Origin of the sequence: Streptomyces sp. XY006, from assembly GCF_002237655.1 — a bacterium.
GTDB lineage: Bacteria > Actinomycetota > Actinomycetes > Streptomycetales > Streptomycetaceae > Streptomyces > Streptomyces levis.
Genome location: NZ_NOKT01000022.1, coordinates 113,536 through 154,962 on the forward strand (window position 1 = coordinate 113,536; position 41,427 = coordinate 154,962).

General features: G+C 70.2%; 38 protein-coding genes (1 of these 38 only partly in view). 23 read left to right on the forward strand and 15 right to left on the reverse strand.

Annotated elements, in window-relative coordinates; translation table 11 throughout:
* Both CHR28_RS25060 and CHR28_RS25070 read left to right on the forward strand, forming a co-directional pair.
* Positions 1 to 352, forward strand: the 3' portion of a protein-coding gene (locus tag CHR28_RS25060) for an ATP-binding protein (RefSeq protein WP_094055940.1). The gene continues 74 nt to the left of window position 1, outside the view; only the last 352 of its 426 coding nucleotides appear in the window; the start codon falls outside the window, past its left edge; its stop codon occupies positions 350 to 352.
* Between the two features lie 340 nt (positions 353 to 692).
* Entirely contained in the window at positions 693 to 1,070 is a 378-nt protein-coding gene (locus CHR28_RS25070; RefSeq protein ID WP_094055942.1) for a hypothetical protein, read from the forward strand.
* Between the two features lie 1,373 nt (positions 1,071 to 2,443).
* Here CHR28_RS25070 and CHR28_RS37530 read toward each other — a convergent pair.
* A complete protein-coding gene (locus CHR28_RS37530) occupies positions 2,444 to 3,148 on the reverse strand; it encodes a hypothetical protein (protein ID WP_143655886.1) in 705 nt (234 codons plus the stop codon).
* A gap of 49 nt (positions 3,149 to 3,197) precedes the next feature.
* On the reverse strand, positions 3,198 to 5,288 hold the full coding sequence (locus tag CHR28_RS25075; protein WP_094055943.1) for a sensor histidine kinase: 2,091 nt from the start codon (positions 5,286 to 5,288) through the stop codon (positions 3,198 to 3,200).
* A gap of 118 nt (positions 5,289 to 5,406) precedes the next feature.
* On the opposite strand from CHR28_RS25075, the gene CHR28_RS25080 reads away from it, so the two are divergent.
* Both CHR28_RS25080 and CHR28_RS37535 read left to right on the forward strand, forming a co-directional pair.
* Positions 5,407 to 6,720, forward strand: a complete 1,314-nt coding sequence (locus CHR28_RS25080) for an N-6 DNA methylase (RefSeq protein WP_179272553.1) — start codon at positions 5,407 to 5,409, stop codon at positions 6,718 to 6,720.
* Between the two features lie 212 nt (positions 6,721 to 6,932).
* Positions 6,933 to 7,220, forward strand: a complete 288-nt coding sequence (locus tag CHR28_RS37535; protein WP_143655890.1) for a hypothetical protein — start codon at positions 6,933 to 6,935, stop codon at positions 7,218 to 7,220.
* A 716-nt stretch (positions 7,221 to 7,936) separates the two neighbouring features.
* On the opposite strand, the gene CHR28_RS25090 is transcribed toward CHR28_RS37535, so the two are convergent.
* Positions 7,937 to 8,617 (reverse strand): esterase/lipase family protein, encoded by a 681-nt coding sequence (locus CHR28_RS25090; protein WP_441351040.1) that lies wholly within the window; start codon positions 8,615 to 8,617, stop codon positions 7,937 to 7,939.
* Positions 8,618 to 9,089: 472 nt separating this feature from the next.
* On the opposite strand from CHR28_RS25090, the gene CHR28_RS25095 reads away from it, so the two are divergent.
* Positions 9,090 to 9,569: an Asp23/Gls24 family envelope stress response protein gene (locus tag CHR28_RS25095; protein WP_094055977.1), complete on the forward strand. Its 480-nt coding sequence runs from the start codon at positions 9,090 to 9,092 to the stop codon at positions 9,567 to 9,569.
* A gap of 127 nt (positions 9,570 to 9,696) precedes the next feature.
* On the opposite strand, the gene CHR28_RS25100 is transcribed toward CHR28_RS25095, so the two are convergent.
* Both CHR28_RS25100 and ku read right to left on the reverse strand, forming a co-directional pair.
* Complete coding sequence (locus CHR28_RS25100; protein WP_094055947.1) at positions 9,697 to 10,656, reverse strand: MBL fold metallo-hydrolase; 960 nt, start codon at positions 10,654 to 10,656, stop codon at positions 9,697 to 9,699.
* A gap of 91 nt (positions 10,657 to 10,747) precedes the next feature.
* Positions 10,748 to 11,767 carry a non-homologous end joining protein Ku gene (ku, locus tag CHR28_RS25105; RefSeq protein ID WP_441351041.1) on the reverse strand — a complete coding sequence of 340 codons (1,020 nt, stop codon included), beginning with the start codon at positions 11,765 to 11,767 and terminating at the stop codon, positions 10,748 to 10,750.
* A 63-nt stretch (positions 11,768 to 11,830) separates the two neighbouring features.
* On the opposite strand from ku, the gene ligD reads away from it, so the two are divergent.
* Positions 11,831 to 12,712: a non-homologous end-joining DNA ligase gene (ligD, locus tag CHR28_RS25110; protein WP_094055949.1), complete on the forward strand. Its 882-nt coding sequence runs from the start codon at positions 11,831 to 11,833 to the stop codon at positions 12,710 to 12,712.
* 162 nt (positions 12,713 to 12,874) lie between these two features.
* Here ligD and CHR28_RS25115 read toward each other — a convergent pair whose 3' ends face one another.
* The gene (locus CHR28_RS25115) at positions 12,875 to 13,678 is read right to left on the reverse strand and encodes a nuclease-related domain-containing protein (protein WP_094055950.1); all 804 of its coding nucleotides are present in this window, start codon (positions 13,676 to 13,678) and stop codon (positions 12,875 to 12,877) included.
* Positions 13,679 to 13,839: 161 nt separating this feature from the next.
* Here CHR28_RS25115 and CHR28_RS25120 point away from each other — a divergent pair, with 161 nt between their 5' ends.
* The 6 genes from CHR28_RS25120 (at position 13,840) to CHR28_RS25145 (ending at position 20,144) form a co-directional block, all read left to right on the forward strand.
* Positions 13,840 to 14,343, forward strand: coding sequence for a protein-tyrosine phosphatase family protein (locus CHR28_RS25120; protein ID WP_256984389.1), 504 nt, complete (start codon positions 13,840 to 13,842; stop codon positions 14,341 to 14,343).
* Positions 14,344 to 14,450: 107 nt separating this feature from the next.
* Entirely contained in the window at positions 14,451 to 15,302 is an 852-nt protein-coding gene (locus tag CHR28_RS25125; RefSeq protein ID WP_094055952.1) for a hypothetical protein, read from the forward strand.
* Positions 15,299 to 16,717: a sensor histidine kinase gene (locus CHR28_RS38520; protein WP_094055953.1), complete on the forward strand. Its 1,419-nt coding sequence runs from the start codon at positions 15,299 to 15,301 to the stop codon at positions 16,715 to 16,717. The genes CHR28_RS25125 and CHR28_RS38520 overlap by 4 nt, the downstream gene beginning before the upstream one ends.
* Before the next feature lie 112 nt (positions 16,718 to 16,829).
* Positions 16,830 to 17,252 carry an SH3 domain-containing protein gene (locus tag CHR28_RS25135; protein WP_094055954.1) on the forward strand — a complete coding sequence of 141 codons (423 nt, stop codon included), beginning with the start codon at positions 16,830 to 16,832 and terminating at the stop codon, positions 17,250 to 17,252.
* Between the two features lie 52 nt (positions 17,253 to 17,304).
* On the forward strand, positions 17,305 to 18,669 hold the full coding sequence (locus tag CHR28_RS25140) for an FtsW/RodA/SpoVE family cell cycle protein (RefSeq protein WP_094055955.1): 1,365 nt from the start codon (positions 17,305 to 17,307) through the stop codon (positions 18,667 to 18,669).
* Complete coding sequence (locus CHR28_RS25145) at positions 18,666 to 20,144, forward strand: penicillin-binding transpeptidase domain-containing protein (protein WP_094055956.1); 1,479 nt, start codon at positions 18,666 to 18,668, stop codon at positions 20,142 to 20,144. The genes CHR28_RS25140 and CHR28_RS25145 overlap by 4 nt, the downstream gene beginning before the upstream one ends.
* Positions 20,145 to 20,265: 121 nt before the next feature.
* Here CHR28_RS25145 and CHR28_RS25150 read toward each other — a convergent pair whose 3' ends face one another.
* Positions 20,266 to 21,378, reverse strand: a complete 1,113-nt coding sequence (locus CHR28_RS25150) for a ferritin-like domain-containing protein (RefSeq protein WP_094055978.1) — start codon at positions 21,376 to 21,378, stop codon at positions 20,266 to 20,268.
* A gap of 122 nt (positions 21,379 to 21,500) precedes the next feature.
* On the opposite strand from CHR28_RS25150, the gene CHR28_RS25155 reads away from it, so the two are divergent.
* From CHR28_RS25155 to CHR28_RS25175, 5 genes are all read left to right on the forward strand, one after another.
* Complete coding sequence (locus tag CHR28_RS25155) at positions 21,501 to 22,439, forward strand: AurF N-oxygenase family protein (protein ID WP_094055957.1); 939 nt, start codon at positions 21,501 to 21,503, stop codon at positions 22,437 to 22,439.
* A 147-nt stretch (positions 22,440 to 22,586) separates the two neighbouring features.
* Positions 22,587 to 23,597 carry a hypothetical protein gene (locus CHR28_RS25160; RefSeq protein WP_094055958.1) on the forward strand — a complete coding sequence of 337 codons (1,011 nt, stop codon included), beginning with the start codon at positions 22,587 to 22,589 and terminating at the stop codon, positions 23,595 to 23,597.
* 279 nt (positions 23,598 to 23,876) lie between these two features.
* Positions 23,877 to 24,533, forward strand: a complete 657-nt coding sequence (locus tag CHR28_RS25165) for a TetR/AcrR family transcriptional regulator (RefSeq protein WP_094055959.1) — start codon at positions 23,877 to 23,879, stop codon at positions 24,531 to 24,533.
* Positions 24,534 to 24,543: 10 nt separating this feature from the next.
* A complete protein-coding gene (locus CHR28_RS25170; protein ID WP_094055960.1) occupies positions 24,544 to 24,843 on the forward strand; it encodes a hypothetical protein in 300 nt (99 codons plus the stop codon).
* A gap of 106 nt (positions 24,844 to 24,949) precedes the next feature.
* Entirely contained in the window at positions 24,950 to 26,104 is a 1,155-nt protein-coding gene (locus CHR28_RS25175) for a C40 family peptidase (protein ID WP_094055961.1), read from the forward strand.
* Here CHR28_RS25175 and CHR28_RS25180 read toward each other — a convergent pair.
* Genes CHR28_RS25180 through CHR28_RS25200 form a run of 5 tightly spaced genes read right to left on the reverse strand, consistent with a single transcriptional unit; the run spans position 26,101 to position 31,787 of the window.
* The gene (locus CHR28_RS25180; RefSeq protein ID WP_094055962.1) at positions 26,101 to 27,363 is read right to left on the reverse strand and encodes a styrene monooxygenase/indole monooxygenase family protein; all 1,263 of its coding nucleotides are present in this window, start codon (positions 27,361 to 27,363) and stop codon (positions 26,101 to 26,103) included. The genes CHR28_RS25175 and CHR28_RS25180 overlap by 4 nt on opposite strands.
* A gap of 12 nt (positions 27,364 to 27,375) precedes the next feature.
* Complete coding sequence (locus CHR28_RS25185; RefSeq protein WP_094055963.1) at positions 27,376 to 28,023, reverse strand: GTP-binding protein; 648 nt, start codon at positions 28,021 to 28,023, stop codon at positions 27,376 to 27,378.
* On the reverse strand, positions 28,004 to 28,426 hold the full coding sequence (locus tag CHR28_RS25190; protein ID WP_094055964.1) for a DUF742 domain-containing protein: 423 nt from the start codon (positions 28,424 to 28,426) through the stop codon (positions 28,004 to 28,006). Before CHR28_RS25190 ends, CHR28_RS25185 begins: the two co-directional genes overlap by 20 nt.
* Positions 28,423 to 28,947: a roadblock/LC7 domain-containing protein gene (locus CHR28_RS25195; protein WP_094055965.1), complete on the reverse strand. Its 525-nt coding sequence runs from the start codon at positions 28,945 to 28,947 to the stop codon at positions 28,423 to 28,425. Before CHR28_RS25195 ends, CHR28_RS25190 begins: the two co-directional genes overlap by 4 nt.
* Entirely contained in the window at positions 28,944 to 31,787 is a 2,844-nt protein-coding gene (locus CHR28_RS25200; protein ID WP_373453385.1) for a sensor histidine kinase, read from the reverse strand. Before CHR28_RS25200 ends, CHR28_RS25195 begins: the two co-directional genes overlap by 4 nt.
* 356 nt (positions 31,788 to 32,143) lie before the next feature.
* On the opposite strand from CHR28_RS25200, the gene CHR28_RS25205 reads away from it, so the two are divergent.
* Positions 32,144 to 32,929, forward strand: a complete 786-nt coding sequence (locus tag CHR28_RS25205) for a protein phosphatase 2C domain-containing protein (RefSeq protein WP_094055966.1) — start codon at positions 32,144 to 32,146, stop codon at positions 32,927 to 32,929.
* 30 nt (positions 32,930 to 32,959) lie between these two features.
* Here the strand turns inward: CHR28_RS25205 and CHR28_RS25210 are convergent, their stop codons facing one another.
* Together CHR28_RS25210 and lon are read right to left on the reverse strand one after the other, a co-directional pair.
* Positions 32,960 to 33,502 (reverse strand): MarR family winged helix-turn-helix transcriptional regulator, encoded by a 543-nt coding sequence (locus CHR28_RS25210; protein ID WP_373453386.1) that lies wholly within the window; start codon positions 33,500 to 33,502, stop codon positions 32,960 to 32,962.
* Positions 33,503 to 33,681: 179 nt separating this feature from the next.
* Positions 33,682 to 36,117 carry an endopeptidase La gene (gene lon / locus CHR28_RS25215; protein ID WP_094055967.1) on the reverse strand — a complete coding sequence of 812 codons (2,436 nt, stop codon included), beginning with the start codon at positions 36,115 to 36,117 and terminating at the stop codon, positions 33,682 to 33,684.
* A 174-nt stretch (positions 36,118 to 36,291) separates the two neighbouring features.
* Between lon and CHR28_RS25220 the strand changes: the two genes are divergently transcribed.
* Positions 36,292 to 36,951, forward strand: coding sequence for a GNAT family N-acetyltransferase (locus CHR28_RS25220; RefSeq protein WP_094055968.1), 660 nt, complete (start codon positions 36,292 to 36,294; stop codon positions 36,949 to 36,951).
* A gap of 28 nt (positions 36,952 to 36,979) precedes the next feature.
* On the opposite strand, the gene CHR28_RS25225 is transcribed toward CHR28_RS25220, so the two are convergent.
* Entirely contained in the window at positions 36,980 to 37,804 is an 825-nt protein-coding gene (locus tag CHR28_RS25225; RefSeq protein WP_373453388.1) for a rhomboid-like protein, read from the reverse strand.
* A gap of 271 nt (positions 37,805 to 38,075) precedes the next feature.
* Between CHR28_RS25225 and CHR28_RS25230 the strand changes: the two genes are divergently transcribed.
* The 4 genes from CHR28_RS25230 to CHR28_RS25245 form a co-directional block, all read left to right on the forward strand.
* The gene (locus CHR28_RS25230) at positions 38,076 to 38,753 is read left to right on the forward strand and encodes a spermidine synthase (protein ID WP_094055970.1); all 678 of its coding nucleotides are present in this window, start codon (positions 38,076 to 38,078) and stop codon (positions 38,751 to 38,753) included.
* A 135-nt stretch (positions 38,754 to 38,888) separates the two neighbouring features.
* Positions 38,889 to 39,629 carry a response regulator transcription factor gene (locus CHR28_RS25235; RefSeq protein WP_094055971.1) on the forward strand — a complete coding sequence of 247 codons (741 nt, stop codon included), beginning with the start codon at positions 38,889 to 38,891 and terminating at the stop codon, positions 39,627 to 39,629.
* A complete protein-coding gene (locus CHR28_RS25240) occupies positions 39,626 to 40,738 on the forward strand; it encodes a HAMP domain-containing sensor histidine kinase (protein WP_094055972.1) in 1,113 nt (370 codons plus the stop codon). The genes CHR28_RS25235 and CHR28_RS25240 overlap by 4 nt, the downstream gene beginning before the upstream one ends.
* A 281-nt stretch (positions 40,739 to 41,019) precedes the next feature.
* Positions 41,020 to 41,427, forward strand: a 408-nt coding sequence (locus CHR28_RS25245; protein WP_441351042.1) for a 2-oxoglutarate dehydrogenase E1 subunit family protein, incomplete at its 3' end; no start/stop codon positions are given.

The following is a 41,427-nucleotide window of genomic DNA, read 5'->3' on the forward strand; positions in this document are numbered from 1 at the left end:
CCGCCGCTGGACGCGGGACATCCTGCGCGGATCTCCCCTGGCCGACGACGCCGAACTGATCGTGAGCGAGCTAAGCGCGAACGCAATCCTCCACACGGCCAGCGGCGCGGCATTCGGCAGCTTCCACCTGGCCCTGGCCGTCTCCCCGCAGGTGGTCGCCCTGTCGGTCACGGACGCCGGAGGCACCGGCATCTCCCCCAAGGTCGAGCACCAGGACCAGGACGCCGAACACGGCCGCGGGCTGGGCATGGTCACCGCACTTGCGCACCGGGTCGTGGTCCACAACAGCCAGGCCGGCCACACGATCACCGCGGAACTCTTCGCGGAAGCGCGACAGGGAGGGGGCGCGTAGTGACCGCGGCCCCTGACGAACGCTTAGCCGCAGCAGCAGACAGCACTTTGTACTGCTGCTGGGCAGCGGCATACCCCGCGTACGAGACCCGCTCCATCCCTCTGGGAGCGCACAACACAGCGAGCCCCCGCCTCGCACTGCGTTGGCTGCGCGAGCAGACAAGGAATGTCACCGACCAGCTCGACGCGGCGTACGCCCAGCCAGGACGCCACTGGTTGACCGACGAGCCCGAACACGAACGCGCACTCGCCTACCTGACCGAGGGCACTGCTTACCAACTCACCCTGCACGACGAGAACACCCGCTATGTACTCGTGGCCTACCCACCGGGAGTGACCTCGTGACTGAACTCCCGCGCGGCTACTGGTGCGAGTGCTGGACCGAAGACCTCGCCCAGGCGGAGCAACGAGTCCTGCACGCTTCGTTTGATGCCTACTCGGCACCGCAGGCAGACAGATGGGTAGCAGTCGCCCTGCGCACCATCTCACCAGCACTCGACCCCGACGCCTGCAACGAGGCGTGGACCTGGCTCTACGACAGCCGCATCGATACCCGACGAGCCCTCTTGCGCATGGAACCCTGCGCAGTCTCCTTGACCCACGCCGACACCCGTATCACCTGGACGATCAGGCCAGTCATCTTCCTGCCGCTAGCCCACCGCCAAGGGGTCGATCTCCCAGCCTGCGCACACGACTTCAAGCCCCACACCACCGACTGAGTTACAACTTTCTCTACTGGTTCAAGGCGGCTCGCTCCGCTCCCCGCGCGCGGCCCGGCCCCCGGCCGGGCCTGCGCTCCTGTCTCCGCCCCGCTCCAGCCCGGCCGGCGCCCGTGCCGCGCTCAAAACAATCAGCCGCCTGATGCCAGAGAAGGGGTACGTCGTGGCTGGGGCGGTCGGTTCCACGGCTTTAGGCAGCCACTTTGGCGCGAGCCTCGAAGATCATGGCCCCAACGTCGTGCTGCAACGGGCAGGTCCACAGACTGCCCGACGCGCCGGAAGCTTACGGGGCCATGATCACTCGCGCCAAAGCAGCTCCAGCCCAAAGCCGCTCCACCGCCCTCACACCACAAGGTTGAGGCATCGGGGTGCGTCCAGGTGCTGAACCACAAATTGAGCGTGTTGACTCTGCGTTGGGTCATACACGATTTCCCCATTGCTTCTAGCACGTACAACGATCGTGCCAGCGCATGACTCTCCCTTAGCCTTACCGGCCGACGGCCAAGTGAGTGAGAGGTGAGACGCAGTTCCACTGACTGCGTCACGAGAGTGACAGTGCTTACTCACTTGCGTACACGCAATATGCGCCGAAGGGACGGCATCTCGAACGCCGGCAAGTACCTCAGGCAGCGGGTTCTTATACTTGTGCCGCCCGAGAGAAAAGACAACCAATTGAGGCTGGACTTGCTCACACACACGCCTCGCAAATGCCCTGTCATCCCCGCCCTTGGCTGATCCTCCATGGTGGGGGAAAACCAGGACTGGTGCCCGCAGATCGACACCTCGACCAATAATGGCTTCGAAACCCTTATCGTCGATGTCTGCGGCAAGCAGTACAGCTGGGGCACCCGCGAGACTTACACGTAACACGGCAGACATCCGGTTACTTGACACTTCTCCCAGCTTATGGCTTCTGGCGGCCTGGCCGATCCCCGCGAGGCGCATATCAGGGTGCAGCACCTCGATACCTACGCGCTCAAAGTTGAGATCCTCGCGAGCTCCCACATTCAAGTTGCTCCGGTAGCGAGTCTTACGCTGGTCCTCGCGTAACGCGGCCTGCTCGACTAAGTCGAGATAAGTCGCCGTGTCTTGGATGGCGCTCGGGTTGCACCAGAAATTGGCGATAGCTACGTCAGGATCCGCCAACAAACGCGCGGCGCCGCCGATGTGATCCTCATCAGGGTGGGACAAAAGAAGGTGCTCAATGTGATGACACTTATTGTCCACGAGCGCATTGATGACGGGCTTACCGCGAGGTATGTCCACGATCGCACTCTTGAGCCCGTCCCGAATAACGGCACAATTTCCGTGACCAACGTCAACGATAATCACTTCAAGCGGCCTTGCAGTCCCGCCTGCAGTCGTGCCCGTGCTTACCATCCTGCGGGTACCCCCGGCCCCATCCTGAAATCGCGAAAATACAACTCGCCCGCCGTAGGAGCATAGATATTGACGTCAGCGCTGAGACGTTTACCAATGAGCTCTTTAATCGGCGTATTCAACGACTCTACGATCATCGACGCTGGAACATCGACAGTAGTACGCGGCTGCCAGGCCGTTACAACACACTCCGCGACCACCCCCTCTGGTCCATAGCGGCAGTCTTGCACCCGGACGATCACGCGGTACGGCTTCCGGGCTTCGGTGTACACGCCTCGGCACTCATCCTCAGCGAGACTCAGTGCTCGCGCGAGACGATCGGGGTCGCTGTCTGACCCTCTACTGAGGAGCATTGGAATCTCCGACCGCCAGCGGCGAATGGTCGAATTTTCGTCACTATTGGCATAGCTAGTAAGCAGTACCGCCGGAATCTTCCGCCGATTGCTTTTCGCCACCACTTCAGCACCGAAGTACGATACTGCACTTCCTCGCCCAAGACGGTGATCGCAAATTACTGCGGCCGCCTTACCCTCGATCTCGGCGAACAATTCATCCAACGATGCCGGGATGCGGGAAATAGGTACCGGCGTGAAGTCGGCCTCCTCCACTATCCATCCTGTCGTTCGCCTATTGACCTCTTCATCCTCAATGATCGCGATCGGATCGCCAGGACCGAGTGGACGATCCAGCACGTTCACTATCGTGTTCTCCTAGCATTCTGCTTTACAGATGGCATTGACTGCACGTTCACGAGAGAGTCGTGGCGCGCGGTAGTTCAATATTGAACTCCGCACCGCCAATTTCTCCGACCGGTTTAGCGAAAACCTCGCCTTTCAGGTCCCTTGTAGCGTCCCTGACGATCGTGAGCCCGAGGCCCGTTCCATCTTCGCGAGTCGTCGCACCCGGCAACCAGATGTCATCCAAGGCCAACTTTGATGTATCGATGCCCGGACCATTGTCCATGACCGTCACGAAGACTGAGTCGGCATTGAGGTCGGTCTTTATGACGATCATCCGCTGCGACGTGCCGTCGGTCTGCGGCTGAGTGAATGCATAAGTCGCGTTAGCGAGGAGATTAGCCAACATGGCTTCAATCGCAGAGACAGTCGCTTTTACAGGTGCCCCATTATCTGCCAGCTGCATCTCTACTTCGATGTTCGCGCCCTCCAGGTGCGGGCCGAAGAGCGCAACAATATCTGCAGCGACTTCGTTGACATCGACAACCCTCGCCCGACGCTTCCTCCGGTGCAACAGTCGCAACGGAATGTCCGCGTAGGTCCGAAGTGAGTCAGCAGCCCTACGCACAGTTTCGACCGGCTCCGACAACTGGTCGGTGTATTGGTCCTTGAGGAGGCGTGCCGCTCGTCGTGCGATTAGGCCAGAAGCTTGGTCAATCAAATCGACGGGCTGCTTGGTTTCGTGTGCGAAAACTGCCGTTGTAGTTCCAACAGTACTGAGGGTCCGGTACAAAAGAAGGTCATCTTCGACAGCTCTGACCTTCTCGTCGAACGCAGACCTCAGGTAGTTCGTGGCCTCCAGGACCTCCCGACGTTGCTGCGGCGGCAGCCTGTTAACCGTGTCCTGAAGCTTGCTCAGCGCGTTCTCGACCTTATCGCCCGCCTGCTGCTGCTTCTTTCCCTTTTCCCGCTCGCGGCGACGCAACAGCTCCTTGGCTGCCCAGTCCAGAACATTACGGCCGAAACGCGCCAGCTCTACAAACTCGGGTGTTTCGAGGAAACCGGTCCGGTCAGTCTTGGGAGTGAGCCGCTGCTCCTCGTCTATTACGCTGACTCGCCCTACCGCGGTGTTTGTTCCCGGACGCAACTCAGGACTGCGAACTCTGCGCAAGTTCATGTCAAGCCAGTCGTGCCCCTCGTCCCCGTAAGGGTGCACACGCAGATTCCGGTGATATAGGTGAACGCCGCCGACTGACCTCAGCCAGTTTCTAACTTCGGAGACCTTGTGCTTCGACCCTCGGATGGTGAACGCATTGGCGCTCAGGTTGTATGACCAGAGCTCGAAGTGTGCTGCTGGCGTGAAGTACGCAATTGGGGAGTCGCCTCGCTCTGACCCTGCGGAGCTCACTTCGCTGTGACCTCCGCTTGCGATTTCTTCACCTCGCCAGTCATATAGCTTGGCTGAGGCTCGCCCAGTGTCGTTCAACTCGGCGACAATGCGATATTCGGCTTCCTCAAAGAAGGACTGGTGAACGATGCTCGCAAGTTTTTGAAACTCAGGAGCATTCAAATCGACTCGAAAGTCAGCTGGCCCGGGAAAGGGTCCCGTCAGTAGGACCAGCGCACGCGCGAGACGCTCAACATCCCTTGGTTTAAATGCCGTCGACAGTTCGTCGATTTCGATCTTTGTCCCCGGCCCCGCTTCGGTCGGCGCGGTTGTGATGCTGAGCTGAACGTCTTCGACTGCTGAAACTGCGTCGAAGCTGCGCCAGTCGATATGCAGGACGTGCTGTACCCCGGGAGTCTCACGTGGGCGAGTGGTGAGCGTGACGTAACGGCCGAGTCGCAGTGCTGCTAGTCTTCCGAGGCCCTTTTCGCCAACCTTCCGGCGACCCTTCCTGGTGAGCGTGGACTCAGCTTTCGATGATTTCCCAAGAAGCAGCCAGCCCCGGATGATGTCTTCTTCCGTCATACCATCGCCGGTGTCGGTTACGACGATTCGACCACCACGGGTCTCAACGGATTCCATCTCAACGGAGCAAGTCGGAGCATCTGCATCGTACGCATTTCGCACGAGTTCAATGACTCCCAGATCTGGGTGAGGGACAAGCTCCTCCCCTAATCGACGCAAAATCTCCGGGGAGAACCTGAGGTTGGCCATCGCTGTCACGCAACATCCTCACCACGCGCCGACATGTCCCATCCCGGAAGATGGTAGCGGAGATAGTACCCTTGCCACCTTCCGTTCAACAGGGGTTGTCGAGTATAGGAGTTGGAACGTGGACAGCGTGCCAGGCAGTGTGCCGTACCTAGAGCACACAGCCCACATCGACGGGGTGCTCGACAGCCTGCAGAGCCAGGGGGAAGCCGCCCGCCCGCAGGTCGACCGGCTACTTGACGGGCACTCGGCGGCCGAGCTCAGGCGGCTCGTACCCCTCAGCTATAGGCGGCAAGTAGGGGCCTTCTTCACTCCAAGTAACCTCAGGGCCAAGGTTGCTGAGGTCCTGGCAGCCACCCCGGCTGAGTCATACCTCGACCCAACGTGCGGTGCCGGCGACCTCTTGCTGGCGGCGACGGAAGTGATGCCCATCAGTGCCACGGTTCCGGAGACCCTGGCGAACTGGGGCGAAAACCTCCATGGTTGGGATCTTCATGAGGAATTCATCCAAACCGCTCGGCGCAGGATTGCACTGTCCGCCTTGAAGCGCCATTACGAGATGTCCGGTCAGTTCGACCAATCCACCAACCTGCTAGAACACCTTAAAGGCATTCAGCAGGCTGACGCTCGCACCCAAGAAGCAAAGCCTGTGGATGCAGTGGTATTAAACCCGCCATTCACTCGGGCACCGGCGTCTAGGGGCTGCAAGTGGGCCCAGGGAAAAACTTCAAATGCGGCGATCTTCTTCCTGGACGCCCTGCAGCATGTCAGAAGAGGTGGCTATATAACTGCCATTTTGCCGGACTCTTTGCGCAGCGGATCAAATTTCAACAAGTGGCGCGCCACCGTTGAGTGCCATACGGACGTTACTCATGTCGAGCGGCTCGGGGTTTTTGACGATCATACCGACATTGACGTCTTCCTTCTTGTGGCTAAGGTTCGAACAACTGGACCTAGCCGGCAGTCCGTGCCGTGGTGGAGTAAGCCTCCGGAGGGCAGGACGGTTGGGGATCTCTTCGAGGTGCGCGTGGGAACGGTGGTCGACAATCGTGACCCTCACGAAGGTGAGAGTCGGCCATTCCTAGTGGCCCGCGACCTGCCGGCCTCAGGCCGCGCGGAGATTCCTTCCCGACGGCGACTCTTCAGTGGGCGTCTATTCGAACCTCCTTTTGTCGCAATTCGAAGGACTTCGCGTCCTACTGAAGGATCTGCTTCCCGGGCGGCAGGCGTACTCGTAACAGGAGATCAGGAGGTGGCCGTTGACAACCACCTACTAGTCGCGAAACCTCTCAAGGGTGGCGTCAAGGAGTGCAACGCACTAGTTAAAATGCTCGCTGATTCGTCCACGAATGAGTTGCTAGACGACCGGATTAGTTGCCGTCATCTAACCGTATCCGCCATCAAGCAACTTCCTTGGAGTGAGCGCGCCAGCTAGCCCCCTGGCTTAGGGTTGCCTCTTAGATGCGTTGTGACACGCATGTCCCTCACTCTTCGCTACGTCGGGCTGCCGCGGCGACTATGACAGGGCATCTCACCGCCCCAGTCATCCGATGGCCGGGATTCAGCGACCTGTGCAGTGAGGTAGGAGGCAGGAGCTGACCTGCTGCGTTCCGTCCAGAATAGCGCGGGAAGAAGCCCGGGAGGATAATGAGCATTTCAACGATCCGTTGCCTTGCACATTGGGAGGCGATCAAGGCCATGAACTCCCAGAGAGACATAGTAGTTGTCGAGTTCGGCGAGACTGAGACGCTGGACGATAGGCATCTGCTCCTCGCTCATGGTCGTCCAGAGCACGGCGACGTCGGCTGGTGGCTCTTCTGGCGTCAGGGAGGCGATGAGAAGCGTAGCCACTGTTTTCCCGGGATTCCTCCTGACGATCGCTCCCAGGCCATGCTGCACGCACGCAACTACGCACTAGAGAACCAACTGCTGTAGCGCTTCCGCCAGGTCCGCAAGCGACTGAGGCCACCTCCTGCTTCGGAGGCGCATGACGCATTCGACGAGCCTGGTTGGTACGCCTCGTGGACTATCCGTGGACGGCGACCCGTCAGCCTTAGGCGCCTAGGCTCCGGACCAGGGGTTTCTTGGGGGACGCAATGGGCCTCCGGAGCCGTGTGCGCAGGTTCGAATCCTGCCGGGGGCACCTTGCATGAGGTGCCCAAAGACCCCGTCATCAGCGCTTTCGCTGAGACGGGGTCTTCGCGTATGTGCCGCCCGGGTCACCGTCCCCGTGCCTACTGGGCTGGGCTGGTTCTGGATCCGAGCCGCTCGACAGTGGCTGATGACGGCCAACGACGATTCCCGACGCACGAGTCCATCGCCCCTGACCAGCAAAAGCCCAACTCACCGAGGTTGCCAGCAAGACCCAGGACAGGCCTTCAGCTGGCGCGTGCTTTGTCTCTCCCTCGGCGTCCATCGGGGTGCGTCACCAAGCTGAAAGACGGTCTGTCCGACGGTGGTTGCTCCGAAAGCCGCGGCCGCCCGAGCCACGCCGGGCGACCGCCGGGGAAGTTTGCCGCCTGGGCAGCAACGTCGGCCGTCGGCGTTCGCCGGTCACCGGATGTGCTGCCGAGGGGCAGTGCCGGTCCGTGTCGAGTACGCGCTCGTGACCGGGCAGTGCCTGTCCCACTGCCCGGTCGTGAGGCGGTGCCTCAGCTGTTGACGAAGTCGCGCACCTGGCCGTAGACCGTCGGATCCGAGCCGATGGCGTTGTGACCTAGACAGGCGGTCCGGGTGTTCACAGCACCGCTCAGGGGGACGCTGCTGCCCGGGTTGATGACGGTGTCGCAGGGCGACCACCAGGTGCCGTAACGCGGGGTGCCCGGGGTCTCGTCGCCGGAGTTCAGCGAGGTGAGGAAGGCGGACCCGATGCGCATCTCGAAGCAGGAGGTGTAGCCGCATCCGTTGGCCCAGTCGGTGCCGTGGTTGGGGCCGGCCAGCGAGACCCAGGCGTCGATCTTTCCGCTGCCTCCCAGGTTCTTGGCGTAGTACCGGCTGGACAGGCCGCCCATGGAATGGCTGACGATGTCGACCTTGGATGCGCCGGTGGCCGCGAGCAGGCGATCCACCTCGACGGCCAGCTGCTGGGCGGTGGCGGCGTTGGACTGCCGCCAGTCGTAGCTCCATTGGTCCAGGTGGGACGACGGCCAGCCGTCGGTTCGGAAGGCGTCGGCCATGGTGTTCCAGTAGGAGCCGGACGAGCTGTATCCGTGGACGAACAGGACAGGGTGGCTGGACGGGCCGAAAGTCGATGGATCGGCGGCGTGGACCGGAGCGGCGGACGTGAACGCAAGCAGAGTGCTTACGACAGCGGAAAGCACGTACTTCTTCAACGCGTACCTCTGGTGATCGGCGGCTCTGTGGGGGGAGGCCGGGAGGAGGTTACTGCCCAGTAGGCCAGCGGAGTCAATAACCGCGCAGATACCGACACAGGGCCGATCACCTGCAGTTTCGCTCCACGTCGTAGCGTTTATGAGCCGCGCGACTGTCGCTGCCCGGCCCTCGCGCCTCCGGCCGTGCATGACGCAGCCTGCCGGGCCGTGGATCCACCGCCCGGCCTTCCTGGGCGCAGGTTCGGTCCTGCCGGGCGGCCCGCTGAGGACCGGCCCTCCTGAGTCGCGCGGGCAGTGCGGCGCGGAAGAGGTACGGGTGGGAGCGGCAGAAAATCGTCGGGACCTCGGGGCACTGCGATGCCCGGCCGAGTGGCCGCGGTTTGTCACTTTCGCCCCTTGTGCACCGTTGTTCTACCGTGGAGGGGAACGGAAACACGCTGTTCGCCCCCTCACCCCCATCGAGGTGACGGTCATGACCGAGACCACTCAGCGCAGGCAGCAGGACGGGGTCACTGCATCGCAGGGCAAGGGAGCTCCGGAGACCCGTGGCAGTACCGCGATCGCCGACACGGTCGTCGCGAAGATCGCCGGGATGGCCGCCCGGGAGGTTCCGGAGGTGCATCACCTGGGTGGCGGGATGACCCGGGCCATCGGCGCCGTGCGCCAGCGTGTGCCGGGCACCGGTTCCGGCAGCGGCGTCACGCAGGGCGTGAAGGTTGAGGTCGGCGAGCGTCAGGCCGCCGTCGATCTGAATGTGGTCGTCGAGTACGGCGCCGCCATCGCCGACACTGCGGCCGACATCCGGAGCAACGTCATCAACGCCGTCGAGCGGATGACCGGCCTGGAGGTCGTGGAGGTCAACATCGCCGTCGACGACGTCCATCTGCCCGACGAGCCGGAGGACGAGGGCGAGGAGTCCGGATCCGGGCAGGGCGGCAGGCGCGTGGCCTGAGGGCTCAGGGCTGAAGGCTCGGGGCTGCAGGCTCGGGGCTGAAGATTCGCGGCCTGAGGGCTTGTGGCCGCAGGGCCTTTGGCCGCAGGGCTTTTGGCCTGAGGGCCGTGGCCTTAAGAGTGTCGGCTCAGGGCACCGTTGGTGTCGCGCCGGGTGTGGCGGTGATGCGGGTGCGGTGGCCGTGTGGGCAGTGGACCACGCGGTCGCCTAGGCCCAGCCGATCCGCCTCGGCCAGGAAGGCGGACAGCGGGGAGCGCATGACCGTGTAGTCGGCATAGTGGACCGGCAGGATCAGGCGGGGGCGCAGGCGGCGGGCCAGTTCCGCGCCCTGGGCGCCGTCCATGGTGACGACGAAGCCGCCGGGGAGCGTGGTACCGCCCAGGTGGAGGACGGCCAGGTCGGCGGAGGGGAAGTGGCGGGTGATCTCGTCCAGGCCGTCGTGGAGCACGGTGTCGCCCGAGAGGTAGAGGCGCAGGCGAGGGGGGCCGCCGGCGGGACCGAACTCCAGCATGCTTCCCATGACCGGCGGCAGCAGCGCGCGCAGCGCCGGGTGGCCGGCGTGCCGGCCCGGCAGGGCGGTGACGGTGACCTGGGCTCCGCCGCGTTCGAGGGTGAGGGACGTCCAGGTGTGCAGGCCGGCCGTGCGCTGGAAGCCGTGCAGGACCTTGAGGCGGCGGGCCGCGTGCCGGGTGGTCAGGATCGGCACCGTGTGGTCCAGGTGCCGGCGGGCCCGGCGGTCCCAGTGGTCGCCGTGCAGGTGGGAGAGCACGATCCCGTCGAGGCGGGGCAGTTCGGGCACGTCGAGGGCCGGTTCGGTGAGGCGGCGGCTCAGCAGGCCGTACCCGAGGTGGGCGTACTGGCCCCGGTGGAGGAAGTTGGGGTCGGTGAGCAGGGTGAGCGGGCCGTAGGTCAGCAGCACCGTCGCGTTGCCGATGAAGTGGATGTCGAGGGTGTCGTCGTCGCCGATGATTTCGGCGACCGTGGTGCGGGCGACGGTGGTGTCGGCGGCGGGCGTGTCTTCGCCGGTGGGCGGTCCCTCCGCGGCGGGGTGGGGTGGGGCCGTGGGCTTGTCCTCGGGGCTTGGCATCGCGCTCTCCCGTCTCCCCCCGTGGCGGAGTACCCGTGCCGAAGCCGGCCAGTCCGCGGAGCGTGCGGGGCACGTGCGCGGACCGGCGGCCTCAGGCCGAGCGTTTGCGGGGCGTCGACTTCTTCGCCGGTGTCTTCTTCGCCGTGCTCTTCGCCGCCGTCTTCTTCGCACCCTGGGCCGACTTGGCCGTCGACTTCTTCGACGAGGCCGCCGTCTTCTTGGCGGCCGTCTTCTTCGCCGTGGACGTCGACTTCTTGCCGCCGGTCTCCTTCGGTGCCGCGCGGGACGTCTTGCGCGGCAGCGGCTTGACCTCGGCGTGGTCCCCGGCCTCCTCGCCGCGGGACTCGCGGGCCGCGCGGACGCTGTTCTCCAGGGCCGCCATCAGGTCAAGGACCTTGCCGCCGGCCGCGGGCTCGGGCGCCTGCGGCGGGGCCTCGCCGGCGGCCTTCGCGGCGATGACCTCCTCGACGGCCTCGCGGTACTCGTCGTGCAGGTCCTCCAGGTCGACCTCGCCCAGGGTGTCCATCAGCGCGTCGGCGAGGTCCAGCTCCTTGTCGCGGACCGTGACGTTCGTGTCGGGGGCGAGGCCCTCCGGGGCGCGGACCTCGTCCGGCCAGAGCAGCCCGTGCATCGCGATCGCGTCTCCGACGACCCGGAGCATGCCCAGCCGCTCGCGGCCGCGCAGGGCGAACTTGGCGATCGCCACCTTGTTGCTGCGCTTGAGCGCTTCGCGCAGCAGGGTGTACGGCTTCGCCGCCGGGGCCCCGCTCGCCTGGAGGTAGTACGCGGCGTCCATCTGGAGGGGGTCGATCCGGTCGGCCGGGACGAACGCGACGATCTCGATCGTCTTGGCCGTCGGGATCGGCAGGCTGGACAGGTCCTCCTCGGTGATCGGGATGATCGAGCCGTCCGCGTCCTCGTACCCCTTGCCGATCTCCCCCTGGGTGACCTCGCGGTCCTCCAGTTCGCAGAATTTGCGGTAGCGGATGCGGCCGCCGTCCTCGGTGTGGATCTGGCGGAAGGAGATCGAGTGGCTCTCGGTGGCGTTCACCAGCTTGATCGGAATGCTGACCAGGCCGAATGAGATGGCGCCGTTCCATATGGATCTCACGTGCAGCACCCTTCCGGTCACGCTCGGGAGTGTTTGCCACGGTTTGCGTGGGATTCTTATCGTATGGCGCCTATCACAGAGGTGGAGGGGCGACGGCTCGCGCTGAGCAATCTGGAGAAGGTGCTGTATCCCGCCGACGGCTTCACCAAGGGCGAGGTGCTGCACTACTACGCGACCGTCGCCGAGGTCCTGCTGCCGCATCTGCGGGACCGGGCCGTGTCCTTCCTGCGGTACCCGGACGGGCCGGACGGGCAGGTGTTCTTCACGAAGAACGTGCCGCCTGGTACGCCCGAGTGGGTCACGACCGCCGAGGTGCCGCGGGTGGAGGGGCCCTCGCGGATGGTGCTGGTGCAGGATCTGCCGAGCCTGATGTGGGCGGCCAACCTCGTCGCCGAGTTCCACACCCACCAGTGGCTCGTCGGCACGCCGGAGGAGGCCGACCGGATCGTCTTCGACCTCGATCCGGGGGCTCCGGCGAGCATCGTGCAGTGCTGCGAGGTCGCGCTGTGGCTGCGGGAGCGGCTGGCCCGGGACGGCATCGAGGCCTACGGCAAGACCTCCGGCGCGAAGGGGCTGCATCTGCTCGCCGCCGTGCGCGGGGCGTCCTCCGAACGGGTCTCCGAGTACGCCAAGGAGCTGGCCGTGGAGGCCGAGAAGGCCATGCCGCGGCTGGCGCTGCACCGGATGACCAGGAGTCTGCGCCCCGGGAAGGTCTTCGTCGACTGGAGCCAGAACGCCGCCCGCAAGACGACGGCGACGCCGTACACCATGCGGGCCCGGGCGGAGCCGACCGTCTCGGCACCGGTGACCTGGGAGGAGATCGAGGAGTGCCGGGCGCCTGGTCGGCTGGACTTCCACGCGCGGGACATCGCGCCGCGGGTGCAGGATTTCGGGGATCTGCTGGCGCCGCTGCTCGACGGGGAGCGGGCCGGGGAGCTGCCGTAGCCGGGTGCCGTAGCCGGGCCGGTCCGGTCCGGGGGTGCGGTGTGCGGTGTGCGGTGGCTCAGGGCTTCAGTGACCCGTGTGGAGTCCGGTGCTCAGGCTCAGTGACCCTTCCCGGGGGGGCCGGTACCCCCTCTGGGCCTCCTGTCCCGGAGGCGACCTGCCTCAGAGTCCGCCCCACGTGTTCCTGTCGCGGGCCGTCGCGTGGAGGGCCTCCACGTCCGCCGGTTTCAGGACGCCGCCCTGGTGGGACAGGGCGTCCAGCTGCGTGTCGGTCAGGACGCGGACCTCGCGAGGGGGCGCGGGGACCGTCACCGCCGCCGGGTCCACCAGGGCGAGGACCGGGCGGACCTCGGCCGTCAGGGCGTAGGAGGCCCGGTCGGCCGCGGCGCGGACGAGGCGCAGCAAGGGGCGGGGATCTCGGCGGCCCACGGTGACCATGGGGTCGGCGATGGTCACGCGGTGCCTGCGGGCGTGGAGCGAGTGCAGGGCGAACAGGCCGCCGGGGCCGATCAGCAGATGGTGGATGCGGTCGCCGCCGGGCAGCGGCACCGAGTGCAGGGCGTGCCAGCCCGCGCCGTCCAGCCGGTCCAGCGCCTCCCCCACCGTCTGCTCGGCCTCCAGGGCCCGGCGGCGCGGGTCGGGCCGCAGCCTGCGCGCCGGGCCGGGGTCGCGGTCGAGCGCGACGAGCAGGGCCTCGCCGGGGCGGTTGGGAGCCAGGTCGTCGTCGGGGTGGAGGGTGAGGCGGGCCAGTTCGGCCGGGGTGGGCACGGGGGGCGGGCCGACCGTCACCGGGCCGGTGATGAAGGGCCCGAGGGCTCTCATGACGTCGTCCTCGCGGTCCGCGCCGAGCAGGTTGACCCGGGACGCCTCACGGTCGTACCAGGCGATGTTCCTGCCGTCCGGGAGGCAGACGTACAGCCGCTCACGGCCGTGCCGCCAGGTCGGTACGACGCGCAGTCCGTCCATGCAGCATCACCCCCGACCATGGGAACAGGCGGGGTGCTGCCGGTGCAAGAACCCGGATACCGTGGGGAGCAGTTGGGCCTGCCGGCGGATCGGCCGCCGGGAGGACACCGTGCCTGGTCGACGCCGCGCGGGCCCTCCGGCGGTGAGGTGGGGAGGCACCGTTGCGTACCCGCAGTGAACCCGATGTGCCGACGCCCCGCAGTCCCTGGAACGAGGTCGTCCCCGGGCTGTGGATGGGTGGTCACGAGTACACCGGGTCGCAGGGCCATCGGGAGTTCGCCGTCGTACGGGACGAGTTCGACCTGGTCCAGACGCTGCTGCGGCTGCCGGGGCACGGGCCGGATCCGGGTGTGGCGCACCATGTGTGGCCGATCCCCGACGGACCGCTGGACGGCACGCAGCTCGCGGGCGTGATGCGGCTCGCCGAGGCCGCGTGCGAGGCGCTGGACGCGGGCCGTACGGTCCTGGTCCGCTGCTTCCACGGTTACAACCGCTCCGGTCTGGTCGTCGCGCACGCGCTGATGCGCCGGGGCAGCTCCGCGGAGGCCGCGATCCGGCTGATCAGGGACCGCCGCTCCCCCTGGGCGCTGCACAACGACCTGTTCGTCGAGTACCTGCGGGCCGGGCTGGCCACGGCCCGGCTGCTGGAGGAGCTGACCGACTAGCACGCATACGGGCGCCCTCGCGCGCAAATGGGACTTCCCCGCGAATAAGGTGTACGCGGCCGACGGTCGTGTCCGCCACGTGAGGAACCGTGAACCGTAGGAGTGCAGTGCCCCGCAGCCGTCCCGGAAACCGCTCCGGTCCGCGTGAGCGCCGGCTCGGCCGGGCCGTCCGGCGGGCCGTCGCCGGGATGCTCGTGCTGGCGGCCGCCGTGGGCTGCGGGAACGCCGGGGAGCTGGAGGGCGCGGGGCCGACCCCGACGGCGGTCGGTCCGGCGCGGCTCTGGCCGGAGCTGACCCCCGCCTCCAGTCCGGCCTTCGAGATCGGCGAGGTGAACAGGGAGCCGGTCAAGGGCGTCGAGGTCCCGGCCGACGGCGACATCCGCCGGGTCGACCCGGTCGGGATCGTCCGGGCCGAGATCGACGGGAACCCCCGCGACTACGCCGGTGCCAAGGCGCCCTACCGTGACACGAACCGGCGGATGGCCGACTGCGCCGAGGGCCCGGGCCGTGGGAAGTGCCCGGTGCTGCGGCCGTACTACCGGGATCTGACCGGCGACGGGCGGGACGATCTGACGCTGGGCTTCCGGCTGCTGCCCGGCAAGACCACGGCCGTGCGCGTCTACACCGTCGACAGGCGCCGGCTGTTGCAGGTGATGGCGTGGGAGGACGCGCTCAGCGGTGTCGAGCTGGCGGGGCGTTCCCTGGTCATCCGGTCGCCGTCGGAGGTCGCGGGCTACGAGTACCGCCTGGAGTGGACCTGGGACCGGGACCAGCGGGCCATGCTCCTCACCCACGACGAGATGCTGCGCACCGGACCGCGGGGCCACTCCCGGCACCCTTCCGCCTCGCCCTCAGGGTCCCGGTCCGCCTCACCGTCCGGGTCTGCCTCGCCGTCCCGGTCCGCCTCGCGGTCCGTCTCGCCGTCCCCGTCCGGCTCGTCCTCCGCGAGCGGCGGATGAGGGCCGTGCTGCCCCGGTGGTCCGGGACGCTCGCCGTGAAGGCCGCCGTCTTCATCACGGTGATGTGCTGTGCGCTCGCCGCCCTGCTCGGCGTCCTGGTGCACGTGCAGGTGACGAACCAGACGGTCGACCAGGCCCGTGAGCGGGCGCTGCAGCGGCTGGCGCAGGCGACGGAGCGGTACGAGGCCGGGGACACGCTGCGGCGGGGCGCCGGGGTGGACCCGCCGGGCCTGCCGGGGTCCCTGCGGGAGCTGGCGGTGGCCGGGGACCGGGGCACGATGGTCGCCGAACTGGAGGGACGTCCCGTGATGTGGGCGGCGGGGCCCGTGGACGGGGGCCGGGCTCTGGCGGTGGCGGTCGACTACGGCCAGCAGGCGCGCACCATCAACGGCCTGGACCGGGCGATCCTGTGGTCGTCGGGGCTGGCGATCGGGGCGACGCTGCTGGTCGGCTCGTTCGCGGTGACGCGGGTGACGCGGCGGCTGCACACCACGGCGCTGGTGGCCCGGCGGATCAGCGCGGGCGATCTGGACGCGCGCGTCAACGACCCCCGCACCCGGCCCCGCCCGGCACCGAGGCTTCGGGCGCACCTGGAGAACCAGGCGCACACGAAGGACCCGACCCGCCCGAAGAACCCCGCCCCCCAAGATCCCGACCGCCCGAAAGTCCCCGCTCGCCCCCAAGACCCCGCCCGCCCGAAAGTCCCCGCCCGCTCCAAAGACCTCGCCCGCCCGAAGGGCTCCGCTCGGCCGCAGGACGAGGTCGCCGCGGTCGCCGCCGCGCTGGACTCCATGGCGGCGTCGCTGCAGGGCAAGCTGCTCGCCGAGCAGCGGTTCACGGCGGATGTCGCGCACGAGCTGCGCACCCCGCTCACCGGACTGCACGCCGCGGCCGAGCTCCTGCCCCCGGGCCGGCCGACGGAGCTGGTGCGCGACCGGGTCGCGGCGCTGCGCACGCTCACCGAGGACCTGCTGGAGATCTCGCGGCTGGACACCGGGCGGGAGCGGCTGGAGCTGGACACCGAGCAGCTGGGTCCGCTGGTGGAGCGGGTGGTGCGCGCGTCCGGGAGCGGTACGCGGGTCGTCGTTGTGCGGGACGTGGCCGTGGAGACGGACCGGCGGCGGCTGGAGCGGGTGCTGGGGAACCTGGTGGCGAACGCGCACAAGCACGGGCGGGGGCCGGTGGTGCTGACCGTGGACGGCCCGGTGGTCACCGTCCGGGACCACGGGGACGGTTTTCCGGAGTACCTGGTGGCGCACGGGCCGCAGCGGTTCCGTACGGAAGGGGGCGCCCGGGGGCACGGGCTCGGGCTGACGATCGCGCTGGGGCAGGCGGAGGTGCTGGGGGCGCGGCTGGAGTTCGCGAACGCCCCGGACGGCGGGGCGGTGGCGACGCTCGAACTGCCGGTGGACTGAGGCCTGGCCGCGTCCTCCTTCGGCCCACTGTGAGGGGCGCCCCCGACAGGCCGCTCCTAATGTGGCGAATAGTCAGCTTCGCCACCTTCGCCCCCACATGGAGGTAATCCCCATGGCCTTGCGCTCCCGCCTCTGCATAGTCACCGCCGCAGCCTTCCTCGCCGCCGCGGCCGCCGTCACGCCCGCCGCCGCCGCGCACGACGACTGGGACCCGAGCGGCGGCCTCGGCGGAAACGGCGGCAACCACCACCACGACCCGACCGGCGGCAACGGCGGCGACCACCACGGGCATCACGGCCGGCACCTCTACAAGGGCGTCGTCACGGCGGACACGCTGGCGCTGCGCAGCGCTCCGAACCGCGGCTCGCAGATCATCCGGTTCGCCCACCGGGGCGACATCGTCAAGATCTTCTGCAAGACCGGCGGCGAGACCGTGCAGGGCAACCCGCTGTGGTACCTCCTCACGGACGGCACCTGGGCCTGGGGCGCGGCCCGGTACATCGACAACATCGGTCCCGCGCCACGCTGGTGCTGACACTCCGTCACCCAAAGACACACAAGACGCACTGTTTGGGTAGGTTCCGGACATGAGCAAGGCCGGAATCACCGTGGCGACGGCGGACCCGCCCGCGTCCGCCGTCCGCCGCCTCCCCCGGCGCCGGGGCGTCGAACTCGCCCTCATCGTCCTGGCCGTACTGCTGTCCGTGTACGGCTACTGCGCCGTGGGCCTGGCCCGGCACGGGACGCTGCCGCCCGGTGCCGCCGGCTACGGCGCCGGGCTCGGCGTGCTCGCGCTGCTGGCCCATCTGGCCGTGCGCCTGCGGGCCCCCTACGCCGATCCGCTGCTGCTGCCCATCGGTGTGCTGCTCAACGGTCTCGGCCTGGTCCTCATCTACCGGCTCGACCTGGAGACCCCGGGCGACCGGGCGGCACCGGCACAGCTGGTGTGGTCGACGCTGGGGGTGGCCCTGTTCATCCTGGTCGTGCTGCTGCTGCGCGACCACCGGGTCCTGCAGCGCTACACCTACGTGTGTGTCGTGGCCGCGCTGGTGCTGCTGACCCTGCCGATCCTGTTCCCGGCGGTGAACGGGGCCCGCATCTGGATCCGGGTCGCCGGGTTCTCCATCCAGCCGGGCGAGTTCGCGAAGGTGCTGCTGGCGGTGTTCTTCGCCGCGTACCTGGCCGCGAACCGCAGCGCCCTGGCCTTCACCGGCCGCCGCGTCTGGCGGCTCCAGCTGCCCACCGGCCGGGTCCTCGGCCCGATCGTGGCCGTCTGGCTGGTGAGCGTGGGCGTGCTGATCCTGGAACACGACCTCGGCACCTCGCTGCTCTTCTTCGGCCTGTTCGTGGTCCTCCTCTACGTCGCCACCGGGCGCACCGGCTGGATCGCCGTCGGGCTGCTGCTGGCGGCGCTGGGCGCGGTCGCGGTGGGACGGCTGGAGCCGCACGTGCACGGCAGGATCGAGACGTGGCTGCACCCCTTCGCCTCCATCGAGGCGGGCGAGGGCGCGAACCAGCTCGCGCAGTCGCTGTTCGCCTTCGCGGAGGGCGGCCTGCTCGGCACCGGCCTCGGCCTGGGCCACTCCGTGCTCATCGGCTTCGCCGTGAAGTCGGACTTCATCCTGGCCACGGCGGGCGAGGAACTGGGCCTGGCCGGACTGTCCGCGGTCTTCCTGCTCTACGGCCTGCTGGTGGAACGCGGCTTCCGGGCGGGCCTGGACCTGCGCGAGCCGTTCGGCCGGCTGCTCGCCGTCGGACTGGCCTCGCTCGTCGCGCTCCAGGTGTTCGTGATCGCGGGCGGGGTGACCGGGCTGATCCCGCTGACCGGCATGGCGATGCCGTTCCTGGCCCAGGGCGGCTCGTCGGTGGTCACCAACTGGGCGATCGTGGCGCTGCTGCTCCGGGTGAGCGACTCGGCCCGGCGGCAGTACGACGGGCAGGACCCCCGGTGACCCGGCACATCCGGCACGCCGGTTTCTTCTGCGCCCTGCTGCTGGTGGCCCTGCTGGTGAACGCCGCCCGCGTCCAGGTCGTCCAGGCCCCGGAGTACGACCGCAACCCGGCCAACCGGCGTCCCGACATCACCCGTTACGAGCGGCCGCGCGGTGACATCCTGGTCGGCGGCCGGCCGGTCACCGGCTCGAAGGACACCCGCGAGCACCTGCGCTTCGAACGCACCTACGCCGACGGCCCGTTGTACGCCCCGGTCACCGGCTTCGCCTCCCAGCTGTACGGCACGACGCTGCTGGAGAACGCCGAGGACGGGGTGCTGTCCGGCTCGGACCCGATGCTCGCGCCGTTCCCGCTGTGGAACGACTTCACGCGGGCGCGCAGCTCCGGCGGCCATGTCGTGACGACCCTCGACCCGGCCGCGCAACGGGCGGCGTTCAAGGGGCTCGCGGGCCTCAAGGGCGCGGTCGCGGCGGTGGAACCGGCGACCGGCCGGATCCTGGCCCTGGTCTCCGCGCCCTCCTACGACCCCCAGCCGCTGTCCGGCAACGGGACGGCGGCGGCCCGGGCCTGGGCGCGGCTCACCGCGGACGAGGACCGCCCGATGCTCAACCGGGCGGCGCGGCAGACGTATCCGCCGGGCTCCACCTTCAAGGTCGTCACCGCGGCCGCCGCCCTGGACGCCGGGGTGGTCACGGACCTCGACGCGCCGACCGACTCCCCCGACCCGTACCCCCTGCCCGGGACGCGGACCCGGCTGAAGAACGCCGCCCGGGGCTGCGCGGACGCCTCCCTGCGCAAGGCGTTCACCCTCTCCTGCAACACGGTGTTCGCCAAGCTCGGTGTGGAGGTGGGGCTGCGGGACATGACGGCCACGGCGCACGCCTTCGGCTTCAACAACGCCGACCTGGCGATTCCCTTCCCGGTGGCCCGCTCCACCTTCGACACCACGCTCGACCGGGCGCAGCTGGCCCTGTCGTCGATCGGGCAGTACAACACCCGTGCCACGCCGCTGCAGATGGCGATGGTGGCGGCGGCCGTGGCCAACGGCGGCCAGGTGCGCGAGCCCTATCTGGTGGAGCGCACGACCCGGCCGGGCGGGAGCGTTCTCGCGACCGCCGGCTCGCGCGGGGTGCGCCAGGCGATGTATCCCTCGACGGCGGTGCGGCTGCGTGCTCTGATGCGGGAGGTCGTGGAGGAGGGCACCGGCCGCCGGGCGGCGATCCGCGGGGCGAAGGTCGGGGGCAAGACCGGCACCGCCCAGCACGGCCTCGGCAACTCGGGGATGCCGTACGCCTGGTTCGTCTCCTGGGCGCAGGGGGCGCGGGACCTGACGCCGAGCGTGGCGGTCGCGGTCGTGGTGGAGGACGCGGAGGAGGAGCGCCGGGACATCAGCGGCGGCGGCGACGCGGCACCGATCGCGCGGGCGGTGATGGAGGCGGTACTGAAGTCACGCGACCGCGCACCCGGTTCCTGACTTCGCGCCCCGGCTCCTGCCCTGTGCATTCGACTCCTGACCCGCGTGGCCCGGAACGCCGCTCGGGTGCCGCACCCGGTCCGTGACCCGCGCCTGCAGCTCGTGAACGGCGGCGGCCTGCTCAGCCGTCGGTGCCCCGCCCCGCTTCGATGGCGTCCCGCACCTCGGCCACCCGCTCCCGCTCCTCCGCCGCGAACCGCGCGGCGTCCAGCTTCTCGGCGATCTCCTCGTCCTGGGACATGAGCAGGTCCAGGTCGCTGTCGCCCATCTCCAGCACGCCCATGTCGACATAGGCCCGCTGCAGGCGCGGGCCCCACAGGCCGATGTCCTTCACGCAGGGCACGATGCGGCTGAACAGCAGCTTGCGGAAGAGGGCGAGGAACTCGGACTGCTCGCTGCAGGCCTCCGCCTCGGCCTTCGGGATGCCGAAGTTCTCCAGCACCTCCACGCCCCGCAGCCGGTCGCGCATGAGGTAGCAGCCCTCGACGACGAACTCCTCGCGCTCGCGCAACTCGGCGTCCGTGAGCTGCCGGTAGTAGTCCCGCAGGGCCATCCGCCCGAAGGCCACGTGCCGGGCCTCGTCCTGCATGACGTAGGCGAGGATCTGCTTCGGCAGCGGCTTGTCCGTCGTGTCCCTGATCATGCCGAACGCGGCCAGCGCCAGGCCCTCGATGAGCACCTGCATGCCCAGGTACGGCATGTCCCAGCGGGAGTCCCGCAAGGTGTCGCCCAGCAGCGACTGGAGGCTGTCGTTGATCGGGTACAGCAGCCCGATCTTCTCGTGCAGGAAACGGCCGTAGATCTCGGCGTGCCGGGCCTCGTCCATGGTCTGGGTCGCCGAGTAGAACTTCGCGTCCAGGTCGGGCGCGGACTCCACGATGCGCGCGGCGCAGATCATCGCGCCCTGCTCGCCGTGCAGGAACTGGCTGAACTGCCAGGAGGCGTAGTGCCGCCGCAGTTCCCCCCTGTCCTTCTCGGTCATCCTGGCCCAATGGCGGGTGCCGTACAGGGACATCGCCTCGTCCGGGGTGCCCAGCGGGTCGTACGGATCGACCTCCAGCTCCCAGTCGATCCGCCGCTGCCCGTCCCACTGCTTGTCCTTGCCCTTCTGGTAGAGGGCCAGGAGGCGGTCGCGGCCGTCGTCGTACTCCCAGGTGAAGCGGGCCGCGCCGGTCGCCGGGACCTGCCAGGCGGGCTCTTCCGATTCCATGGCGTACTGGTCGAAGCTCGGCATGTCCCGCAGGCTCACACGAAGTAGACGCCGGGTCAACAAGTCCCGCAGGAGGGATTGACGGCGTTGCTGACAGGCTGTCTCATAAATGGGACGGTGACGTGTGCACAACGAGGTGGGCAGCGATGACGACCCTGACGGAAGCCGACGCGCTCGACGGCCTGCGCGACGCCCTGGGCCTGCTGAAGGACCGGGAGCAGGTGGCCCAGCGGCTGCTCGACTCCTCCGCCAAGCACTCCTTCGACCCGGACAAGGAGCTGGACTGGGACGCGCCGTTCGAGGAGGGCAAGTGGTTCTGGCCCCCGGAGCTGGTCTCCCTCTACGACACCCCGCTCTGGAAGCGGATGGGCGAGGAGCAGCGCATCCTGCTGTCCCAGCACGAGGCGGCCGCCCTCGCCTCCCTCGGCATCTGGTTCGAGATCATCCTCATGCAGCTCCTGGTCCGCCACATCTACGACAAGGCGGCGACCAGCGCGCACGTCCGCTACGCCCTCACCGAGATCGAGGACGAGTGCCGCCACTCCAAGATGTTCGCCCGGCTGATCTCCCACGGCGGCACGCCCTGGTACCCGGTCAGCCGGGTCCACCAGCAGCTGGGCCGCCTGTTCAAGACCATCTCCACCACGCCCGGTTCCTTCACGGCGACCCTGCTGGGTGAGGAGGTCCTCGACTGGATGCAGCGGCTGACGTTCCCGGACGAGCGGGTCCAGACCCTGATCCGCGGCGTCACCCGCATCCACGTCGTCGAGGAGGCCCGCCACGTCCGCTACGCCCGCGAGGAGCTCCGCCGCCAGATGGTGACGGCCCCCAAGTGGTCCCAGGAGTTCACCCGCATCACCTCGGGCGAGTTCGCCCGGGTCTTCTCGGTGGCGTTCGTGAACCCGGAGGTCTACACGAACGTCGGCCTCGACAAGCGGGAGGCCCTCGCCCAGGTGAAGGCCAGCGGCCACCGCCGGGAGGTCATGCAGACCGGCTCCAAGCGGCTCACGGACTTCCTCGACGACATCGGCGTCCTGCGCGGCGTCGGCCGCCGCCTGTGGAAGTCGTCGGGCCTGCTGGCCTGAGACCGGAGGACGTCCGGGAGGGCCGGGAGACCATGACCACGGCGGGGCTCGTGCGGTGCGGGCCCCGCTCGCGTCATGTCCATGAAGGGTGACTACTGTCGTCCGCGCACTCGTCACCCTCCGTGGCCTGAAGGAGATCAGCACCGCATGTCCCCCCACAGCCCCCGCGTCGTACGGCTGACGCGTCTCACGCCCGCCCTCGCCGGTGTCGCCCTGGCCCTCGCCCTGACCGCGTGCGGCGGCACGGACGACGCCAAGGCGGCGGGCGCCGACGCCGACGCCGCTCCGCAGGGGGTCGTCACCCGGGCCGCCGCCGAGAAGATCGCCGACCACTACCAGGAGGTCAACAACAAGGCCAACGCGGCACGGGACGCGAAGCTGCTCGCCACGGTCGAGGCCGGCCAGGTCCACGCGATGGACAAGGCCACCTACACGCTCTTCGAGACCTGGCCGGAGAAGCAGCAGAAGGCCTACGTCAAGCCCTTCACCTACGAGGACCGCTCCTACGTCATCCCCCGGAAGGGCACGGCCACCTGGTTCGCCGTCCAGGCCAGGTCCAGCGAGGACAAGGACGACAGCGTGCTGCTGGTCTTCGACAAGGTGGGCGGCACCTACAAGATGGTGCTGTCCCTGTGGACCGACGGGGAGCCCCCGAAGCCGGCCGTGGACCGTCACGGACTGGCCGAGGCCGTCGACCCCGCCGCGAAGGTCGGGCGGTTCGCCCCGGCCGACCTCGGCGCCGCCTACGCCGATCTCCTCGCGACCGGAGGCACCAAGGAGGGCAAGGCCCTCGCCTCCTCGGCACCGGTGACCGAGGCCAGGAAGACGTTCCAGGAGGCCGACACCAAGGGCACGGCCGACGGCATGGCCACCAAGATGTTCTTCCCCGAGCCCCCGGCCGACCCGAGCACCTACGCCCTGCGCACCGCCGACGGCGGCGTCCTCGCCCTGTTCCCCGCCGCCCACAAGCAGGAGACCCTCCTGAAGGAGCGCTACCGCTCCAGCGCGTCGCTCGTGCCTTCCGACGAGCAGTCCGCCCTCGGCGCGATCCGGGGCGACCTGATCACCGACATGTTCCAGGGCCAGGGCACGGCCGTCCTGACGCCGAAGTCCGCGCGGATCACCGCCGTCGACTTCACCCACGTCGACGCGAAGTAGCCCGCAGCCGCAGGACGGCGCGAGGGGTCGTGTCGGGGGGTGTCCGCCCGCAGCGGTCGGCGTGTCGACGGACAGTCAGCCGGCACGCGACCCCATCGCGCCGTTCCGAGGACGGAAACCCCCGGCACGGCACCGCCCCGGAACCCGTCGTCAGGCGAAGACGCGCACCCCCGCCAAGCGGCCACAGGCCACCACGGCCACCCCACCCACCGCCGGAGGCCACCGCACGTTCCAGCCACCGCTACGCAGCCCCCCGACCCCCCGATTACGCTGCGGAGCATGACACCAGCCGCCGCCCCCACCCCCGCCTACCGGCGACTCAGCGTCGAGGAACGCCGCAGCCAGTTGCTCACCGCCGCGCTGGGCCTGTTCGCGCACCGTGCGCCGGAGGAGGTCTCCCTCGACGACGTCGCCGAGGCGGCCGGCGTCTCCCGCCCCCTGGTGTACCGGTACTTCCCCGGCGGCAAGCAGCAGCTCTACGAGGCCGCGCTCCGCTCCGCCGCCGACGAGCTCCGGCACTGCTTCGACGAACCCCGCGAGGGCCCCCTCCTGCCCCGCCTGTCCCGCGCCCTCGACCGCTACCTCACCTTCGTCGACGAGCACGACGCCGGCTTCAGCGCCCTCCTCCAGGGCGGCAGTGTCGTCGAGACCTCGCGGACCACCGCCATCGTCGACGGCGTCCGCCGCGCCGCGGCCGAGCACATCCTCAGCCACCTGGGCGTCACCGACCCCGGCCCCCGGCTGCGCATGACCATCCGCATGTGGATCACCGCCGTGGAGGCGTCGTCGCTGATCTGGCTCGACGAGGACAAGGAACCCCCGGCGGAGGAGCTCCGCGACTGGCTCGTCGAGCAGTTCGTCGCCGTGCTGACGGTGACCGCCCGCCGCGACCCGCAGACGGACGCCCTGGTCCTGGCCCTCGCCGAGGATGTCTGACACTGATCCCGTGAAGAGCGAAGACACCCCCTTCGAGGGCGGCCCCATGGACGGCAGGGTCCTGCCCGTCCTGCTGGGCATCACCGGCCACCCGCCCAAGACGTACCGCATCCCCGTCCCGGACCCGGACGGCGGAGAGCCCACGGTGCTGGTCTACCGCCGCGTGCCCCGCGGACCGGGCAAGGTGGGCCTGACGAACCGCTGGAAGTACGCCTACGACCCGGAGGGCACCCCCACCCGCCGGCTCAACTGGCCGTGGTCGAAGCCAGACGCCACGCCGCCCGGCAAGCGGGACGACGCCGACGGGTGACGTCGTTGCGCCGAACCGCGCACACTCACCGCGCGCACCCCGCGCACGCGCCCGATCCTCACGGTGTCCGGCGGCACAGGGCCGCCCCCGCACCGGAGGTGACGACATGTCAGGAATCCTGCTGCGTCTGGTCTGCGTCGCGGCGACGGCAGCCGGAACGGCCCTCGCACCCGTACCCGCCGCGGCCGCTCCGGAGCCGGACGCGGAACAGCCCTCCGTCGCCCGCCTCCTGACCGACCTTCAGCGCCTGTACCGCCAGGCCGAGCAGGCCACCGAGGCGTACAACGCCACCGAGGAGAAGCTGACGCGGCAGCGCGCCGAGACCGACCGGCTGGAGCGCGCCCTCGCCCGGGCCCGGCTCTCCCTGCACGACAGCCGGGGCGCGGCCGGCCGCCTGGCCCGGCAGCAGTACCAGAGCAGCAGCGGCATCTCCCCGTACGTCCGGCTGCTGCTGGCCCGCGATCCGGAGCACGCGGTGGACCAGGGCCGGGTGATCGGCCGGATCGCGCGGGAGCGGGCCGGCACGGTCGGCCGGCTGACCGGCAGCGAACGCAAGGCCCGGGACCTCGCCCGCAAGGCCCGCATGGCACTCGACCAGCAGCTCGCCCTCGCCGAGCGGCGCAAGAAGGAACGCGACACGGTGCGCGGGCGGCTGCACGAGGTCGAGGAACTGCTCGCCTCCCTCGACGACGACCAGCTCGACGCCGTCGCCGAGCTGGAGCAGGACGGCGTGGCGAAGGCGCAGAAGCGGTTCCTGGCCTCCGGCGCGCTCGGCGCCGGCGGCAGCGCCGCTTCCGTCCGCAGGCCGACGGCGGCGGGCGGCCGGGCCGTGCGCTACGCCGTACGGCAGCTCGGCAAGCCGTACGAGTGGGGCGCGGAGGGCCCGGGGTCGTTCGACTGCTCGGGCCTGACCTCGCAGGCCTGGGCCGCGGCCGGCACGCCCATCCCGCGCACCAGCCAGGAGCAGTGGAAGCGGCTGGAGCGGATCGAGCTGGACGAGCTGCGCCCGGGCGACCTGGTCGTGTACTTCGAGGAGGCCACGCACGTGGCGCTGTACCTCGGCGACGGCAGGGTCGTCCAGGCTCCCCGCCCGGGTGCGAAGGTGAAGGTGTCACCGATCGCGGCCAACCCCGTCCTGGGCGCCGTCCGCCCGGACCCGGACGGGAAGCCCCTGCGGCGGTACGAGCCGCCGGAGCTCCCCGAGGGCGCGACGGACGGGTCGGACGAGGGCTACGAGGGCCACACGGGCGACGAGGACTAGGCCGCGCCCGCGCCCGACGCCTCGACCAGGTAGGCCTGGGCCTTCTCCGGGTCGTAGAAGAAGTTCTCGAAGTCGGCCGGGTTGTCGAAGCCGTTGGCGAAGCGGTCGGCGACCGGCTGGATCTCCCCGGCGGCGCCGATGAGGTTCAGGATGTGCTCGGGCGGCGGCGCGAGCATCGCGTTGGTCCACTTCGTGACGTGCTGGGCGGTGGCCCAGTAGCGGTCGAAGGTGGCCCGCATCCACTCCTCGTCGAACGGCTTGTCGCCGTGCTCGACGATCGAGGCGAGGTAGGCGGCGGCGCACTTGGACGCCGAGTTGGAGCCCTGCCCGGTGATCGGGTCGTTCGCCACGACCACGTCGGCGACGCCGAGCACCAGGCCGCCGCTCGGGAGCCGGCCGATGGGGTTGCGGACGGTGGGGGCGTAGCGCCCGGCCAGCGTGCCGCCGGCGTCGGTCAGTTCGACCTTGGTGGCCCGCGCGTACTCCCAGGGGACGTACCGCTCCATGAGTTCCAGGGTCAGGGAGAGGTGCTCCGCGGGGTCCTTGACGCCGGCGAAGACGTCGAGCGGGCCGCCGGGTATGCCCTCCCAGAAGAGGATGTCGGCCCGGCCGGAGGTGGTCAGGCAGGGCATGACGAACAGCTCGCCGACGCCCGGCACGAGGTTGCAGCGGACCGCCTCGGTGTCCGGGTGCTCGGGGCGCGGGCCGAGGCCGTGGACGTACGCGACGGCCAGCGCGCGCTGCGGCTCGCTGTACGGGGAGCGTTCGGCGTCGCGGCCGAACATCTGCACCAGTTCGCCCTTGCCGGCGGCGACCAGCACCAGGTCGTAGGTGCGGGAGAAGTAGTCGAGGTCACCGACGGCCGCGCCGTGGATGACGAGCTGGCCGCCGCGCTGGGCGAAGGTCTCCATCCAGCCGGCCATCTTCACGCGCTGGTCGATGGACTGGGCGAACCCGTCGAGGCGGCCGAGCCAGTCGATGGCCCGCGCGGAGGGGCCCTCGGCCCAGGAGCCGGGGGCGGCGACCGAGACGCCGAGTCCTTCGATCTTCGGGGCCTGGGACTCCCAGAAGTTCAGCTGGAGGTCCCGCTCGTGCTGCAGGGCCGTGTGGAACATGCACTGCGTCGACATGACCCGGCCGGTGCGGATCTCGTCCGCGGTCCGGTTCGACATCAGGGTGACCTCGTACCCCTGCGACTGGAGGCCGAGAGCGATCTGGAGACCGGACTGGCCGGCTCCGACGACGAGTATCTTCCGCATGCGGGCTGTCCTCTACTCGGGGGTTTCGTCCAGCGCGTGGCCGACGAGGGCCAGGAGGGTCTCGATCACGGAGATCCGGCGACGCGCGTCCATGATCATGACAGGTATGTGTTGCGGGATGGTCAAGGCCTCCCGCACATCCTCCGGCTCGAACAGCTCGGCGCCGTCGAAGTGGTTGACCGCGACCACGTACGGCAGCCCGGAGCTCTCGAAGTAGTCCAGGACGGGGAAGCAGTCCTTCAGCCGCCGGGTGTCGGCCAGCACGACGGCACCGATCGCGCCGCGCACGATGTCGTCCCACATGAACCAGAACCGCTGCTGGCCCGGCGTGCCGAACAGGTAGAGCACCAGGTCGTCGTCGAGCGTGATGCGCCCGAAGTCCATGGCGACGGTGGTGGAGGTCTTGCCCGGTGTGGCGGTGAGGTCGTCGGTGGCCTCGCTCGCCTCGGTCATCAGCGCCTCGGTCTGCAGGGGCGTGATCTCCGAGGCGGAGGTGACCAGCGTGGTCTTGCCCACGCCGAAGCCGCCCGCCACCACGATCTTCGTGGCTATGGGGGCCCGGGTGCGGTCCGTCTCCCAGGCGTGCATGCCGGCGTCGGGCCGGGCGAGCGGGGAGGAAGCAGCGACGCCGTGAGCGGCGTCAGAGACGACGGAGTCCACTCAGCACCCTTTCCAGCAGAGCGCGGTCCGGGCGGCCCGTGCCGTGGCCGGTCCCCGTTCCGTACACACGGATCTTTCCCTGGTCCGCGAGGTCGCTGAGGAGCACGCGGACCACGCCGAGCGGCATCTTCAGCAGCGCGGCGATCTCGGCCACCGTACGCATCCGGCGGCACAGTTCGACGATGGCCCGCAGCTCCGGCATGACCCGGGTGGACAGCGAACCGTTCGTCAGTTCCTTGCGTTCCTCCGGGGCGTCCAGCGCGGCCGTGCTGGCCACGAACGTCTCCACGAGGAGGACGTGGCCGAAGCGCGTCCGGCCGCCGGTGAGCGAGTAGGGGCGGACCCGGGCGGGTTTGCGGTCTCCGCCGCGGACCGGGAGATGCTGCTTGGGACCACTGCTCATCGGGCACTCCCCGTCGTCTGGGACTCCTCCAGGGATTTGCGGAGTTCGCTGCGGAGTTCGGGCGTCAGGACGTGGCCGGCCCGGCCGACGAACAGGGCCATGTGGTAGGCCACCACGCTCATGTCGCAGTCCGCCGAGCCGTGCACGCCGAGCAGCGAGCCGTCGCTGATCGACATCACGAACAGGCTGCCCTCCTCCATGGCGATCATGGTGTGCTTGACCCCGCCGAAGTCCATCAGCTTGGCGGCACCGATGGTCAGGCTGCCGATGCCGGAGACGATGGTGGCGAGGTCGGCGGCGGAGCCGCGCGGGCCGCTGGGCCGGGCGCCGTGGGACTGCAGCGCCTCCCGGGCTTCCTTGTTGCGGTCCGCGTCGGAGGACAGCAGGAGCAGCCCGTCGGAGGAGACGACCGCGACCGAGAGGATGCCGGGTACCTCCTCGACGAGGTTGGTCAGCAGCCAGTGCAGGTTGCGGGCCTCACTGCTCAGTCCGATCAGTCCGAAGGTACTGGGCGCGGTCAACTGCTTGCCTCCTCGACTGTGCCCCCCGTGGCTTCTTCGGAATCAGCTGGTCCAGATGTGCCGGTGGCCGGCCGTCGGTGCGAGGCCGTCTTCTCGGCGATCTCCGCCTCCACCTCGCGGTGGCCGGCCTGAGCGCCCTGGCGGAAGCCGCCGAGGCGGCGGCGCAGGGCTTCGGCGTCGACCGAACCGCCGCGCTGGCGCGGGGCGGTGGCCGGGGCGGTGATCTTGGGTGTGCGCTTGGGCAGGCCCTTGTCGGTGACGCGTTCGTGTTCGGCGTCGGCCTGCGCCTGGGCGTGTCCGCTCTCGCCCGCACCCCCCGTGCGGGTCGCGTGAGCGTGCGGGGCCGGTCCGGGCGGGGCGGTTTCCCCGTCGTCGGCCGCGCTGTCGTGCCGCGTCGGCTCCGGATCCTCCTGCGGGATCGGGGCGAGCAGTTCCATGGTGGTCTCGGCAGGGGTCTCGGCGGGTGCCGTCCCCTCCTGCGCCGGGGCGGTCGCGTCCGCCGCCTCGGCCGGTTCCGGGTGCGTGGCGGGGTCCGGGTGCTCCGGCGGTTCCGGGTGCCCGGCCGCGGTCGCGCCGCGGCCGGCCTCCTCCCGCCGTACGGCCTTCTCCGCGAGGGCCACGAGCGGGTCACCGCTCGTGCGGCCGTGCAGGACGTTGGAGTTGGCCTCCGCGTCGGCGCCGGGCAGGGAGAAGGAGTGGGTGGTGCCGGCGAGCGGTCCGGAGGCCGGGACGGCCGCGGCCGGGGCCGCCGCCAGCAGGGTCCGGGGCAGGACGACGACCGCCGCGACCCCGCCCTGCTTCTGCTCGCGCAGCTGCACGCGCACGCCGTGGCGGTGCGCGAGGCGGGCGACGACGTACAGGCCGAGGCCCAGGCCGTCCTCGCCCTCCTGGTCGTAGGGCGCCTCCGGGTCGAAGTCGGACAGGCGGGAGTTCAGGCGCTCCAGCCGGTCGTCGGTCATCCCGATGCCCTCGTCCTGGACGGAGAGCATGACCTCGCCGTTCTCCAGCAGCCAGCCGGAGATCTCGACGGGCAGGTCGGGCGGGGAGAACGAGGTGGCGTTCTCCAGGAGTTCGGCCAGCAGGTGCGAGAGGTCGTCGGCGGCGAACCCGGCGATGTGCGCGTGCGGCGGCAGCGCGGCGATCCGGACCCGCTCGTACCGCTCGATCTCGCTGACCGCGGCGCGCACGACGTCCACCAGCGGCACGGGCCCGGCGGCGTGCTGGACGTGCTCGGTGCCGGCGAGGACCAGGAGGTTCTCGCTGTGCCGGCGCATGACCGTCGCGAAGTGGTCGAGCTTGAACAGCGTGGAGAGCCGCTCCGGGTCCTGCTCGCGCTCCTCCAGGTTCTCGATGACGGCCAGCTGCCGCTCGACCAGGCCGAGGGTGCGCAGGGCGAGGTTGACGAACGTGCCGCCGATGGCCGTGCGCAGCCGCTCCAGCTGGGCGGCGGACTCGGCGAGTTCACCGCGCAGTTCCTCGCGCGCGTCGGCCATCTTCTGGCGCTGGCCGACGAGGTGCTTGCGGTCGGACTCCAGCGTGGTGATCCGCTCCGTGAGAGCGGCCGCGTGCGCGTGCAGGGCGTTCACCGAGCGCACGACCTGCGCGAACTCGTCGTTGCGGCCGGTGAACTTCACCGGCTCCTCGGCCGCCGGGTCCTCGGCCTCGGCGAGGCGCTTGGAGCCCAGGCGCAGGACGGCGAGCGGGCGGGTGAGGCTGCGGGCCATGCCCGTGGCGACACCGACGGCGAGCAGCATCAGGGCGCCCAGGACGGCGATGCGGATCTCCAGCGCGGTGACGTCGTCGTCGCGCAGGGCCTCCAGGTCCTTGGTGCGCCGGTCGTACAGGGCGGACTCGACGCCGCGCATCAGGTCGACCCGGGCGGACAGGGCCGCGTCCAGCCGCTTGGTGCCGGTCGACAGCTCGCCGCCGGAGAGCGAGGGCTGGTCGGTGAGGGTGGCGAGGTACTTCTCGGCGGAGTTGACCTCGGTGCCGGTGACCGTGTTGTCGAACGAGGTGCGGGCGGCCTTGGGGGCGGTGGCGCGGAAGTCGGCCAGGGCCGCGTCGGAGCGCAGCCGGGCCTGCTGGGCGGCGGCGCTCAGGGCGTCGCGCTGCCGGGCGTCGGCCCCGGAGGACGTGCTGGTCTCGGTCGGCAGGCCGGTGACGGGGTCGATGACCGTCTGGGTGGCGCGCGGCACGCTGAGCGCGGCGAGCAGCAGTCCCCGGGCCGCGGCGGCCTGCTGGACGGCGGAGTCCAGCTCGGCCAGCGCGTGGCCCCCGGAGCCGGCGCGGGGCGGCGTCTGCTGGGCCAGCTGCTCGGCGAGCCGGTGGAGTTCGGTGATGGCGGCGGAGTACGCCTGGTGCGCCTGGAGGGCGCTGCTCTTGCCGGTGAGTGCCGCCCGCCGGACGGCCGCTATGCCGTCCAGGCTCGAACGGAGCGCGGCTGGCGTGTCGGTGTCGGCGCGCAGCTCCTCGACCTGCCGGTCGACGCGTTCGCTGTGCTGCTCGGCGGGCGCCTTGGACTTGGGACGGCCGGCCGCGATGTAGGCGGTGACGTCGTCGCGCTCGTCGGCGAGGGAGTGCGCGAGGGCGAGGGCGTCCTGCGTCTGCCCCGCGAGCGTCACCAGCTCCTGGGAGTCGTGGAGTTCCGCGGAGGCGGCCAGCACCGACGGGGTGCCGGCCCCGGCGATCGCCGCGGCGACCACGGCCACGGCCACGATGAGCCGGTTGCGGACGTGTGTGGGGCGGCCCTTGCCGGTGGGGGGCGTCGGCTCAGCGCCCTGAACGGGGGCCGTCTGCTTGCCTGTGCGACGAGGCCGCGTCTTCTGCACCGGTGCTCGCATTCCTGACTCGTGAACCCTTGGGCCCGGATGACGCTCCGTCAACTGGTGCGTACTCCCGGTACACTTCCCGACCCTCCCAGCGCCGGTGGGCAGCGCACGCGCATCACCTGACCCGCCACCCGAAGGAGTGAACCTCGGAGGGGAGTTGAGGGGCAAGTTCCGCCGGCTCTTGCAGCGGCCGTGCGCGGCACGCCGGTTGGACGCCGGGAGCGGGCGGTGGCAGTATTCGCCACCGCGCCTTCCCGGAACAAATCATTCCAGCCCAAACCAGGCGCCTGACCTGCGCGGGTGCGCCGGTACGGCAACCATTGCCGACCTTTTGCGGACCTTGTGAAGGCCTCGTGCAGACTGGCTGGATGCGTACTGAACTCGCCTCGGAGCCGGGAGACGCCGACCGCCCCAACGAGGACTTCGCCGGTGTCGGGCTACCGGCTTCAGGACAGGGCGGTTCACTCGTCGTCCTGGACGGTGTGACGCCGCCGAGGACCGGGACGGGGTGTCTGCATTCCGTCCCCTGGTTCACCGCGCGCCTCGGCGGCGCACTGACCGAACTGACCGTTTCACTCCCGGATGTTCCCCTGGTCGAAGCCTTGTCCCGCGCCATCGCCCGTACCGCCGGCGCACACGCTTCAACCTGTGACCTTTCTCACCCCCGCACCCCTCAGGCCACGGTGGTCGTGGCCCGGTGGAATCCGGACAGCGTGGAGTACCTCGTCCTGTCGGACTCGGCCCTGCTGCTGGAGTCCCCGGACGGCGCGGTGACGCCCGTCCTGGACGACCGGCTGGCCCTGCTGCCCCGCTCGGCACTGGCCACGGACGCGGTGGTGGACGCGACGCTGCGGAACAAGGAGGGCGGCTTCTTCACGGCGGCGGCCGATCCCTCGGTGGCGCGGCTGGCCGTGACCGGGACCCTGCCCCGCCGCGAGGTGCGCGCCCTGGCCGCCCTGACGGACGGGGCGACCCGCTGGGTGGAGAGGTTCGGGGAGGGCGACTGGACGGACTGCTTCCACCTCGTGCGCAAGGAGGGGCCGCAGGCGCTGGTGGACCGGGTCCGGACGCTGGAACGGGCCGAGTCCCCCGCGACGTTCCCCGGCCGCGGCAAGCGGCACGACGACGCGACGGTCGTGTACGTCGAGTTCTGAGGACCCGGCCCGGACCACCCGGACGGGGTGCTACTTCTCCATGCCGCGGTTGAGCTGGTGCAGCAGCCGGGCCAGTTCCGTGACCTCGTTCGTCTCCCAGTCGGCCAGGCGGCCGGCGTAGCGGGCGCGGCGGGCCTCGCGGACCCGGCGGACGCGGTCGTGGCCCTCCTGGGTGAGGGCGACCAGCCAGGCCCGGCCGTCGGCGGGGTCGGGCTCGCGGGCGACCAGGCCGAGCTCCTCCAGGGCGCGCAGCTGGCGGGACATCGTGGCCTTGCCGACGCCGATGTAGGCGGCGAGCTCGGTGGCCCGCTGCTTGCCGCACTCGTCCAGCCGGACGAGCAGCCCGTACGCGGACGACTCCAGGTCCGGGTGGACCTCGCGGGCCATCTCGCCCTGGCTGGCCCGGGCCCGGCGCAGCAGGACGGTCAGTTCCCGCTCCAGCGCGAGGAAGGCGGGCCGGTCCACACCGCTGCCGGCCGTACCGTCTCCGGCCGTACCGGTCGCGGCCGCACCGGCATCCGCGGACTCATCCGGTCCGGCCCGGTGTCCGTCGTCGTTGCCGCCCTCGTGCACGTCAGTCCCTGCCTAGGTCGTCGCTACTGAGATTGTCCTCCGGTCGCCGTCGGCGCCGCAGCCCGGCAAGTATTCCCAGGTCAGGGCATCCGTGTCCACAAGCCCCCCACACGGTGAAGGCCCGGGCCTCCCTCACGAGAACCCGGGCCTCCCCTACCGGCCGCGTCCTCCCCCAGTGCCTAAAGCCTGGGAGGTGCCCCCACCGCCGCGACCGGAACCTCCGGCGCCGCGCCGTTCGTCGCGGGCGCGAGCGCCAGCTCCAGCACCTGGCGGACGTCGGTGACGGCGTGGACGTCGAGCTTGTCCAGCACCTCCGCCGGGACGTCGTCCAGGTCGGGCTCGTTGCGCTTGGGGATGATCACGGTGGTGACCCCCGCCCGGTGCGCCGCGAGCAGCTTCTGCTTCACACCGCCGATCGGCAGCACCCGCCCGGTCAGCGAGACCTCGCCGGTCATCGCCACGTCCGTGCGGACCAGCCGGCCGGACAGCAGGGACGCCAGGGCCGTGGTCATCGTGATGCCGGCGCTCGGGCCGTCCTTGGGGACCGCGCCCGCCGGGAAGTGGATGTGCACGCCCCGGTCCTTCAGGTCGCCCACCGGCAGTTCGAGCTCGGCGCCGTGGGAGCGCAGGAAGCTCAGCGCGATCTGCGCGGACTCCTTCATCACGTCGCCCAGCTGACCGGTCAGGGTCAGCCCGGCCGCGCCCGTCTCCGGGTCGGCCAGCGAGGCCTCGACGTAGAGCACGTCACCGCCCGCTCCGGTCACCGCGAGCCCGGTGGCCACGCCCGGCACGGACGTCCGGCGCTCGGCCGGGTCCTGGGCGGACTCGGGCACGTGGTGCGGCCGGCCGATCAGGTCCCGCAGGTGGGCGTCGGTGACGGTGAAGGGCAGCTCCCGCTCGCCCAGTTCGTGCTGGGCCGCGACCTTGCGCAGCAGTCGTGCGATCGACCGCTCCAGGGTGCGCACGCCCGCCTCGCGCGTGTACTCGCCGGCGAGCTTGCGCAGCGCGCCCTCGTCGAGGGTGACCTCGTCCTTGTCGAGCCCGGCCCGCTCCAGCTGGCGCGGAAGCAGGTGGTCGCGGGCGATGACGACCTTCTCGTCCTCCGTGTAGCCGTCGAGGCGGACGATCTCCATCCGGTCGGCCAGGGCCTCCGGGATCGCCTCCAGGACGTTGGCGGTGGCGAGGAAGACGACGTCGGAGAGGTCGAGCTCGACCTCCAGGTAGTGGTCGCGGAAGGTGTGGTTCTGCGCCGGGTCGAGCACTTCGAGGAGGGCGGCGGCCGGGTCGCCCCGGAAGTCCGAGCCGACCTTGTCGATCTCGTCGAGGAGCACGACCGGGTTCATCGAGCCGGCCTCCTTGATGGCGCGGACGATCCGGCCGGGCAGCGCTCCGACGTAGGTGCGCCGGTGACCGCGGATCTCGGCCTCGTCGCGCACACCGCCGAGGGCGACGCGGACGAACTTGCGGCCCATCGCGTGGGCGACGGACTCGCCGAGGGAGGTCTTGCCGACGCCGGGCGGCCCGACCAGCGCGAGCACGGCACCGCCGCGCCGCCCGCCGATCACGCCCAGGCCCCGGTCGTTGCGCCGCTTGCGCACCGCCAGGTACTCGGTGATGCGCTCCTTGACGTCCTCCAGACCGGCGTGCTCGGCGTCCAGGACCCCCTTGGCGCCCTGGATGTCGTATGCGTCCTCGGTGCGCTTGTTCCACGGCATCTCCAGGACCGTGTCGAGCCAGGTGCGGATCCACGAGCCCTCGGGTGACTGGTCGGAGGAGCGCTCCAGCTTGTCGACCTCCTTCAGGGCGGCCTCGCGGACCTTCTCGGGCAGGTCGGCGGCCTCCACGCGGGCGCGGTAGTCGTCGGACTCCTCGCCCTCCTGCTCGCCGTTGAGTTCGCGCAGCTCCTTGCGGACGGCTTCCAGCTGACGCCGCAGCAGGAACTCACGCTGCTGCTTGTCGACGCCCTCCTGGACGTCCTTGGCGATGGTCTCGGCCACGTCCTGCTCGGCGAGGTGGTCGCGCAGCTGCTGCGTGGCGAGCCTGAGCCGGGCCACCGGGTCGGTGGTCTCCAGCAGTTCGACCTTCTGGTCGGTGGTCAGGAACGGCGAGTAGCCGGAGTTGTCGGCGAGCGCCGAGACGTCGTCGATGGCCTGGACCCGGTCGACGACCTGCCAGGCTCCGCGCTTGCGCAGCCAGGCGGTGGCGAGGGCCTTGTACTCCTTGACCAGTTCGGCGACCTGGCCGGGCAGCGGCTCCGGCACGGTCTCGTCGACGCTGGTGCCCTCGACCCACAGGGCCGCGCCGGGGCCCGTGGTCCCCGCACCGATCCTCACCCGCCCCCGGCCGCGGATCAGCGCGCCCGGGTCGCCGTCGGCCAGCCGGCCGACCTGCTCGACGGTGCCGAGGACGCCGGTGTTCGCGTACGTCCCGTCGATGCGTGGCACCAGGAGTACCCGGGGCTTTCCGGGTGTTGTCCGAGCGGCGGCCTGTGCGGCCTCCACCGCGGCCCTCACCTCGGAGTCGCTCAGGTCCAGCGGGACCACCATCCCGGGCAGCACGACCTCGTCGTCGAGCGGCAGCACGGGCAGGGTGAGCGGTGTGGACGTCGAAGCCATGATCTCCCCTTCGGCAGTCAAGTTGAGCTATGCCGACTCAATGCTTGGGGACGGCCGGTTGTTCCCCGACCTGTGTTCGCTGTCAGCGATCACCCGTGCCGCCCGCGCGGGGAGCCCGCGTAGAGTCGCTCGCGTAATAGGCCAAGCGGGCACACGGTGATTACAGGGGGCGGCGTGGACGGGACCGTGCGGGCGTGGGTGGACGGGTGGGTCGTCTCGCGCGGAGCCGCTCCGCCCGTGGCGGAGCCATGGGGCTGGACGATCGACATGGGGCTGTACGGGCACGTCACCCGGCATGTGTTCGGCGCGACGGGCGAGGACCTGGACGAGACGACCGTCCGCAAGGTGGCCGGCGCGGTGACCGGGGACGGCGTGTGGCTGAAGGCCTTCCGCGATCCGGCGGAGGTCGCGGGCTGGCTGGACGACAGCTGGTGGATCGACCCCGAACCCGGCTACCTCATGACGGTCCCGCTGGCGGCCGGCGACGCCCCGGACCTCCCCGACGGCTTCCGGCTGCGCACCTGGTCACGGGGCGCGGTGACCCAGCTGATGGTGGCCGCCCCGGACGGCTCCCTGGCGGCGCGCGGCCAGATCACCCCCACGGGCGACACCGCCGTCGCCGACCGGATCGAGACGGCCCCGGAGCACCGCCGCAAGGGGCTGGGCAGCCTCGTCATGCGGACCCTGCAGTGCGCCGCCGCGCGGCAGGGAGCCCGGACCGGCGTCCTGGCCGGCACCCCGGCGGGCCGGGGCCTCTACGAGTCGCTGGGCTGGGAGGTGGCGGCGGTGCTGACCAGCGCCAGACACGACCGGCCGACGGCGGCACGGGCCTGACCTGACCTTTCCTTCCCTGCCCGGCCCGTCACCCCGGAGCGTCACGCCCGGCCGGAACCGCGCGGCGCGTGTGCCACCGCCGGACCAACGGCCAGGTCGCGATCCCGATGGCCAGGGCGATCAGATGCCCCCAGTTCGTCATCGGGTCGGTGAAGGCGGCCAGGTCCCGCAGCAGCATCCCGCCGAAGGCGGCCAGCAGCGGTACGCGCAGCCACGGCCTGAGCAGCCCGGCCAGGGCGCCGGTGCCGGCCGCGACGCCGAAGCTGACGCCGTAGTCGAGGCGGTGGAGGGAGGAGTCGGGCAGGTGCCCGGCCAGTACCGCGAGACCCACCGGGACCTCGGTCGCCAGGGTGGCGAGGACGTGCCCGAGCAGGAAGACCCCGGCCGTGCGCAGGCCCCCGATCCGCCGTTCCAGGGAGGTCAGCACCAGCACGAACCCGACCGCGAACGGCGAGGCCGCCCCGCCCGCGACCCACAGCGCGCTGCCGACCAGCACCAGCTCCGGCGACCGCACCAGATGCGCCACGTCCGTACTGGACCCCTGGAGCAGGGCGTGCAGCACGGCGGGGTCGACGTACGCGCCGATCAGCGAGGTGACGCCGAGCAGCACCGCATAGACGAAGGTGAACGGCGTACCGGCGGGCGTGGGCAGCACCCGCCAGGGACGCGGGCCCCGTCGCCGGTGCGCCGCCGGGGACCCGGCTTCCCACCGCCCCGGGCTAGCGCCCCCACGAGGACAACGCTGCCTCGGCACACCGTCCAACAGGGGAACACCGTGCGGCAACGCCTGACAGGCAGAGCCACGACCCGTCGGACCGCGCACACCAGCCGCCGCAGGCGCATCCACCGGCACAGGCAGGACCGTCTCGCCGGCCGACGCGGGCGCCGTGCCGGCCGACGCGGGCGCCGTGCCGGCTGACGAGCGCCCGGTCGGCTCACCGGGCGGCGTGGTGCCTTCCACAGAGGGCGCTCCTTCCGTCCGGTCCCAGCCTTCGCCCGCCCCCACCGCCCTGTCTGTGACGGGCGCCACCCCGCGGGCCCGTGCCCCGCGACCTCCTGGCTTCCCGCTGCGTCCTGCCGATAATCCCGCGCCCGGGCCGGCCTCCACCTGCCAGGATGAGCCGATGCCCACCTCATACGACACGCCTGACGTCCTGGACCGGCGCGAGGGCCCGCACGGCGAGGTCGTGCTGCGGCGGCACGGTGACCGGCTGGAGATCATCGCCAACGGCTGTTTCCTGATGGACACCTCCGACGGCCGCTCGGAGCGGCGGCTGGTCGACGCGGCCCTGGACGCCCTGCCCGGCCGGGACCACCCCGACGTGCTGATCGGCGGACTCGGCGTCGGCTTCTCCCTGGCACACGCCGCCGCGAACCCCCGCTGGGGACGGATCGCGGTGGTGGAACGCGAGCACGCGATCGTCGAATGGCACCGCGACGGCCCGCTCTCCGCGCTCTCCGCCGAGGCCCTCGCCGACCCCCGCACGGAAGTCGTCGAAGCCGATCTCGTCGCCTACGTCAATGAGACATCCGACACGTACGACGCCCTGTGCCTGGACATCGACAACGGCCCCGACTGGACCGTGACGGATGGCAACGCACAGCTCTACGGCGAGGCCGGACTGGCAGGCTGCGCACGGGTGTTGAGACCCGGCGGGGTCCTCGCGGTGTGGTCCGCCCAGCCGTCTCCGGAATTCGAAGAAACCTTGTGGAATGCCGGGTTCCAACAGGTGCGTACCGAAGAGATCCCGGTTGCCCGGGGCGTTCCCGACGTGGTGCACCTCGCCATCCGCCCTGGATAGCAAAGGCGTGCTGCCTGCCCGTACGCTGCTCCTCTGACGCCGATCATTCAAGCGTCAATCGCAACGATGCGCAGGCATGGCCAGTCAGAAGGAATCACCCCACTGATTCCGGAAAGCACACCCCAGGGGCGGGCGATGGAGCAGACACAGACCTCCCACAACGGTTCGGCGACGGCTACTCCTGGCGCGCAGCGCCGGGTGCTCGTCGTCGAGGACGACGCCACGATCGTCGACGCCATCGCGACCCGCCTGCGAGCCGAGGGATTCCTCGTGCAAACCGCGGGCGACGGTCCGGCCGCCGTCGACACCGCCGAGGCGTGGCAGCCGGACCTGTTGATCCTCGACATCATGCTGCCCGGCTTCGACGGTCTGGAGGTCTGCCGTCGTGTGCAGGCCGCCCGCCCGGTGCCGGTCCTCATGCTCACCGCGCGCGACGACGAGACCGACATGCTGGTCGGTCTCGGCGTCGGCGCCGACGACTACATGACCAAGCCGTTCTCGATGCGGGAGCTGGCGGCACGCGTGCACGTGCTGTTGCGCCGCGTGGAGCGCGCCGCGCTGGCCGCCACAACGCCGCGCAGCGGCATCCTGCGCCTGGGCGAACTGGAGATCGACCACGCGCAGCGCCGGGTCCGGGTGCGCAGCGAGGACGTCCACCTCACGCCCACCGAGTTCGACCTGCTGGTGTGCCTGGCCAACACCCCCCGCGCGGTCCTCTCGCGCGAGCAGCTGCTCGCCGAGGTCTGGGACTGGGCGGACGCCTCCGGCACGCGCACGGTCGACAGCCACATCAAGGCGCTGCGCCGGAAGATCGGCGCCGAGCGGATCCGCACCGTGCACGGCGTGGGCTACGCCCTGGAGACCCCGACGCCATGAGCGGCGGGCCGGCTGCACGGAGAAACCCCGGGGAGCCGGAACCCTGGGGAAAGGTGAGCCCGTTCTCGATCAAGACCAAGCTGGGGGCGCTGGTCGTCATCTCGGTGCTGATCACCACGGGTCTGTCGGTGATCGCGGTGCACACGAAGACGGAGCTGCGCTTCATCACGGTCTTCTCGATGATCGCCACTCTGCTCATCACGCAGTTCGTGGCCCATTCGCTCACCGCGCCGCTGGACGAGATGACGGCGGTGGCGCGCTCCATCTCGCAGGGCGACTACACCCGCCGCACGCGGGAGAACCGCCGTGACGAGCTGGGCGACCTGGCCGTGACGATCAACGCCATGGCGGACGAGCTGGAGGCCCAGGACCGCCAGCGCAAGGAGCTGGTGGCGAACGTCTCGCACGAGCTGCGCACGCCCATCGCCGGGCTGCGCGCGGTGCTGGAGAACATCGTCGACGGCGTCACCCAGGCCGACCCGGAGACGATGCGCACGGCGCTGAAGCAGACCGAGCGCCTCGGCCGGCTGGTGGAGACGCTGCTGGACCTGTCCCGCCTGGACAACGGCGTCGTGCCGCTGAAGAAGCGGCGGTTCGAGGTGTGGCCGTATCTGTCGGGCGTGCTGAAGGAGGCCAACATGGTCGCCTCGGTGCGCGCGGGCATCGCCACCGGCTCGGGCAGTCACACCCGTACGGACGTGCACCTGCACCTCGACGTGCATCCGCCGGAGTTGACCGCGCACGCCGACCCGGAGCGCATCCACCAGGTCGTGGCCAATCTCATCGACAACGCGGTCAAGCACAGTCCGCCGCACGGCCGGGTGACGGTCAAGGCGCGGCGCGGTGCGCTGCCGGAGTCGCTGGAGCTGGAGGTCCTGGACGAGGGTCCCGGGATCCCGAAGTCCGAGTGGCACCGCGTCTTCGAGCGGTTCAACCGGGGCAGTGCCAAGCGGCCGCAGGGGCCGGGCAGCGACGGCGGCACGGGCCTCGGCCTGGCGATCGCCCGCTGGGCGGTGGATCTGCACGGCGGACGCATCGGAGTGGCCGAATCCGAGCGGGGTTGCCGGATTCTTGTCACTCTTCCGGGACTTCCATCTGTGCCAAGTTGACGTAAAGTTCGAAGCGGAGCCACAAGATCCACGGGCATCCGCGCTGACGGACACGTGTGATCAGGCACAGGCCCGCGCCACTGGCGTGTCAGGCCCCGCTCTCCCCTTCCCTGCTTAAGCGGAACCACGCTTGTTTCCCGCCATTTCAAGCGCCGAAACACTCTTCAAGATGTGACTTGCGCGACGTTGAACGGGCCCGGCCTGACCTTCCCGCTCGGGGAGGCGTAGCCTTGATTCCCGCTGTCCATCATCTTGTGAAGCGGAAGAGGGCGGTTGCCGCCGTGTCGCCACAGTCCCCCAGTAACTCGAGCATCTCGACCGACACCGACCAAGCGGGCAAGAACCCCGCTGCGTCGTTCGGTGCCAACGAGTGGCTCGTCGACGAGATCTATCAGCAGTACCTCCAGGACCCGAATTCGGTAGACCGAGCCTGGTGGGACTTCTTCGCCGACTACAAGCCGGGCGCCGCTGCCGCCTCGGCTCCGGCGGGTACCGCGGCCACGGGGGCCGCGGGGACCACCACCGCTCAGCCGGCCGCTCCGGCCACACCGGCCCAGGCCTCCGCCCCGGCGGCCGAGAAGCCCGCCGCCGCGCAGGCTCCGGCGCAGGCCCCGGCTCCGGCGAAGCCCGCCGCGCAGGCCCCGGCCCAGGCCGCCGCTCCCGCGAAGGCCGCCCCGGCCCCCGCGAAG

What these genes read in the sequence shown, in the direction of transcription:
- CHR28_RS25075 (WP_094055943.1), bottom strand. Translation starts at nt 5,288, where the DNA reads ATGGCCAACCTCAGGTTCTCCCCGGAGATTTTGCGTCGATTAGGGGAG.
- CHR28_RS37535 (WP_143655890.1), top strand. Translation starts at nt 6,933, where the DNA reads ATGAGCATTTCAACGATCCGTTGCCTTGCACATTGGGAGGCGATCAAG.
- CHR28_RS25095 (WP_094055977.1), top strand. Translation starts at nt 9,090, where the DNA reads ATGACCGAGACCACTCAGCGCAGGCAGCAGGACGGGGTCACTGCATCG.
- CHR28_RS25100 (WP_094055947.1), bottom strand. Translation starts at nt 10,656, where the DNA reads ATGCCAAGCCCCGAGGACAAGCCCACGGCCCCACCCCACCCCGCCGCG.
- ligD (WP_094055949.1), top strand. Translation starts at nt 11,831, where the DNA reads ATGGCGCCTATCACAGAGGTGGAGGGGCGACGGCTCGCGCTGAGCAAT.
- CHR28_RS25115 (WP_094055950.1), bottom strand. Translation starts at nt 13,678, where the DNA reads ATGGACGGACTGCGCGTCGTACCGACCTGGCGGCACGGCCGTGAGCGG.
- CHR28_RS38520 (WP_094055953.1), top strand. Translation starts at nt 15,299, where the DNA reads ATGAGGGCCGTGCTGCCCCGGTGGTCCGGGACGCTCGCCGTGAAGGCC.
- CHR28_RS25135 (WP_094055954.1), top strand. Translation starts at nt 16,830, where the DNA reads ATGGCCTTGCGCTCCCGCCTCTGCATAGTCACCGCCGCAGCCTTCCTC.
- CHR28_RS25140 (WP_094055955.1), top strand. Translation starts at nt 17,305, where the DNA reads ATGAGCAAGGCCGGAATCACCGTGGCGACGGCGGACCCGCCCGCGTCC.
- CHR28_RS25150 (WP_094055978.1), bottom strand. Translation starts at nt 21,378, where the DNA reads ATGCCGAGCTTCGACCAGTACGCCATGGAATCGGAAGAGCCCGCCTGG.
- CHR28_RS25155 (WP_094055957.1), top strand. Translation starts at nt 21,501, where the DNA reads ATGACGACCCTGACGGAAGCCGACGCGCTCGACGGCCTGCGCGACGCC.
- CHR28_RS25160 (WP_094055958.1), top strand. Translation starts at nt 22,587, where the DNA reads ATGTCCCCCCACAGCCCCCGCGTCGTACGGCTGACGCGTCTCACGCCC.
- CHR28_RS25165 (WP_094055959.1), top strand. Translation starts at nt 23,877, where the DNA reads ATGACACCAGCCGCCGCCCCCACCCCCGCCTACCGGCGACTCAGCGTC.
- CHR28_RS25175 (WP_094055961.1), top strand. Translation starts at nt 24,950, where the DNA reads ATGTCAGGAATCCTGCTGCGTCTGGTCTGCGTCGCGGCGACGGCAGCC.
- CHR28_RS25180 (WP_094055962.1), bottom strand. Translation starts at nt 27,363, where the DNA reads ATGCGGAAGATACTCGTCGTCGGAGCCGGCCAGTCCGGTCTCCAGATC.
- CHR28_RS25190 (WP_094055964.1), bottom strand. Translation starts at nt 28,426, where the DNA reads ATGAGCAGTGGTCCCAAGCAGCATCTCCCGGTCCGCGGCGGAGACCGC.
- CHR28_RS25200 (WP_373453385.1), bottom strand. Translation starts at nt 31,787, where the DNA reads ATGCGAGCACCGGTGCAGAAGACGCGGCCTCGTCGCACAGGCAAGCAG.
- CHR28_RS25205 (WP_094055966.1), top strand. Translation starts at nt 32,144, where the DNA reads ATGCGTACTGAACTCGCCTCGGAGCCGGGAGACGCCGACCGCCCCAAC.
- lon (WP_094055967.1), bottom strand. Translation starts at nt 36,117, where the DNA reads ATGGCTTCGACGTCCACACCGCTCACCCTGCCCGTGCTGCCGCTCGAC.
- CHR28_RS25230 (WP_094055970.1), top strand. Translation starts at nt 38,076, where the DNA reads ATGCCCACCTCATACGACACGCCTGACGTCCTGGACCGGCGCGAGGGC.
- CHR28_RS25235 (WP_094055971.1), top strand. Translation starts at nt 38,889, where the DNA reads ATGGAGCAGACACAGACCTCCCACAACGGTTCGGCGACGGCTACTCCT.
- CHR28_RS25240 (WP_094055972.1), top strand. Translation starts at nt 39,626, where the DNA reads ATGAGCGGCGGGCCGGCTGCACGGAGAAACCCCGGGGAGCCGGAACCC.